Annotated in this window: 53 protein-coding genes, 1 tRNA gene and 1 pseudogene (1 of these 55 running past the window's edge); 12 read left to right on the top strand and 43 right to left on the bottom strand. The window is 53.6% G+C overall.

Annotated elements, in window-relative coordinates:
* From recO to KJ869_09560, 12 genes are all read right to left on the bottom strand, one after another.
* Positions 1–109: the 5' portion of a DNA repair protein RecO gene (gene recO, locus KJ869_09615; GenBank protein MBU1577448.1), read on the bottom strand. It extends 620 nt beyond the left edge of the window; 109 of the gene's 729 nt are visible here — the first part of the coding sequence; it begins with the start codon at positions 107–109; its stop codon lies beyond the left edge, outside the window.
* Entirely contained in the window at positions 106–585 is a 480-nt protein-coding gene (locus KJ869_09610; protein MBU1577447.1) for an NUDIX hydrolase, read from the bottom strand. The genes recO and KJ869_09610 overlap by 4 nt, the downstream gene beginning before the upstream one ends.
* Positions 586–930: 345 nt before the next feature.
* Positions 931–1,296 (bottom strand): VOC family protein, encoded by a 366-nt coding sequence (locus tag KJ869_09605; GenBank protein MBU1577446.1) that lies wholly within the window; start codon positions 1,294–1,296, stop codon positions 931–933.
* A 169-nt stretch (positions 1,297–1,465) separates the two neighbouring features.
* Positions 1,466–2,281 (bottom strand): hypothetical protein, encoded by an 816-nt coding sequence (locus KJ869_09600; protein MBU1577445.1) that lies wholly within the window; start codon positions 2,279–2,281, stop codon positions 1,466–1,468.
* Positions 2,281–2,901 carry a hypothetical protein gene (locus KJ869_09595; GenBank protein ID MBU1577444.1) on the bottom strand — a complete coding sequence of 207 codons (621 nt, stop codon included), beginning with the start codon at positions 2,899–2,901 and terminating at the stop codon, positions 2,281–2,283. Before KJ869_09595 ends, KJ869_09600 begins: the two co-directional genes overlap by 1 nt.
* A gap of 202 nt (positions 2,902–3,103) precedes the next feature.
* Positions 3,104–3,679 carry a hypothetical protein gene (locus tag KJ869_09590; GenBank protein MBU1577443.1) on the bottom strand — a complete coding sequence of 192 codons (576 nt, stop codon included), beginning with the start codon at positions 3,677–3,679 and terminating at the stop codon, positions 3,104–3,106.
* Between the two features lie 220 nt (positions 3,680–3,899).
* Positions 3,900–5,357: a glycoside hydrolase family 130 protein gene (locus KJ869_09585; protein ID MBU1577442.1), complete on the bottom strand. Its 1,458-nt coding sequence runs from the start codon at positions 5,355–5,357 to the stop codon at positions 3,900–3,902.
* Positions 5,358–5,407: 50 nt separating this feature from the next.
* Entirely contained in the window at positions 5,408–7,690 is a 2,283-nt protein-coding gene (locus tag KJ869_09580; protein ID MBU1577441.1) for a glycosyltransferase family 4 protein, read from the bottom strand.
* Between the two features lie 310 nt (positions 7,691–8,000).
* Entirely contained in the window at positions 8,001–9,347 is a 1,347-nt protein-coding gene (locus KJ869_09575) for a hemolysin family protein (protein MBU1577440.1), read from the bottom strand.
* Between the two features lie 222 nt (positions 9,348–9,569).
* The gene (gene ybeY, locus KJ869_09570) at positions 9,570–9,998 is read right to left on the bottom strand and encodes an rRNA maturation RNase YbeY (GenBank protein MBU1577439.1); all 429 of its coding nucleotides are present in this window, start codon (positions 9,996–9,998) and stop codon (positions 9,570–9,572) included.
* A 27-nt stretch (positions 9,999–10,025) separates the two neighbouring features.
* Positions 10,026–12,269 (bottom strand): HDIG domain-containing protein, encoded by a 2,244-nt coding sequence (locus KJ869_09565; protein ID MBU1577438.1) that lies wholly within the window; start codon positions 12,267–12,269, stop codon positions 10,026–10,028.
* Positions 12,270–12,275: 6 nt separating this feature from the next.
* Positions 12,276–13,277, bottom strand: a complete 1,002-nt coding sequence (locus KJ869_09560; GenBank protein MBU1577437.1) for a PhoH family protein — start codon at positions 13,275–13,277, stop codon at positions 12,276–12,278.
* Between the two features lie 432 nt (positions 13,278–13,709).
* Between KJ869_09560 and rfaE1 the strand changes: the two genes are divergently transcribed.
* The 7 genes from rfaE1 (at position 13,710) to KJ869_09525 (ending at position 20,502) form a co-directional block, all read left to right on the top strand.
* Positions 13,710–14,702 (top strand): D-glycero-beta-D-manno-heptose-7-phosphate kinase, encoded by a 993-nt coding sequence (gene rfaE1 / locus KJ869_09555; GenBank protein ID MBU1577436.1) that lies wholly within the window; start codon positions 13,710–13,712, stop codon positions 14,700–14,702.
* Positions 14,702–15,961 carry a 3-deoxy-D-manno-octulosonic acid transferase gene (locus tag KJ869_09550; protein MBU1577435.1) on the top strand — a complete coding sequence of 420 codons (1,260 nt, stop codon included), beginning with the start codon at positions 14,702–14,704 and terminating at the stop codon, positions 15,959–15,961. The genes rfaE1 and KJ869_09550 overlap by 1 nt, the downstream gene beginning before the upstream one ends.
* Positions 15,958–17,028: a tetraacyldisaccharide 4'-kinase gene (gene lpxK / locus KJ869_09545; protein ID MBU1577434.1), complete on the top strand. Its 1,071-nt coding sequence runs from the start codon at positions 15,958–15,960 to the stop codon at positions 17,026–17,028. The genes KJ869_09550 and lpxK overlap by 4 nt, the downstream gene beginning before the upstream one ends.
* Positions 17,025–17,972, top strand: coding sequence for a quinolinate synthase NadA (gene nadA / locus KJ869_09540; GenBank protein ID MBU1577433.1), 948 nt, complete (start codon positions 17,025–17,027; stop codon positions 17,970–17,972). Before lpxK ends, nadA begins: the two co-directional genes overlap by 4 nt.
* Entirely contained in the window at positions 17,969–18,445 is a 477-nt protein-coding gene (locus KJ869_09535; GenBank protein ID MBU1577432.1) for a hypothetical protein, read from the top strand. The genes nadA and KJ869_09535 overlap by 4 nt, the downstream gene beginning before the upstream one ends.
* A gap of 81 nt (positions 18,446–18,526) precedes the next feature.
* Positions 18,527–20,029 (top strand): tetratricopeptide repeat protein, encoded by a 1,503-nt coding sequence (locus KJ869_09530; protein ID MBU1577431.1) that lies wholly within the window; start codon positions 18,527–18,529, stop codon positions 20,027–20,029.
* 5 nt (positions 20,030–20,034) lie between these two features.
* Positions 20,035–20,502, top strand: coding sequence for a hypothetical protein (locus tag KJ869_09525; GenBank protein MBU1577430.1), 468 nt, complete (start codon positions 20,035–20,037; stop codon positions 20,500–20,502).
* Between the two features lie 643 nt (positions 20,503–21,145).
* On the opposite strand, the gene KJ869_09520 is transcribed toward KJ869_09525, so the two are convergent.
* The 10 genes from KJ869_09520 to KJ869_09475 form a co-directional block, all read right to left on the bottom strand.
* The gene (locus KJ869_09520; GenBank protein ID MBU1577429.1) at positions 21,146–22,504 is read right to left on the bottom strand and encodes an insulinase family protein; all 1,359 of its coding nucleotides are present in this window, start codon (positions 22,502–22,504) and stop codon (positions 21,146–21,148) included.
* Entirely contained in the window at positions 22,501–23,835 is a 1,335-nt protein-coding gene (locus tag KJ869_09515; GenBank protein MBU1577428.1) for an insulinase family protein, read from the bottom strand. The genes KJ869_09520 and KJ869_09515 overlap by 4 nt, the downstream gene beginning before the upstream one ends.
* Positions 23,836–23,848: 13 nt before the next feature.
* Positions 23,849–24,250 (bottom strand): PspC domain-containing protein, encoded by a 402-nt coding sequence (locus tag KJ869_09510; protein ID MBU1577427.1) that lies wholly within the window; start codon positions 24,248–24,250, stop codon positions 23,849–23,851.
* An 11-nt stretch (positions 24,251–24,261) separates the two neighbouring features.
* Positions 24,262–24,453, bottom strand: coding sequence for a PspC domain-containing protein (locus KJ869_09505; protein ID MBU1577426.1), 192 nt, complete (start codon positions 24,451–24,453; stop codon positions 24,262–24,264).
* Positions 24,454–24,595: 142 nt separating this feature from the next.
* On the bottom strand, positions 24,596–25,849 hold the full coding sequence (locus KJ869_09500; protein MBU1577425.1) for a polymer-forming cytoskeletal protein: 1,254 nt from the start codon (positions 25,847–25,849) through the stop codon (positions 24,596–24,598).
* Between the two features lie 21 nt (positions 25,850–25,870).
* Entirely contained in the window at positions 25,871–26,443 is a 573-nt protein-coding gene (locus tag KJ869_09495) for a zf-HC2 domain-containing protein (GenBank protein ID MBU1577424.1), read from the bottom strand.
* An 81-nt stretch (positions 26,444–26,524) separates the two neighbouring features.
* Complete coding sequence (locus tag KJ869_09490; GenBank protein ID MBU1577423.1) at positions 26,525–27,085, bottom strand: sigma-70 family RNA polymerase sigma factor; 561 nt, start codon at positions 27,083–27,085, stop codon at positions 26,525–26,527.
* Between the two features lie 638 nt (positions 27,086–27,723).
* Complete coding sequence (locus KJ869_09485; protein MBU1577422.1) at positions 27,724–29,169, bottom strand: T9SS type A sorting domain-containing protein; 1,446 nt, start codon at positions 29,167–29,169, stop codon at positions 27,724–27,726.
* Positions 29,170–29,173: 4 nt separating this feature from the next.
* A complete protein-coding gene (locus KJ869_09480; GenBank protein MBU1577421.1) occupies positions 29,174–29,548 on the bottom strand; it encodes a metallopeptidase family protein in 375 nt (124 codons plus the stop codon).
* On the bottom strand, positions 29,541–30,332 hold the full coding sequence (locus KJ869_09475; protein ID MBU1577420.1) for a TSUP family transporter: 792 nt from the start codon (positions 30,330–30,332) through the stop codon (positions 29,541–29,543). Before KJ869_09475 ends, KJ869_09480 begins: the two co-directional genes overlap by 8 nt.
* Positions 30,333–30,717: 385 nt before the next feature.
* On the opposite strand from KJ869_09475, the gene KJ869_09470 reads away from it, so the two are divergent.
* Both KJ869_09470 and KJ869_09465 read left to right on the top strand, forming a co-directional pair.
* Positions 30,718–31,494, top strand: a complete 777-nt coding sequence (locus tag KJ869_09470) for an inositol monophosphatase (GenBank protein ID MBU1577419.1) — start codon at positions 30,718–30,720, stop codon at positions 31,492–31,494.
* Between the two features lie 20 nt (positions 31,495–31,514).
* Positions 31,515–32,045: a hypothetical protein gene (locus KJ869_09465; protein ID MBU1577418.1), complete on the top strand. Its 531-nt coding sequence runs from the start codon at positions 31,515–31,517 to the stop codon at positions 32,043–32,045.
* A 63-nt stretch (positions 32,046–32,108) separates the two neighbouring features.
* On the opposite strand, the gene KJ869_09460 is transcribed toward KJ869_09465, so the two are convergent.
* Positions 32,109–33,755: a formate--tetrahydrofolate ligase gene (locus tag KJ869_09460; protein ID MBU1577417.1), complete on the bottom strand. Its 1,647-nt coding sequence runs from the start codon at positions 33,753–33,755 to the stop codon at positions 32,109–32,111.
* Positions 33,745–37,206, bottom strand: a complete 3,462-nt coding sequence (locus KJ869_09455; protein MBU1577416.1) for an alpha-amylase — start codon at positions 37,204–37,206, stop codon at positions 33,745–33,747. Before KJ869_09455 ends, KJ869_09460 begins: the two co-directional genes overlap by 11 nt.
* A gap of 172 nt (positions 37,207–37,378) precedes the next feature.
* Between KJ869_09455 and KJ869_09450 the strand changes: the two genes are divergently transcribed.
* Positions 37,379–38,098, top strand: a complete 720-nt coding sequence (locus tag KJ869_09450) for a DUF2807 domain-containing protein (GenBank protein MBU1577415.1) — start codon at positions 37,379–37,381, stop codon at positions 38,096–38,098.
* Positions 38,099–38,216: 118 nt separating this feature from the next.
* On the opposite strand, the gene KJ869_09445 is transcribed toward KJ869_09450, so the two are convergent.
* The 4 genes and pseudogenes from KJ869_09445 to KJ869_09430 all read right to left on the bottom strand — a co-directional run bounded on the left by KJ869_09445 (position 38,217) and on the right by KJ869_09430 (position 42,325).
* Positions 38,217–38,717 carry a lipocalin family protein gene (locus tag KJ869_09445; GenBank protein MBU1577414.1) on the bottom strand — a complete coding sequence of 167 codons (501 nt, stop codon included), beginning with the start codon at positions 38,715–38,717 and terminating at the stop codon, positions 38,217–38,219.
* Between the two features lie 60 nt (positions 38,718–38,777).
* Positions 38,778–39,197 (bottom strand): secondary thiamine-phosphate synthase enzyme YjbQ, encoded by a 420-nt coding sequence (locus tag KJ869_09440; protein ID MBU1577413.1) that lies wholly within the window; start codon positions 39,195–39,197, stop codon positions 38,778–38,780.
* Positions 39,198–39,245: 48 nt separating this feature from the next.
* Entirely contained in the window at positions 39,246–40,148 is a 903-nt protein-coding gene (locus KJ869_09435) for a hypothetical protein (GenBank protein MBU1577412.1), read from the bottom strand.
* Between the two features lie 24 nt (positions 40,149–40,172).
* Positions 40,173–42,325, bottom strand: a pseudogene (locus KJ869_09430) (RNA-binding transcriptional accessory protein).
* Between the two features lie 177 nt (positions 42,326–42,502).
* Here KJ869_09430 and KJ869_09425 point away from each other — a divergent pair.
* Positions 42,503–43,204, top strand: a complete 702-nt coding sequence (locus tag KJ869_09425; GenBank protein ID MBU1577411.1) for a tetratricopeptide repeat protein — start codon at positions 42,503–42,505, stop codon at positions 43,202–43,204.
* 30 nt (positions 43,205–43,234) lie between these two features.
* Here the strand turns inward: KJ869_09425 and KJ869_09420 are convergent, their stop codons facing one another.
* From KJ869_09420 to KJ869_09405, 4 genes are all read right to left on the bottom strand, one after another.
* Positions 43,235–44,422 carry an SPASM domain-containing protein gene (locus tag KJ869_09420; protein MBU1577410.1) on the bottom strand — a complete coding sequence of 396 codons (1,188 nt, stop codon included), beginning with the start codon at positions 44,420–44,422 and terminating at the stop codon, positions 43,235–43,237.
* A gap of 69 nt (positions 44,423–44,491) precedes the next feature.
* Complete coding sequence (locus tag KJ869_09415; protein MBU1577409.1) at positions 44,492–45,577, bottom strand: type IV pilus twitching motility protein PilT; 1,086 nt, start codon at positions 45,575–45,577, stop codon at positions 44,492–44,494.
* A 1-nt stretch (position 45,578) separates the two neighbouring features.
* On the bottom strand, positions 45,579–46,628 hold the full coding sequence (locus KJ869_09410) for a type IV pilus twitching motility protein PilT (protein ID MBU1577408.1): 1,050 nt from the start codon (positions 46,626–46,628) through the stop codon (positions 45,579–45,581).
* 444 nt (positions 46,629–47,072) lie between these two features.
* Positions 47,073–47,159, bottom strand: a tRNA-Leu gene (locus tag KJ869_09405).
* Between the two features lie 156 nt (positions 47,160–47,315).
* Between KJ869_09405 and hemW the strand changes: the two genes are divergently transcribed.
* Positions 47,316–48,446, top strand: coding sequence for a radical SAM family heme chaperone HemW (hemW, locus tag KJ869_09400; GenBank protein MBU1577407.1), 1,131 nt, complete (start codon positions 47,316–47,318; stop codon positions 48,444–48,446).
* A 367-nt stretch (positions 48,447–48,813) separates the two neighbouring features.
* Here the strand turns inward: hemW and KJ869_09395 are convergent, their stop codons facing one another.
* From KJ869_09395 to KJ869_09345, 11 genes are all read right to left on the bottom strand, one after another.
* Positions 48,814–49,302, bottom strand: a complete 489-nt coding sequence (locus KJ869_09395) for a hypothetical protein (GenBank protein MBU1577406.1) — start codon at positions 49,300–49,302, stop codon at positions 48,814–48,816.
* 324 nt (positions 49,303–49,626) lie between these two features.
* The gene (locus tag KJ869_09390; protein ID MBU1577405.1) at positions 49,627–51,384 is read right to left on the bottom strand and encodes a DEAD/DEAH box helicase; all 1,758 of its coding nucleotides are present in this window, start codon (positions 51,382–51,384) and stop codon (positions 49,627–49,629) included.
* Between the two features lie 115 nt (positions 51,385–51,499).
* Positions 51,500–52,363 carry a 4Fe-4S binding protein gene (locus tag KJ869_09385; GenBank protein ID MBU1577404.1) on the bottom strand — a complete coding sequence of 288 codons (864 nt, stop codon included), beginning with the start codon at positions 52,361–52,363 and terminating at the stop codon, positions 51,500–51,502.
* A gap of 168 nt (positions 52,364–52,531) precedes the next feature.
* A complete protein-coding gene (locus KJ869_09380; GenBank protein ID MBU1577403.1) occupies positions 52,532–53,104 on the bottom strand; it encodes a nitroreductase family protein in 573 nt (190 codons plus the stop codon).
* Between the two features lie 111 nt (positions 53,105–53,215).
* Positions 53,216–53,725 (bottom strand): hypothetical protein, encoded by a 510-nt coding sequence (locus KJ869_09375; GenBank protein ID MBU1577402.1) that lies wholly within the window; start codon positions 53,723–53,725, stop codon positions 53,216–53,218.
* Complete coding sequence (locus KJ869_09370; protein ID MBU1577401.1) at positions 53,712–55,316, bottom strand: hypothetical protein; 1,605 nt, start codon at positions 55,314–55,316, stop codon at positions 53,712–53,714. The genes KJ869_09375 and KJ869_09370 overlap by 14 nt, the downstream gene beginning before the upstream one ends.
* Positions 55,317–55,437: 121 nt before the next feature.
* A complete protein-coding gene (locus KJ869_09365) occupies positions 55,438–55,887 on the bottom strand; it encodes a redoxin domain-containing protein (protein ID MBU1577400.1) in 450 nt (149 codons plus the stop codon).
* 215 nt (positions 55,888–56,102) lie between these two features.
* Positions 56,103–56,624 (bottom strand): DUF255 domain-containing protein, encoded by a 522-nt coding sequence (locus tag KJ869_09360; GenBank protein ID MBU1577399.1) that lies wholly within the window; start codon positions 56,622–56,624, stop codon positions 56,103–56,105.
* A gap of 29 nt (positions 56,625–56,653) precedes the next feature.
* On the bottom strand, positions 56,654–56,830 hold the full coding sequence (locus tag KJ869_09355) for a YtxH domain-containing protein (protein MBU1577398.1): 177 nt from the start codon (positions 56,828–56,830) through the stop codon (positions 56,654–56,656).
* Positions 56,830–57,234 (bottom strand): OsmC family protein, encoded by a 405-nt coding sequence (locus KJ869_09350; GenBank protein MBU1577397.1) that lies wholly within the window; start codon positions 57,232–57,234, stop codon positions 56,830–56,832. The genes KJ869_09355 and KJ869_09350 overlap by 1 nt, the downstream gene beginning before the upstream one ends.
* 31 nt (positions 57,235–57,265) lie before the next feature.
* Positions 57,266–57,671: rubrerythrin family protein (locus KJ869_09345; protein MBU1577396.1), on the bottom strand; the 406-nt coding region annotated here is incomplete at its 5' end.

Below are 57,671 nucleotides of genomic sequence, written 5' to 3'. Positions count from 1 at the left end.
TGGCCATGAATTTCATCCGGCCGAACTGCCGGGTGAAGGCGCTGACAATGCGGCTGGTCTCCGACCAGTTTTGGGATTTTAGGATTATGGCTTCGGTGCGTTCGATCATGGGTTAGAACCGTGTTCCTTCAAATATTCGAGGGCGTAAAATAACGCCGAGACATGCAAGGTCTGTCGTATTTGATTATTTTTCAACAAAGCTTTCACTTCTGATAACGGTATTTTCAGTATTTCTATTTGTTCCGAATGGTCCAAATTTGTTTTGGCATTCAAAGTAACGTTTCGAGCCAAAAAACAATGAGTTGTATTGATATGATTTGCCGGGTTTGGAGATAATTTGCAAAGCTCGATGAAATCATCCGATGAATAACCGGTCTCTTCCAACAATTCTCTTTTTGCCGCATCCGTCGGTGTTTTATCAGAAGGTTCAATTATCCCGCAGGGTATTTCCAATATAGTTTGTTTTATGCCGTGGCGGTATTGTTTGGTCAGAATAATTTCATTATCGATTGTTATCGGGACAACATTGATCCAATCCGGGTATTCCAAAATATAATAGGGCTCGATGATGTTTCCATTAGGCATGATGCATGAATCAGCCCGTAGGGATATCCATTTATCCTGTAAGATGTATCGTGTGGATCTGGTTTTCCAATGCATATTCACAATATATACCTAAAGAATTATTTTAAAATCGCAATGCGTATATTTAATTAGCCCAGGCCTTCAGGCCTGGGATTGATAATAAACGAAAATAGTCCCCTCGTAAGGCCGTTAATGGCCTTTTACATTTTGCTTTATCCGCTTTCCCAGCCGTAAACGACTGGGCTAATTATAATCATCGTTTCGTTGTTGTTGTTTTTTATAAATGGATGCTAATTATAGATTTGGTAAAATATACTGACGCTGTGGCTGGTCTCCGCCCGGTTCTTATTTTATGTTTTCCACCAACTGGATCTTTACTCCATCCGGGTCGAGGATGTACAGGAATTTGATGTGGGGGTTGGGCTGGAAGGGCCCGGAATGGATGGGAATGTTCTTGGCCTTTAACACCTCGCTGAATTTGTCCAAGGAATCCACCTCGAAGCCCAGGGAGATGTCTTTGCCGGCGACAATATCGCCGGCCTTTTTATTGCAGATAAGCTCCACCTGCGTTTCCCCGGAGCCTAGAAAGATGATCTCCATGTCGGGGTTGGGGTTCATTTTGCGTTTTATCTCCAGGCCCAGAAGGTCCCGGTAAAATGACAGGGACCGTTCCATGTCCTTTACGTTTATGGTCACCCAGCAGAATTTCATTCTACCACCTTAAATAGTAGTGCTAACGTTTGCGGCTTTGCGAAGTTGGCAACCAACGGGAGCCAATTTGGGCGAAGGCCGAATGGCCGTAGCCGGGTAACCGCTGTTATATGGCATAACCAGCCCATCCCCGTATAAATTAGCCGAAGCCAGGGCAGCGTAGGCGTTTTTACAATAAAGAACTATCATAATTCTTAATAACATTCTTTGTCCATTCAACTATACTCTCATTATTTTCAATAACAAATTCTTGTCCTTTCTTGGCAGAATCAAAATAATCTTGTTTAAAAGAATTTATTGAATGATATGATATCTTTACGCCTTTAAAATAATCCGGCAAATCCCAGTGGCTTTTATTCTCACCTTCTTTTGTTAATACTAATGTCTTGTTATATTTCAGACAACCACAACCTGAAATTCTGTTGTTAAAGCTCAAAGATTCTTTAGCTTCATATATACAATTGTTTTTATCAATTGAAAATTTATTAGCATGAGAATGATATTTTGCCAAATTGGGTAAATCATCATATGATTTATAAATTTGACCGATTTGGAAATAGCCAAAAATTACATGTAAATCAGGAGCATTTTTTATGTATTGGATCCCAGCGTGTGTATATTCTGTTTCTTTAAACCATCCAAAGAATATAAATATATCATCAAGTCCAACATTTTCATTGTTTAAATGCCCTTGAGCACTGCCCATTTGTCCAAACAACCCTTTCCATGAAGGGCCTCTTTTTACCACATCCCTTCTTATATCTGGATCAAGATGGCATGTATAATCTTTTTTTATTTTACTGTTCGGTTTAAGCTTCTTTATAATTTCATAATATGATTTATCTTGATAACGTAAATCAGAAAACTTAAAAACATCATTTCTCGCTGGTATTGGAAGAGACAGTAAGGTTCCATCCGGTAAAATTGGACTTGGCTGACCCCCATAACTTGAATCAAACCCTTTACGACTTAATATAACTTTCATTATTTATTAAACCATGAATGAGGTTGACCCTGCCTTCCTTTTTGATATTTTGACCCCATGTATGATAAAAAATCATTAATTACTTTCGTGTCGTAAGTTCTCGAACCATGACTTGACTGACCTTTCGGGACTTTGGGTCTGATATCATTTGGTATAATTATAGGTTTTGAGCCAAAGTAATAAAAAACATTTGAAACTAAAACATATTTTCCACTTAAATCTTTTCCTTTGTTTTTTTCAGTATGATTATGGTTAGGAATCTGCCTAAAATCCGAAAAAGTTCTTGGTGTTTCAACAAGGGGCATATATATATTATCCCCTCTCTTTTCAATAACTACCTGAGAATCTATATTTGGCTTTCTCTTTTCATGTTTTGGATCGTTCCAATAGTCTTTGAATGATATCTTGTCGGTAACTTTCATCAGATATATTAACTTTTCATCTCCAACTTTTTCACCATTTAATTGGCCTGATGTAAAACCGGCAATCCAGTCACCCACTTTTTTACATTCCCGTATTTTAGGCTTGCATGTTGCTAAGGTTAGAAATCCACCGAAAGGATTTGGAGCAAATCCAGTATCGTGTGTCATTTTATAAGAGAATAATCGTGTTTCTTTCATTGTTTACCTGATACAAAAAATAATTCCTTGCCCACCATGGACGGCGGGCACCCTGTTAAGTTGGGCTGGTTATGTCATATAACATTTGCGGGTTTGCGCCTGTCTGCTTCTGGCGAGAACGTGGCCGTGAAACGGCATTGCGCGTGCTATTCTTACGAGCTGCAAAACCCGTTTGTTAGCTGCCGCCCACCACGTGAATTTGCTACTTCAGCTTGTTGAGTAATTCACCGATCTTAGTATCGAGAATATGGGCAGTCAAATCAGGTCTATCGGGGAAGCCGCGTTTGCCGATAATTTTATTGGGATCGTTAAAACTGATGCCGAAGAACCGATCCGGCTTGTTTTCCTTCTTTGTCTTTACTTGATCCAGCAACTTCTTCATCTCAGAGTCAGTGAGCGCAAGGATAATACTCTTCCAGAACTTTTTCTTTGACTTGATGTTGCTTTTGTTGTTGTAGATGGGGTATAAGCCGAATAGCAAGTATACATCGGCGGTATTCGGTTCGTACCTGTTGAGAAAATTGTTGAACCAAAAATTGTAAATATGGTGCTCGTCTTTCGACTTATTCGGTGGGCTTGGATGAACATATGAACGTGAACTCTTGACTTGGACCCGTAGCACCTTTGAGTTGAGAGTGTTAAGAATAATGAAGTCAATTCCTTTTTGTTGCCGACTTGTAGGTACGAGAACAGCAAATCCATCGTTCTTTTTGAAGAATTTCTGGGTCTGCAAGATTGCTTCATACTCCGAGTAGGGTAGAGCAAATATTCCTTCCATTGTCAATCTCCTATTGGTGGGTGGCGGCTAACTACTGGATCGGCGAAGCGCGTGTATATTTTATTTTAATCGTCAGGTAAAGGTGTATATATCCACAACCCGGGGATAGAATTACGCACCTTGTATGTTGTCACACATTCAGCTTGCCGGGCAATCAAGGCCTCTCAGTGTGACAAGGATAATCCCTAAAATCTATAATCTAAACACTCTTATCTATCGTTCATTCCATCGCCGCCAGCAGGGCGTCCAGCGGCACGGTGGCAAAGTTGCTGGCATAGTCGCTCATGGCGTAAGGAATCACCAGCTCCCGGCCGTGCAGCAGAGCGCCGCAGGTGTAAACCACATTGGGCACGTAGCCTTCGCGCTCGTCCTCATTTGGCGACAACAGCGGCTGGCGCAGGCGGCCGATCACCCGCGAGGGGTCTTTAAGGTCCAGCAAAAAGGCGCCCAGGCAGTACTTCCGCATGGGGCCGACCCCGTGGCTCAGCACTAACCAGCCGGCCTCGGTCTCTATGGGTGAGCCGCAGGTGCCGATCTTGACCATCTCCCAGGGCTGGGCCGGCTGCAGCAGCATTTTGGGCGTCTGCCAGAAGTGGATATTGTCGGAGTACATCAATAAAATATTCTGGTCGTCCTGGCGCGACAGCATGGCGTAACGCCCGTCGATCTTGCGGGGGAACAGGGCCATGCCCTTGTTCTGGACGGCCGGGCCGTTGAGGGTCAGGAACTTGAATTGGATAAAATCTTTGGTCTCCAACAGCTGGGGCAGGGTGATCCTGCCGTCGTAGGCGGTGTAGGTGGCGTAGTAGGTGATGCTGCCGTCCTCGTCCCGGAACATGACAAACCGGGCGTCCTCGATGCCGTTGCTCTGGCTGGGCACCGAGGGAAAGAGGATCCGCTGGGCCAGGTGGCTGGCGGGATCGAACCGCACCTGGTAGTTGGATTCGGCCAGCAGCAGGACGCCTTGGGCGGCCCGGTCGGCCAGGGCGTCGACCGGGGTCATTTTCCGGCGCTCGGCTTTCAGCATCCGGCGCAGGTCGTCCAAAACGAATTCCCCGGGAAGCTGAGCCACCACCCGCCGGCAGAAGTTACTGTGCAGGCCCGCCTCCTGAAGTTTGCGGGCGAAGAGCTCTTTCTGATAGGTGGCGTTGGACAGGGGCTCCGGCTCGGTAACAAAGGGTACCAGCGGCGTCAGTTTGATGCGGTGCTGGGCGCTGACGGTGCCGGTGCGGAAGGTGATGGAGGAGATGTGCCCCTCCCCGGTGGCCCGCAGACTTAAGACAAAACGGAGCGAGCCATCGGGAAGCCCGGCCTGGTTGGGGTGCGGCACAATGGACGGATTGAACAGGGCCGCCGACTCCGGCGAATATTCGTGCGAAAAATAGGATCCGATCAATAACTGTTTCTCCGGCGGGGTTTCCTGCCGGTCCTTAAGATACGCCTGCACCTGCTTGAAGCGGTTGAGGAAGGTCTGCTCGACGTTTTCATGCCGGTCTTTGAACTCGCTAAGCACCGATGCCAGCAATTGGGCTGCCGCTTCAGCGGTAAGGGCCATCACCCGGGCCACGATCCTCCGGGCAATGCTTTTCCGGGCGGGATAGAAGGGCCGCAATAACACCCGGGAACGGTCCGGTGAGATCACCGGACCGATGCGTTTTGCCTGTACCGCCGGAGGCATTATGGCAGGGGCAATATTATCTTTGTGGGAGACGATTATTTTGTTCATCGCTATTCGCCCGACGGTTCTTTGAAACTGCTGAGGGTGCTTTGGAGGGTCTGCATCTCCGCCAGCGCCAGCAGGAAGGCCAGGGTTGACTCGGCCCCCTGGTTTTGGCTGACCCGGTCGACATGCAGGCCGTCGCGGCAGCCCCCGGTGGTGGAATCGTACAAGGCCAGGCCCAGATCGTTCCGTCCCAAAAACCATTCGAAGGCCCGGCGGGCCTCGGCCGCCCAGTACATGTCGCCGGTGGCGGAGTAGGCCTCGATGCAGGCCGATACCGTGGCCTGGGCCTCGATCGGCTGCTGGTCGAACAGGGCCCGGGCCTGATCCTTGGGGAAGAACCCGTTGGAGCCGACCGGCCGGAAGGAACCGGTATCTGAGGTTTGCACCTTGACCAGCCAGCGTAGCGTTTTGAGGCCGATCTCCAGCATCTCGGCATTGTTCATGCTGCGGCCGCTGATGATCAGGGAGTGCGGCAGCTTGGCATTGGTGTAGGAGACCACGTCCTCGAACCATTGCCAGTCTTCGGTGGCGGCATCGGCGTAGCGCTGCATCAGCTTGGCGGTCAGCGATTCCCGGATCTGGCTGGCCCGCCGGTCGCCGCTTAAGCGCCGCAGGTATTCATCTATGCCGATCAGGGCGAAGGCCCAGGCCCGGGGCGAGGTCAGTCCGGGGGCAACCGGCAGGGCCTGTTCGAAGAGCTCCGCCGCCAGCATATGGAAACTGCCGTGGCCGGCATGCCCCATGCAAAGTCCCAGCGCCCACAGGGCATGGCCATGGCAATCCTCCGAGCCGACATCCTCCAGCCAGCGCCGGTCGAAGCTCATGAAATTGCGGAAGCGGCGGGTCTTGCGGACGAAGGCGTGGTTCAAAAAGGCGGAATAGGTGGCGGCCAGCTCGTTGGTGCGCGGCGTGCTGTGCCCCGCCTGCTGAAGCATCAGCGTCAGCAGCAGGGCCCGGGCGTTATCATCAGTGCAGTAGCCCTCGGCAAAATTGGGGACCGTGAAGCTGGCGTGCTGGAATATCCCGGTCGAGTCGCTCAGGCGGTACAGGTGGTCCAGCTTCAGAGCCGGCAGCTGATCGGGCTGTTCGTCAAGGGTCTTGATGGGCGAGGATTTTCGCCCCACGAAGCTGTGCTCCTGGCCGGCCCGGCGGAAGGATTCCACGTAAAGATGTGCCACCCGGTTCCACACCATGCCCCGCCCCAATTGATAGGCGTTCTTACGCATCGAATGGCGCAGCGGTCCGTCGTGCAGCAGGCCGATGACGGCCCCGGAAATGGACTCCGGGTCGCGGAACGGCACTAATTTGCCGCGTTCCTCGGTCAGCAATTCTTTGGCGTGCCAGTAGGGGGTGGACACCACCGCGTTGCCGGCCCCAAAGGCGTAGGCCAGGGTGCCCGAGGTTATCTGCGATTCGGTCAGGTAGGGGGTAAGGTAGATGTCCGTAGCGCCGATGAACCGGGTCAGCTCCTCCAGCTCGACGAAGCGGTTGAAGAACACCACGTGCTTCTGGACCCCCAGCTCCTTGGCCATCCGCTCCAGGCTCAATCGGTAGGACTCGCCCTCCTCGCGCAGGAGGTTGGGGTGGGTCTGCCCCACCACGATGTAGACCGTGTTGGGAAACTCGGCGATGATGGCCGGCAGGGCCCGCAGGGCATACTCGATGCCCTTGTTCGGCGAAAGAAGCCCGAAGGTGAGCAGTACCTGCTTGCCGGCCACCCCGAACTCGTCCTTGAAATAATTGGGATCGGCGAAGGGCATCTCGGGGATGCCGTGGGGAATGAGGTCTACCTTGTCGGCTGGCGCCTGATAGACGTCCAGCAGAAACTCCCGGCCCTTTTCGGACATCACCACCAGCCGGGTGGACAGCCGGATCAATTCGCGCATCACCCGCCGCTGTTCGAGATTGGGCTCGCGCAGGATGGTGTGGAGCGTGGTGACGATGGGCATCCGCAGCTTGTGCAGCAGGGCCAGCAGGTGGCTGCCGGCCGCCCCGCCGTAGATGCCGAACTCGTGCTGCACGCAGAGGACGTCCACATTGGTGATGTTGAGAAAATCGGCCGCCCGCAAATAGGACGGCAGGTCCTGCTCCGCGATCTCGAACCGCACCTCCGGCGGGTAATCGTAGCCGCCCTCGACGTCATTGACCGGAACCACCAGGCACTGGGTGGCGGGGAACTCCGCCGCCACCGAGGTGCGCAGGTCCGTGGTGAAGGTTGCGATGCCGCACTTTCGCGGGAGGTAATCGCCCAGGAAGGCGATCTTGCGAATACCGAGAGGTTTTTTCATTGAATCTATCTTTCCGGGTGGGCCAGTTTCACCCCCGTAGCCTTGTGATGATCGTCCGGGCAGTCGGGTTTGTTATCTCATAGAACGATGATGCCTGGGATTTCGGGATTTTATACACATTACTGAAGAAGATACCCCAGATAATCCTTTTGGCTCTTAAATGTGGTCCCGCCATGGATGAACACTATTTGGTTTTTCTTTTTCATAATCTCAGATTCTTTATACTACCGTCACCCGTTCGGCTTGCCGGGCTCTGATGACATTTTCCCCCTCCTTGCGGGAGGGGGATTAAGGGGGCGGTCGGGGTCCGTTATTCCTTAGATGCTACTGCCTTGGCCGACACCTTTCCCAGCCGTTTGGTCCGCACCGAGATTATCCTTCTCCGGCTGACGTTCTCCACTAGGAACTCCCAAGTCGGGTCGGCCAGCGGCCAGCGCAGTTTATCGCCCACCGTGGGCACCTTCCCGGCGATGTCGTAGATGAACCCCCCGAAGGTCTCGTAGCCCTCGGTGGGGAAGCTGGTGCCCAGGGCCTCGTTCAATTCCTCGATGTCCATCCGGGCGTCTATCCGGCAGGTGCGGTCGTCTATTCTCTTGTAGTGCGGCACCTCGGTGTCGAACTCGTCCCGGATATCGCCCACGATCTCTTCCAGCACATCGTCCAGGGTCACCATCCCGGCGGTGCCTCCGTACTCGTCCACCACGATGGCGCCGTGGGTCTTCCAGGCCTTGAAATCCTCCAGCAGGCTGTCTAATTTTTTGGAGTCGGGCACGAAATGAGCCGGCCGGATGATGTCGGTGATGGGGGCGGAGCGCTCCTTGTTCTTCAGCGCCCGGTTGACGTCCTCGTCGTGGACGAAGCCCACTATATTGTCCACCGTGTCGTGGAACACCGGGATCCGGGAGTGTCCGGACTGGTCCATCAGGCGCAAAGCCTTTCCCAGGGTCAGGTTGTCCTCGGCGCTGACCATGTCTATCCGGGGCACCATGATCTCCCTGGCGGTGGTCTCGCCCAGCTCGAAGATGCCGTGGATCATCTCGGTCTCGGAGCGGTCCAGCAGGCCCTGCTCGTGCCCGGCCCGCAGCAGGGACCGGATCTCGTCCTCGGTCACCAGCTGGTTGTTCTGAACCTTCTTGATACCGAAGACCGACAGCACCAGGTCGCTGGATTTGGCCAGCAGCCAGATCAGGGGCTTGGCGGCCTTGGCCATAAAATTCAGCGGGTCGGCCACAAAAAGGGCGATGGGCTCGGCATGTTTGAGGGCGATGTTCTTGGGGGCCAGCTCTCCGAAGATCAAAGTCACCAGGGAGATGATCACCGTCACCAGGGCCACGGCGATGGGCTGGCTGTTGGAACTGATGAACCAGATGGGGAGGCGGGATATCCATTCGGCCAGTATTTTGTAGGTGCTGACCGCGGCGATGGCGGCGGCCAGAAAGCCCACGAAGGTGACGCCGATCTGGATGGTGGCGAACAGGCGGGAGGGATCCTCCAGAATGTTCAGGATGATGCCGGCCTTGCGGCTGCCGTTCTGGGCCAGCTCCTTGAGGCGGGACTTGCGGACGGAGATCAGGGCGATCTCGGCGGCGGCGAAAAAGCCGTTGAGCATAATAAGCAGGGCGATGAAAAGGACCTCAAACCATAGATTGCTATCCAAAAAAGGACTCCTTGTGTTAAGTTGAATTTTTTGTCGCGAGGATAATGAGGCGTTTTGATTTTTTGATTTGGTCTGAATGTCATTGCGAAAATACATCTCTGCTTGGCAAATGAAGCAATCCACAATAATAATTGTCATTCCCGAGAAATAGGGAATCCAGGCTGCTTTTAAGTCACTAAGACACCAAGCTTCTTTAGTTTTTTGAGATCAAATAACCAGCACCTAATAACCAATATAGATCGCTTCTTTCTTGCGCATCCTTACCGCCTGGCCGGGCTTGATGTGATCATAACCCAAAAGGTGCAGCAGACCGTGGATCATCAGTCTTTTAAGCTCCTCCTCGAAGCTGACCCGGTATTCCCGGGCCTGTCTCCTGGTGCGGGGCAGGGAGATGTAGATGTCCCCCAAGTTGGCGTCGGCCACCGGCGGGGCGTTCCCCTCCAGCATGGCGAAGGAGATGACGTCGGTGACCTTGTCAATATTGCGGTATTTTTTATTGAGCCGCCGCAGACAGGCGCTGTCGGCCAGGATCAATGTCAGGTCGTAATCGGCATAGCCCTCGGCCTCCAGGATCCGGCAGATGCAGCGTTTCAATCCGGCTTCCTTGATAGGGGATGAGTTGTCCAGGCATTCGATGAAAACGGTCATCATGGCAACCGGCAAGTTAAATTTATCTAGTTAACCCTGGGGGTGATTATTCTTGGATTCTCCGCCGTTCTTGGCCTCGGGGTATTCTATCCGGGGATGGAACAGGGCCAGCAGCACCGGCAGGAAAGCCTCGCCGGCCATGTGCAGGTCGTGGAGGGTCAGGTTGGACTCGTCCAGCTCCAGCTCGTTGGCCTTGTCGGCAATGGTGGCCTTGACCATCCGGCGGACCCGCTTGGGATCACGGTCCTTCAAAGACCTGACCGAGGCCTCCACCACGTCGGCCAGCATCACCAGGCCGATCTCCTTAGACTGGGGCTTGGGCCCGGGATAGCGGAAATCCCCTTCCAGCAATTTGCCCTCGGAGGAAAGATTAGCCTTGTGATAGAAATATTTGGACAGAGTAGTGCCGTGGTGCTGGGCGATGGCATCCTTGATGATCTGGGGCAGACGGTGCTTCTTGGCCAGTTCCAGCCCCTCCTTGACATGGGCGGCCACCACCAGAAAGCTCATCTTGGGGGCCAGGCTGTCGTGGCGGTTGACGACTCCGGCCTGGTTCTCTATGAAATAGTCCGGCTTGGCCAGTTTTCCGATATCGTGATAATAGCCCATGATCCGGGCCTGAAGGCTGTTGGCCCCGATGGCCTTGGCCCCCACCTCGGCCAGGTTGCCCACCAGCAGGCTGTGCTGGAAGGTGCCGGTGGCCTCGATGGACAGACGCTTTAAAAGGGGCTGGTCGGGATCGGCCATCTCCAACAGGCTGTAATCGGTGGTGGTGTTGAAGACCGCCTCCAGCACCGGCAGCAGCAGCAGGGTCAACACTATCGACAGGAAGGCGCTGGCCGGGGCCATCAGCAGGGAGTGCTGGATCTGCTGAAAGGTGGACAGCTTCAGGTATTCCATGGCGGCGATGGCCAGGCCGCTGGCCAGGGTGATGGCGAAGAAGCTGGTGATGATGAACTGGAATCGGCTGCGCAGGCCCTTGACCAGGAAGGAGGCCACCGAGCCCGAGGCCAGGGCCACCACCGTGATGGGCAGGCTCAGTTCGGTGACCACCCCGAACAGCAGGCTGGCGGTAACGGCCATCACCGCCCCCAGCGGGATATCGAACATCAGGCTGGTCAGTATCGGGCCCAGGGCCGCCGGGAGCAGGTAGGGGGGGAAATCGGGGCGGGACAGCACCAGCCAGCCGGACAGCACGCTGAGCAGGATGATGGTGGCCAGGATCAGCAGCGAGTGAAAGTTGCGGAAAACCTCCGGGCGGAACCGGATCAGATAAAAGGTCAGGATGCCCAGAAAGAAGCCCAGGGCCAGCAGCCGGGAAAGCAGGGTCAGCACATAATTCCAGCCGCTGCGCCGGGTGACGATAGTGATCTCTTCCAGCTTGAGCTGCAGCGAATTGAGCTTCTGGGCCGTTGGCTGGTCCACCTTCTGGTAGGCGGAAACGATCTTCTCGCCTTTGGCCACCTGGCCGGTGTATTTGGAGACCGACTCCCGGGCCCGGGCCCGGGCCGATCCCACCTCGCTGGTGTCCACCGCCAGGTTGGGCTCCAGTAATTTTGAAGCCACCTCAGCCAGGGCCTTGGCCATTGGCTCGGAATTGGGGAAGGCCGCCTGGCTTTTGACCTTTATCATCAATGGCAGGGATTCCATGGTAAACAACTGGGAGGAGGGAATACGTTTTAGATCCTGCCCCTGCCGCAGCACCACTTCGGATCCCAGCATTTTGGCCTGGCTGTCGCTTAAGGGAAGCACCCCTGGCTCCAGCAGGGAGTGGACTATGTCCTTTAGTCCCTGCTGAAAGGAGTACAGGCCGGGCACGGTCAGCAGCAGATCGGTGGTACTGCGGCTCAGGTTCAGTTTCCAGGACTGAATGACTTTTACCTGGTTGGCGAGATACTCATCCTCCTGGCGGAGGTTGAAAAGCTTGATCAGGAAAAGCTCCACATCGCTGTACAGCTTCCTGTCGAACTCCGGGTTGCGGTAGACGATGGCCAGCACTTGGGAAGCAGCGCTGTCCTGCTGGGCCTTCAGCAGGGCCGGGTCCTTGACCAGCGGGAAATCGAACGGGGCGTGGATGTCCCGCGGGGAGGCCGAGCCGATCTTGAGTTTTATATCGTCGTTGCGGGCCGGGGAGAAAAGATTGGCTATTATCAGCAGAAGGACGCCCGCCAGGGCCACCCTCTTTATCCAGTAGATCTGGAACTTCCTGGATTGGGGGTGCAGCGGCCACAAGTTCCTGGCCAGAGATAATATATTTTTCAGAGATATTTTCATAATCGGTCAGTCGGCCGGGCCTCCTTCGGCTCCGGTGTCCGTTTGCCCGTTGCCGGAATGGTTCTGGTAGGCCTGGATGATGCGCTGCACCAGGTGGTGCCGCACCACATCCCGCTCCCCCAAGGCCACGAAACAGATGCCCTCCACCTCCTGCAGGATGTTGCGGGCTTCGATCAGCCCGGAGCTGTCGTCGCGGGCCAGGTCTATCTGGGTGATGTCCCCGGTTATGACGGCCCGGGAATTGAAGCCCAGCCGGGTCAGAAACATCTTCATCTGGGTCTTGGTGGCGTTCTGGGCCTCGTCCAGGATCACGAAGGAATTATTGAGGGTCCGTCCCCGCATGTAGGCCAGGGGGACGATCTCGATGACATCGTTGGCCAGAAAGCGGTTAACCTTCTCCGGAGACATCATGTCGTACAGGGCATCGTAAAGCGGCCGCATGTAGGGGTCGATCTTCTCCTTGAGGTCGCCCGGCAGGAAGCCCAGCGATTCCCCGGCCTCCACCGCCGGCCGGCACAGGACCACCCGCTCCACCTGCCGTTCATTTAAAGCCGCCACCGCGGCGGCCACCGCCAGGTAGGTCTTGCCGGTTCCGGCCGGGCCGATGGCGATCACCAGATCGCTGCTTTGCATGGCCTCCAGGTAGCTTTCCTGGCCGGGCGATTTGGCTTTGATCAGTTTCTTGAGGGCCGAGAGCCCGGCTGGCCTCTCCCGGGAGGAACCGGCGGCCGGCTGCTGCCGGAGGTCGTCTATGGCGTAGCCGATGTCCCGTTCAGTCAGCGCCGCGCCTGATTCCACCTTCTCCCGCAAACGGAGGATCAGGCTGGTGAGCATCTCCAGCTCCCGGGGCTGGCCCCTGATGATGACCTCGTCGCCCCGGGCGGTAAGCCTGGATCTGAAGGAGTGCTGGATCAGCTTCAGGTTGGCGTCTCCGGCCCCCAATAGGTTGGCAGCGTCTATTCCCGCCAGGGAGATACGCTCGGTTATTTCGGATGTTTCTCTGGTCATGCTTCTATTATTGGCTTCCATTTAAGTTTGCGTTTTGAGATGCAGGTCTGCGTGCCCGGCAACGATTGAGATGCCGGTTTTTTGGGTTAGATAATGTTTGAGGTGCCACCAGTGGATAAAGAACGGCGATGTTTGAAAAGACATCTTTTGGGCCCAGCAATGAGCAAACATTGTTCTGGCAATTTCTGCCAGCAACTCCAACGGTATAACATTGCGTTGTTTTCAACCGGGCATCTCGAACAGTGGTAGACTTAACAGTCACATTGCTCAAAACAGGGCTATCCCGCCTGCTTTGTTGACCAATTAATATAACATACCGCAACCATTTGCGCAAGTGAAAAGCAAGGGCAAAATTATCATTGACATTATCCGCCAAGTGTTTTAAGATATAACTCCTGCCAGTTAAAAATCAGCCACCAATAACACCTTATTATGCAGTATAAAATAGACAAAAAACGATCCGATATCCTGATCAACAGTTTCCGCCAAAAGACCATCCTGGTGCTGGGCGACCTGATGCTGGACGAGTACCTGTTCGGCCAGGTCAGCCGGATTTCTCCGGAGGCCCCGGTGCCGGTGGTGGAGGTCAGTGAGGAGAAATATTTGCTGGGCGGCGCAGCCAACGTGGCCTGGAACATCGCCAGCCTGGGGGCCAAGGTGGTTCCGGTGGGGGTGGTTGGCCGGGACCGTCCCCGCCAGACCATCTTAAAAGAATTCCAGAAACGGAAAATATCCAAGAACGGGCTGGTGGAGGATCCCCAGCGCCACACCACCATCAAGACCAGGATCGTGGCCCATCACCAGCAGGTGGTGAGAGTGGACCGGGAGCACCGGCAGGACCTCTCGCCGGCCTCGGAGGCCAAGGTCATCGCCCGGCTGAAAAAGCTGATTCCTGCTGCCGATGCGGTGCTGATAGAGGATTACAACAAGGGGCTGATAACCGACAGAGTGCTCAAAGCCGCCCTGGATCTGTGCCGCAAGCATAAGAAGATTGTTACGGTGGACCCCAAGTTCAACCATTTCCTGGATTTCCATGGCGTGACCCTGTTCAAGCCAAATGTGCTGGAGACCGAGCGGGCACTGGGGATGAAGATCGCCGGGCCACAGGACATGCTGAAGGCCGGTAAAATGCTGATGGCTAAGCTTAAGACCAAGGCGGTGCTGATCACCGCCGGCGACCGGGGCATGTATCTGATAACCAGCGAAAATAAAAGCGAACACATCCCCACCATGGCCCGAGAGGTCTACGACGTCTCCGGGGCCGGGGACACGGTAATCGCTGTGCTGACCCTGGCCCTGGCGGCCGGGGCCAGTTTCCTGGAGGCGGCTGTTCTGGCCAACCATGCGGCCGGGGTGGAGGTTTCCAAATTCGGGGTGGCCGCGGTCTCGGTGAACGAACTGAAGGAGGCGTTGGAAAGCTGGTAATGGATCTTTTGATAGGGCTTATTTTATATAATATCGTTTTAACGATGGCCTTCCTTCTGGGTTGGCCATATTTGTTGTTGGCCTGCATATTTTCCGGCAATAAAAAGTGGCGCCAGAGGTGCGGGCTGGTTCCCAAAATGCGGGGGAACCCCCTCTGGCTTCATGCCGCCTCCATGGGCGAGGCGGCCCTGATCCCGCCCCTGATCGAAGCCTTGCAAAAAGAGGCTTCGGGATATAAAACGGCCATCTCCACCATGACCCAGACCGGGCAGGACCGGGCGGCCAGGATCAACCGGGGATCGGTCACGTTCTTCCTGCCGTTGGATTTTCTGTTTTCGATCGCCCTGTCGCTGGGCAGGATAAAACCCTCGGCCCTGGTGCTGATGGAGACCGAACTGTGGCCCAACCTGATGTGGCTTTGTTATGCCCGAAGTATACCGGTATTCATCGTCAATGCCCGGCTGTCGGACCGGTCTCTGCCCTGGTACCGTTTCTTCGGATTCCTGTTCCGACCCCTGCTGAACCGGGTGGAATGTATTGCCTGCCAGAGCCCGGAGGATGCGGAAAGATATAAGTCATTGGGGGTCGACCTTAGGAAAATAATCAATGCCGGGAACATCAAGTACGATACCATCAGGCGGCCGGTCAGCCGGGAACAAAAAATGAAACTCAGGGCAGATCTCGGATTTTCACCGGAGGACTTGATATTAGTGGCGGGAAGCACCCGGGAGGGCGAGGAGGAGATCATCCTGAACGCCTGGGCCGGGCTGTCCGACAGGATGAAACTGATAATAGCCCCCCGGCATCCGGAAAGATTTTCAACGGTGGAGCTGATCCTGTCCAATAAAAATATTCCGTTTTCCCAACGTAGCAAACGTGGCAGGTCGGAAGGGGCAAAGGCTGTCCTGCTGTTGGACAGCATGGGCGAATTGATAGATGCCTATGCGGCCGGCGATATCGCCCTGGTGGGCGGCAGCCTGGTGCCGGTGGGCGGACACAATCCGCTGGAACCGGCGGCCCTGGGCCTGCCGGTCATCTTCGGACCCCATATGTCCAACGCCCGGGAGAGCGCCCAAAGCTTGCTGGCTTCCCAAGGGGCCCTGCAGGTCTCCGATGCCGGGGAGTTGAGAGGGACCCTTGAAAAATTATCATCCGACAGGGAATCGATCAGCCATATTGGGGGCCAAGCCATGAAGATGGTGGAGGAGAAGCGGGGGGCATCGGAAAAAGCGGCCAAGATAATCGGGCGGATTATATGAAGAAGTTGCTTTCCGATATATTATCAATAATATTTCTCTGGCCGTTCTCCCTCCTGTACTTTCTTGTCTATCAATTGCGAAGGGCGGGCTATAGGACGGGGCTTTTCAAAACCCACAAAAGCCGGCTTCCGGTGATCTGCGTGGGCAACCTGACCGCCGGCGGCACCGGCAAGACCCCGTTCTGCATCATGCTGGCCGGGGAACTACAAGCGCTGGGTTTTAAACCGGCCATTCTCTCCCGGGGCTACAAAAGAGTGGGGGACAAAGGTTCGGAAATAATCGCCATCAGCGACTGGCAGAAGCTCCTGGCCGGCCCCGACGAATCTGGTGACGAGCCTTTTTTGATGGCCAAAAAACTGCTTAGCAAGGCCATAGTTATTGTTGGAAAGAATCGGAACAGGGCCTCGGAACTGGCGGCAGCGGCGGGTGCCGATGTGATCATTATGGATGACGGTTTCCAGCATTGGAAATTATCCAGGGATCTGGATATCGTGCTGCTGGACGGCAGACGGCCGCTGGGCAACGGCTGGCTGCTTCCGGCCGGGCGCCTGCGGGAGCCGGCCCCGGCCCTGAAAAGGGCCGGCGTCATCATAGCCAGCAGATGCGGGAATAAAGAGGATTGCGAAGGCATAAAAAGGCTGAAGAAAAAACATCATTTAAACCAGCCGGTATTTTACTGCGTGCACAGGGCTGTCAAATTAAGACCTCTGGATCATCAAACGGAAAAAAATGCTGTCAAGCTAACGGCAGGCAGTAGGATGCTTTTGTTCTCCGGCATCGCCCGCCCGGATTCATTCCAGAACAGCGTCAAAGCACTAGGATACGAAATCTCGGATCACATCATATTCGGAGACCATCATTCATATAATCGGCCCGACCTGGAAAGAATCTCCCAGGCGGCCGGCAACTGCGAGGCCGTGGTTACCACCGAGAAGGACGCGGTAAAACTGCCGGCGGGATGGAGCCCGGGGAAACCGCTCTTGGCGCTGGAGATAGATATCTCTTTTAGGCCGGAGGCAGGGAAAGGAAAATTACTTGAAATCATAAAAGGGGCGTTAAAGCGATGACCCTGGAAGAATATCAGAGACTGTCCGACGACGAGCTGTATAAAAAAATATCCCGGCTCAAAGAAGAGCGGGACGCGGTCTTTCTGGTGCACAACTACCAGGTGCTGCCGGTACAAAGGCTGGCCGACTTCATCGGCGACTCCCTGGCCCTGGCCCAGGCAGCGGTCAAGGTCAAGGCCGGGACCATCGTCTTCTGCGGAGTGCACTTCATGGCCGAGAGCGCCAAGCTGCTCAATCCCGAAAAAACGGTACTACTGCCGGACCGGGGCGCCGGCTGCCCCATGGCTGATATGGTCACTCCCGAGGCCCTGCGCCAGGCCAGAAAAAAATACAATGATCCCATCGTTGTGACCTACGTCAACAGCTCGGCGGCGGTCAAGGCCGAGAGCGATATCTGCTGCACTTCGTCCAATGCAGTGGATATAATCAATTCACTGCCGGCGGACAGGGAGATACTTTTCGTGCCGGACAGGAACCTGGGATCTTACGCCGCTAAAAAGACCGGACGAAAACTGATCCTGTGGCCGGGTTATTGTTATGTCCACAACCGCTTCACGGTACAGGATATCATAAACGCCAGAGAGGAACACCCCGGGGCCACCGTCATCGTCCACCCGGAATGCCCGCCGGAGGTGATCGAGCAGGCCGACATGGCGGCCTCCACCTCGGGCATGGTGCAGGAGGTGAAGGAGCATCCCGAGATAGATCAATGGGTGATTGGAACCGAAGACGGGCTGGTGGAGCAGCTGTCCGCCGCCAATCCCCAAAAGGGAATATATCCCCTGGCGGCGAATGCAGTGTGCCGGAATATGAAGATGATCACTCTGGCCAAGGCGGCCTGGGCTTTGGAGAATCAGAAATATGAGATAACGGTCCCTGCCGAAGTGGCTGAAAGAGCCAGGCTGGCGCTGGAGCGGATGCTGGAGGTGTCGGGGAGAAAATGATGAAGAGAACGATTTTTATCGTGGTTGTATTCTTTGCTGCAACTCTTTATGCACAGGGTGTTGATAAAAATATTAATGACAATCCAAGGGTTAAAAGGCCTTATGGTTTAAGTTTTAATCTGGGCGGTCCGACATATGTTGCATCGGTTTCAATGGATTGCTTTATTTTGCCGGTATTGAATGTAGAAGCTGGGGGGGGTATTTGGGGATATTATGCGGGTCCCAAGTACCATTTTAATGGTCAAAAGAAATACAAAGAAGGAACATTATATACTGGATTCGTTTTAACAGCATACCCTCCTTTTATTGATGAAAAGCGTGAAACAGGTTACGGTTACTATATTCCACTCGGAATCAACAGTATTGCTGATAATGGTTATACATTTTCATTAGAGGTTGCATATAATAATCGTTTAGATAAAGGAGAAAATTTTCCGCTATGGTTTTCTCTTAAGTTTGGTTATCATTTCTAATGTGGGTATATTAATAAAATCCTGCTTGACGAAACCATTGGTTTGTGATATCTTTTACTGATTGAATATTAGGAGTTTACAATGAATAAGTGTCCCTTTCTGTCGGTCCACACAACCATCAGGGAAATAAAATACGATTCCGAGGGAAAGATAACCGAGGAGAAGGAAACTCCCCAGGTGGATCTCAGGGATTGCCTGGAGGCACAGTGCGAGATCTTCGACAGCGCGGCCGGAAAATGCTCCCTGCCCACTATCGACAGCAAGATCCAGCCGGCGGGCAGCGGCTCCCCAGCCAGCGAGGAGCAGCTGGCGGTACTTAAGTCCATCCTGGCCGAGACCAAGGAAGCCCGGGAGAATACCGCCGCCTCCCAGCTGCATGTGCTAAAAAAAGCCGAGGCCACCAATGAACTGCTTCACAGCCTGAAAGAAAAAATGTCCTCGGTCGGCGGGGTGGACCTGGGTCCGGTGCAGGACAGCTTGACCGAATTGAAATCATCGCTGGATCAGAACCAAACCAAGTTCACCGACATCCTGGAGTTGATCCTGGAGGACCAGCAGAACCGGGCCGCCCAGGGAGGATTGAAGGATAACCTGGCTCCGATGCTGCAGAGCACTTCAGATATCAAGGAGGCCCTGGTGCTGAACCAGAACAAATTCGGCGATATATTGGAGCTGATCCTGGAGGACCAGCAAAACCGGGCCGCCCAGGGAGGATTGAAGGATAACCTGGCTCCGATGCTGCAGAGCACCTCAGATATCAAGGAGGCCCTGGTGCTGAACCAGAACAAGTTCGGCGATATATTGGAGTTGATCCTGGAGGACCAGCAGAACCGGGCCGCTCAGGGCAGCCGGGAAACAGAACTGCTGGCCGAGATATCCCAGAAGCAGGAGAGAATGGTGGAGGCCCTGGGCCAGGGGTTGAATGCCGACAGCCTGAATGAGGGCCTGGCCAAGATGATGGACAAGTCCGGCGAATACTTGAAATCCCTGAGCGAGGCCGATGCCGTCAGACAGTCCCGCCTGGAGGAGATGGAAAAGCAATTGATCAAGCTGCAGCAGACCATGCAGGAACTTTTGGAGGGCCAGCGCAACGAACAGCGGGACATCAGCAACGAGCGGAGACGTCAGAAGGCCAACGAGCACAACGACCGGGGGGTGATGCTTTTCCACCGCCGGGAGCTGGCGGCGGCCGAGGCGGAGTTCCGCAAGGCCCTGGACATCCGGCCGGATTTTGCCGAGGCCTACAACAATCTGGGGCTGACTATGAGCGATCTGGGCAAAAAAGAGGAAGCGGTGGAGGCCTTCAAAAAAGCCATAGACCTGTCCCCTGAGGCCCCGGAGGCCTATAACAACCTGGGCTGCCTGTACCGCATCAGGAAGGACTATCAGCAGGCGGTGGAGCTGTTCAACCAGGCCATCGCCAAGCGGGAGGATTATTCCCTGGCCTATTTCAATCTGGGTGTGGCCTACGAAGAGCTGGAGAAATTCGAACTGGCCATCAAGGCCTGGGAGAAGGTGCTCAATTTGCAGCCCACCCATGAGGAGGCCCGGAGAAAGCTGGCCTCCTACCGGGCCCGGAGGTAATTTTTATGGACGAAGCCCTGCACAAAATAGAAAAGATCCTGGCCGAACAGAGGCAGCCCTCCCGGATAGATCCCATTCTTCCCCGGAAGACCGCCGTTGCCAAAACGGATGCGGCCATCGACATCGCCCATTATGGAAAAGTTTCGGCCGGAGAGCAGGCACCGGTTCCGGTCAAGGAAGAGATAGTTGTCGAAAGCCCGGCCCCCAAGCCTAAACCAGAATATGTCGACCCGGCGGCCAAGATAGGGGTGGGCGCCCGGGAGTTCAACCTGGATGAGCTGTCATCCGAGGCCATGGGCGGCGAGGTCAGCCCCGACGTGGCCTCCAAGATCGGCACCGGAGGACGGGTTTTTAAACTTGATGACCTGAGCGGCGAGCAGGGATCCGATCCCCTGATGGGGAATGTCTTCAAGCCGTCCAACAGCCGGGAGCTGAGCTTAGACGAACTTTCTTCGGAGCCAGAAGAAAAATAATATGGTAAACCAAAAGCCCCTCCGTTTCGGAGGGGCTTTTGATTTACTAGTAAAATCGTTACTAAGTTTTATATAAAACAGGTTTTAACTGTTACTTTCTTATGACTAAGAAAGTAACCAAAGAAGTCTTCACCGCCCAGTTCCGCGGATAGCATGGCCTACGCCCCGGCACTCATTGAACCAGAACAAGCAGGGTGCACATAACACAATGACTGCTTTATCGGGGCTGAAGTGTAAACCGCTCCACTTAAAGGCGGGGTCCCGGTACCAAACCCCGGGTCGCATCAACGCTGCTGCCTGGCAAAAGCTGCCGTGAAAAATGTTTTGTTTGCGTAAGCCCTGTTTCGTGGTCAAGACATTTAGGCAGCTGGCTATAAAAACTTCCAGGCAGCGGTGCAGCGACAGTTCTCTTTGGAGCTTTCTCTTCAAAGAGAAAGCGGTAAAAGGGTCAATAACTTGGAACGGCCGCGATGATATGGGGCGCAAAGTATCAAAAGGTATTTATTTTTACCGGTTGAAGGCCAACTGGTTTAGCAGTACTAAGAAGATGGTTATACTCGAATAAGTGCCCCTTTGAACGATAGGCTGAAAGCTATTGCTAAAAGCCCCTCCGTTTCGGAGGGGCTTTTTATTATCGGAAAATTTATTGCTTTTCTATCTTCAAGCCGGGGATATTCAATTTTGTCTGGCTGGTGTCGGTGACCATTGCCAGCAGGAAATTATCCGGCTTTAAATATTTTTTGGCGGCGGCCATTACGTCATCCTTGGTCACGGCTAGGGTCTTTTCCATGTCCTGCCGAAAGTAACCCGCCCCCAGGTTGTAGAGTTCGACATACAAAAACTGCCTGGCGGTCTGGCCGCTGGTCTCGAAGCGGAAAGGATAGCTGCCCCTGATATAATCCTTGGCTTCTTTCAGCTCCTCGTCGCTTACCGGCTGGTTCTGGATCAGCCGCATCTCAGTTATCAAACTCTTGACGGCGGTGTCGGCCGAGGCGCATTTGGTCTGGACGGATAGGATATAGGGCCCGAAATCGCTGCGGGGATCGTAGTAGGAATCCACATCATAGGCCAGGCCCTGGGCCATCCTTATATTCTTGACCAGCCGGGATACGAAACCGCCTCCGCCCAGTATGTAATTCATCACCCGGATGGCCTGATAATCGGGATCATCCCGCTTGGGTCCCAAAAAACCCAGGTTGATATAGGCCTGATTGATCTGGCGGTTTATCAGCAAAGCTCGGGACTGTCCGATGGCTGGGATTTCCGGCAGCCGCAACCCGGGGATCTCTCTTTTGGGCCACTTGCCCAGATTCTGTTCGATCAACTTTTTGATCCGGGAGCTTTTAAAATCCCCCACCACCGAGATTATGCAATTATTGGGAGCATAGTATTTTTTATGATGGCCGGACAGGTCATGGCGAAATATGCGGGAGACGCTCTCGGCGCTGCCCATCACTGGGTGGGCATAGGGATGGCCTCCAAAGAGCAGTTGGGTAAAGGCCTCGGCCGACTGGGTGTTGGGCCGGTCTCCCTTGGCTTCGATGGCCGAAAGCAATTCTCCCTGCAGCCGCCCGGTCTCTATGGAGTCGAAGGCCGGTTGGGATAAAAGGTCGAACAATACCGGCGCCGTTTTATCAAAATCCCTGGCCAGGGTGGTCAACGAGAAGAATATCGCATCGTAGTCGCATTTGACAGAGAACTGGGCCCCCACATAATCGAAACTTTCGGCGATATCCAGCGCGCTGCGGGAGGAGGTTCCCTTGGGCAGCATCTCGGCGGCAAAGTTGGCCAGCCCGGCGTATCCGGCCGGGTCGGTGATGCTGCCTGCCTTGACCATCACCTCCATCGAGATCACTGGCAACTGGCGGTTTTCCAAAAGTAAGACGGTCAGGCCATTCTTGAGAGTGATCTTTTTGGGCTGGGGAGGGGTCCAGATTCCCTGGGCCGAAACTATTCCGGCTACGGCCAAAAGCAATGCGATGGCAAAAACTGTCTTTCTCATTGGGCCTCTCCTTTGCTTTTGGGGCTGCCGATCGGGACCAGGGTGGCCACGGTCTTGTTCTGGTCGATGAAATATTTATTGGCCACGGAGATGATGTCCTGATTGCTTACCGAGCGGATGTTTTTAAGATAGCTGTTCAAATAGCACCAGGACAGCCTGGTCTGGGCCGAGCCAATCTGTACGGCCAGCCCTCTGTTCCGTTCCTGCTGGAAAACAAATTCCGCCTCTAGCTGGTTCTTGCTTTTCTGGAGCTCCCTTTGGGTGACGCCCGCCTGTTTTATTTTTTCCAGCTCCTCGGCTATGACCCGCTCAAGTTCATCCGTATTGTGGCCCTTCTGGGGCGCCGAATAGAAGATGAATTGGGTGGGATCGGTCTGGGTGTCGTTATATCCGCCAGCGAACAAAGCCAGCTGCTTGTCGTAGACCAGGCTGCGGTAGAGCCGGGAGCTTTCGCCATTGCTGAGTATATTGGAAAGCAGTTCCAGGGCGTAGGTATCCTTATGGCCGATTTGAGGGGTATGATATCCCAGAGCCACCAATGGCATCCTGGTATCCTTTAATACCTTGACCCGGCGCTCGCCCATCTGGGGAGGCTCCACGGTGGTGACCTTGGGCGGCTCTTTTGTTCCGGCCGGTATGTTCCCGAAGTATTTGGCCACCATGGCCACCGCCTTCTTCCGGTCTATGTCGCCCACTATCACACAGGTGGCATTGTTGGGGATATAATAGGTCCGGTAATATTCGCGCAGATCCTGGATCGTCATAGCTTCTATGTCGGACATCCAGCCCAGCACCGGCCAGCCGTAGGGGTGGGCGATATAGGCGGCAGCACTGAGCTGTTCGAACAGATGGCCGTAGGGCGAGTTCTCTCTTAAACGGCGCTCCTCCTTGACCACGTTGCGTTCCGGGTCGAATTCCAGGGGATCTAATTTCAGGTTGGCCATCCGGTCCGACTCCATCTCCATGGCCACCGAAAGGAATTCGGTCGAGATGTTCTCGTAATAGGCGGTGTAGTCCTCGCTGGTGAAGGCGTTGCAATGCCCGCCGTATTTCTGGACGATCCTGGAGAATTCCTCCGGCCCGATCTTGTCGGTCCCCTTGAACATCATGTGTTCCAACAGGTGGGAGATCCCGGTGATGCCCGGCCGCTCGTTGCGGGAACCCACCCGGTACCACACCTGAAAGCTCACCAGGGGCAGACCGGGCTTCTCCACTGTCAGAATTTTCAGGCCGTTGGCCAGGCTGTCCTGATAAACTGCCAGGGTGTCAATGGCCCCGGCCCCGGAAACGACCAATGCCAGGCAGGATGCCGCCAGAATTAATTTTCTCATGAATTGCCTTCCGTTATTTTTTGTCCCTGATCAGCAGCCTGACCCCGATGGCGATCAGGATAAGCGGCCAGATCAGGTTGAATTTAAAATAAAACAGTCCGTAGTTATGCAGCAGCAACCCGATGCCCAGGACGATGATCAGTATTCCGAACACCACCCCGGATGGATTTCGCTTCATATTCGGTTTCCTTTCCTCGGGAGTTGGCGGAGTTTCGTGTTGGCCGGCGGAAAGGCTCTGACCGGGGATGATTAGCCAGGCCGCCAGATAAATAAGGACCCCCAGCCCGCCGGACAGGGCCAGGATTATAAAGATGATGCGAATCAGCAGGGGGTCGATGTCAAAATAATCGGCCAGGCCTCCGCAGACGCCACCCACCACCCGGTCCTTTCCGGAACGGTATAATCGTTTGGGCATCTAAAGGCCTCCTACATTACAACCGGCTGGTCGGGGATGATGATCCAGGCGATGATGTAGGCCAGTATCCCGGCGCCGGACAGGGCAACAACCACCGCTATCAGCCGGATGATGGTGGGATCAACGTCGAAATATTCTCCTATGCCGCCGCAGACGCCGCCCAGCATCCGGTCCTTGGTAGAGCGGTAAATTCTTTTGGCCATGATCCTTCTCCTAACTATTGATTATACAATTATAAACCCCAAAGGGCGAAACTTCAAGGGCACGTAGGATTTTATCGGGAATTTATAAAACGGCCTTGAGGATCGTTGACCCCAAGGCCGTTTTGTGTTCAATGTTTTGTTTTTATTCGGCAGCTGCTATCTTCGGTGCTTTGGGCAGTCTGGGCGGAGCCTGGTCCCTGGTTCCCAGCCGGGTGGTCCACACCGCGCCCAGGCCCACGGTGACCCCGCACCACAGGACGATGAAGTTGATGATGATGAATATCACGCCCAGGGCGGTCAGAGGACTGCCGGCGATGTTTATCAAAGAGCCCAGCAGGAACAGGGAGTGGAGCAGCACAAAGCCCAGCACCACCGCCGGAAGAGTGTTCATGGGCGGCTTATTGACGGCATGCAGGAATTTCTGGTTGATGATCACCCCGAAGCTGGCGATGCTCATCAGGATCCCGGCCACCACCAGCAGCACCGCCAGCGGTATCAGGGGAATGCCCAGGATGGAGACAGCCATGAACACTAAGGCCGGGGCCAGGGAGATCTGCACCAGGAATCCGATGCCGGCCGACTTCCAGAAATCGGTTTCGATTATATGGGTAATGCGTTCGATGGGTTTGGCAAAGAACACGCCCAGCAGCGTCACCAAAATGCCCAGCCCGGCCAGCATGAAGAAGGTGATGAAGAATTTTATGGCCCGTCCGGTGGCCGGTTTTTTATGGGCAATGTGAGCCGAGCCGATCAAGCTGGGAATGAACTGGTTGAGCATACCCAGGTCCACGTTTTTGATCTCACCGATGACCCGGGCCCCTTCGGTCTTGTCAACCGTGCCGCCCACGGTCGAGATATCCCCACCTACCGAGGACTTGGGCCCCAGCTTCACCATTCCGCCGAAGGCAGCCACATCGCCGCCCACCGTGCCGTCGATGGAGACCGGGCCTCCAAAGGTGGCCACGTCGCCCTTGACGGTTCCGTTGACCAGGGTCGGGCCTCCGAAGGTGGCCACGTCGTGCATCACCGTGCCGTTGACCGTTACGCCGCCGCCGAAGGTCACACAGTCGCCGTTGACCATGCCGTCCACCGTTATGGAGCCTCCCTTGGTGACCACATCGTCATTAATGGTGTCGGCTGGGCCGACATAGATATTCCCCACCTTGGCATTCTTGGAGTCTATTTCGACCTCTTTCTCTCCGATCTTGAACTTGTAGGTAGTGTCGGAATCACCATCGCCGATCCCCTGGATCTTAATGACGGTCTTCTTGTCCAGCAGCTTGGTGCCCACCACTTTTTCCTCGGCCAGTCCGGCGGTTGCCGCCAGCAGCAGGGCGATCATCGGCAGCAGGATGAGCCAGCCGGATTTGGCAGAATGGTTGTTAAATTTGTACATGATCGTGCTCCTTTTTATGTGCTATATTTTTGAATTTATATAAATTCTTTTGGAGGCGACGGCGATGATGGCGAAGGCCGCGATGCTGGCGATGGCCAGCTGGACCGGCAGGTTGGATCCCTTAAGCAGGGTGGCGGCCACCTGGCCCAGCAGGTCGATCATATCGGCCAGCCGTAGCCCGGCTTTGACCACGATCACCTGCAGGTTGGGCAGGGCTTTCATAAAGCCCTTGGCCAGGGAGAATATTTTGAAAGGATCCAGCTTGTTCAGGCCGAAGGTCAATCCCAGACCGAATATCACCAGCCACAGGGAGCTTAGCGATACAACGGCGCCGGTGGTCCATTTTATCACAGGGCTGAGGCGAGAGACCGTATATTCCAACCCCAAAGCATTAAAGATGTTAGCGTTGAACTCGGTGCTGATCTGTGGCAGGGGCAGGGCTTTGACCGACTCGGCCACCAGATTGAGCAGGCGGTAGTCGGCAGTGCAGGAACGGCAGGACCTCAGGTGGGTCTTTATTGCGGTAACCTCCTGATTTTCAAGGGAGTTGTCTGTCAACTCCTGCAACTTATTTTTTATCTCTTTGCATTCCATGGTTTTTTCTCCGTTCTGGTAGTAATACGACGGGGGGCGTTCAAAGGTTTCATTATGTCCAAGTTCTTTGATGATATTGGGTTAGCCGTAGCCCAACTTGACCAGTTTCTGCTTCATGATGTCTCTGGCCCTAAAGAGTCGTATCTTGACAGTGCCCACCGGGATGTCCAGGGTCTCTGCGATCTCCTCATACGAAAGTTCCTGCTGATGTCTAAGTATTAGGATCTCGCGGTAGAGGGGAGGCAGGGTGCCCAGCACCTTGTCTATCAGCTCCTGCTGGGAGGCGGCCTCGATCCTTTCCTCCAGCGAGGTGTCAGTGGCCTCGATATCTAAGGGATTTTCTTCGTCGTGGATGGAGAGCGATTCCGGTTTTTTTGCCCGCAAGAAATCGATGGCCGAGTTATGGGCGATCTTGAACAGCCAGGTAAGGAAAGGGTAGGATGGATCGTAGCTTCCCAAGTTCTTGTAAGCTTTTATGAAGGTGTTCTGGGCAATATCCTCGGCATCGCTCTGGTTGTGGACCAGGCGAAAGATAAGGGCGAATATCTGCCTTTTATAGCGGTTGATCAGATCGTTGAAGGCCCGGCTGTCGCCGGCCAGACACCGGTCTATCAATAGTTGGTCTTTGTTTTCGGAAGCCATGAAGTTAGTATAGCATTTAGATTTGACCGGTGTCAAACCCAAAATATGTCCGGGAAGTGTGGCGATTTTTGAAAGCATGGTTGTAAATATCAATTGTAATTGATCATAAAGTGCTTATTGTCATTCCCATGAAAATGGGAATCCAGGCCGTAAATTCTGTCACCCTGAGAACGACCCCATGTGTGTCAAGCCGAATGGGTGCAGTATAATATTTATTTTCGGCACACTTCGACTTGGTGGGTGAAAAGCCATTCTCAGTATGACAATTTCGCTGTTACCCTGAGGATTCTTTCATAAAGCAGGCTGAAGGGGGACCCCATAACTAAAAAGCCGGAAATTTTCCGGCTTCTTTTCTGGAGGTAGTTTTTGGGGTATATGAGGTTGGGTATCTTTTACAGCATGGATATCAGCAACAGGGCAACTATGGTACCGATGGGGATCAACCCTCCCCAATCTACGCTCTTTAAATCAACTATCCCTTTCATGGCCTTCTCCTTTTATTTGGAAATTTAATTTAATTCGTGTTTCATAGGAGACTACGCAGGGCCGGGGGGATATGTTTCATAAAAATTAAAATATTTTAAGAGCAACTAAAAACCGCACTGCGAGTGCAGTGCGGCGGCAACAAACAACATAAATTATTTTAGCAGTATCATCTTCTTTGTCCGTCGAGTTCCTCCGGCTTCTAGGCAGTAGAAATAAAGCCCGTTTATAACCGGTTTGCCCTGGGAGTCCCGGCCGTCCCAGGTTACGGAGCCCATCTTTGGTACGGACCCCACCCTCCCCTCCCCTAAAGCATTAGGAGAGGGATTATTTATCAATATTTTCACCAACTGCCCGGCGATATTATAAACCGTAAGTTTTACCGGCCCGGCCCCTGTTAACTGGTAACTGATAACTGTAGACTGATTAAAGGGATTCGGATAATTTTGGTTTAACTGTAAACTGAAAACCCTATCACTTGTAACTGGTTCCGCCACTACTCCGTTTAATGAATCGTCCCATTCCCACTCATATATAACGCCAAGCTCGCTTAAAGCATATACTCGGTTTTTGCCGTCATTCCGGGCATCGCCCACCACCCCGGCGGCCATATCGAAATTATAACCATAATTTAATGCAATGGTATCCAATACTTTTTTATCCCACATTGAGTCTTCGCTTTGCCCAACGTTATAACTCCACTCATAGATTCGAATATCACTGAAAATCGAGTCGTCTATTACCATGCTACTACCCAAAGTGTACATCCGTTGTTTCCCGTCATTCCGTCCGTTCCCTGAAAACGGGTAAGTCCCATAAGCTATAGCAGAATCGCTTCTCAGCCATTGCGTGCCGTCCCATTCTATCTCATGGATTCCAGACTCTTTTATATATAACCGTTGCAAACCATCATCTTTTAATGCTCCTAGCAACTTGCCCCCTGTGTTTACTGTAAACTGATGATGGGTTGTGTCCCATTTATCTCTGTAGATATACTCTATCCAATAGATGTCACCGCTAGAATAAACTCTGTTTGTATCATCATTTCGTCCTTTTCCAATAACAATATCCTGAACTATGCTCCTCTTAATACCCAGTGTATCCCTTTTCCACGCCCCACTCCCTTTCTCATAGGTATAAGCTATGGTCGTACTGTCATCACAGCCGGCGACAACCCTCATAGTATCGTCATTCTTTATATTCCCTATCTCGACAGTTCGAATTCCTTCCCAATTGCCAGCCTTTATAACCATACTGTCCCAAGTTGAACCATCAAAGCTATACTCTTTTATAGCCCCACGCGAATCGTCACCGGTAAAAATTCGGCAGATATTGTCATTTCTACCGAAACCTGCGGTAATCGTACGCGGATAACAGGGATATGCTGACATTGTATCTTTGGTCCAACCAGCCCCGTTCCAGCTAAATTCATAAGGATATTTACCTGAACTATACAATCGATTTATTCCATCATTTCTGCCCTGTGCAATAACAAGCCCATTGCCACCAGCATTACCAACGATGGAGCATTTATAATCGCCGGCATGGGCTATGCTGAAAAAGGCGACCAATATAAATATTATAGGTAATATCTTTTTCATTCAATCACACTCCCTCTAATCTTTCCAGGTCCTCCTCGCTCAGGCCGAAATAATGCCCCACCTCGTGGATGATGGTCTCCTTGATCTGCTCCACTATCTCCTGCGGCGTGCGGCAGATGGACTCGATATTCTTCTGGTACAGCTCTATCCGGTCCGGCAGTTTTCCCGAGATGTGGTAGGCCGGGCGCTTGTTGTAGGGAATGCCGATATACACCCCCAGCAGGGAATGTTTCCCGGCCCGGTCCCCCAGCGATCTCAACACCGCCGGGGAGGGATAGTCCTCCACCGTGATGGCGATATTCTCCAGCTTGTCCCTGAAGTCCTGCGGCAGGTCGTCCACCGCCTGCTCCACCAATTTATTGAATTCTGCGCTATCCATGGTATTGCCCCGCGATCATGTCGTAACCTATCTTGGCCAGCAACAGCAGCAGAACGAAAATGAATATCGGCCGGATGATCCTGGCGCCCTTGGTCATCACCATTTTGGCTCCCAGCAGATTCCCGGCTATGCCGCAGGCCGCGGCCGGTATGCCCAGGGCATAGAGCACCTTGCCGTGGGCCATAAAGGTTATCACCGCCGCCACATTGGATGCCAGGTTGACCACCTTGGTGTTGGCGTTGGCGGTGACGAAATCGTATTTGAGCATCAGGGTATAAAAGAGTATCAAAAAAGCTCCGGTGCCCGGCCCGAAGAAGCCGTCGTAAAATCCTATCACCCCGGAGGCCAGAGCCGCCAGAATGAACTTGGTCTTTACCTCGGTCTGATGCGAATTATTATGGACGCCCAGGTTTTTATTCAGCAAAGTAAAGATGGTGACCACCGGGACCAGCACGATCAGCACATACCGCAGGAAGCCGGGATCCATCAGCAGGACCGCCCGGGTGCCCAAAAAGGAGCCGGCTAGGGCAAAGCAGGCACTAACCAGGGCCACCTTCAGATCGATCAGTCCTCCGTGGTAATAGCGCAGGGTGGCCACCAGGGTGCCGAAGGAGGAGGAGAACTTGTTGTTGCCCAGCGCGAAGTGCGGTGGCAGGCCGGCGGCCAGGTAGGCCGGAAGCGAGATCAGGCCGCCGCCTCCGGCGATGGAGTCCACCAGCCCGGCGAAGAACACCAACGGCAGGACAATCAGATAGGTATGCCAGGAGAGCATAGGATCAAGCATTTGTTTTAAAAATCAATTTCCATAAGAATAAGCGATGGGGTTTTTAAAGTCAATCAATATTTTTCCGTCCAGTTTTAACTTTGTCACCCTGAGCCAAGCAACTTGCCTGCCAGGTTGAATGGGTGGCGATTATTATCCTTAGAATAACTCATCTATTATTAACTCGATAATGGAATAGATCAATAATACCGATTGTCATGCCATTGAAGAATGGCATCCAGGCCTGGATGCCCTCTTCCGAGAGAATGACAAATATCGGTAATTCGTTGCCGGAGAAATATCATGCCAAGGGTTCAGATTCTTCGGATTGCCTGACATGGTTGCCGTACTCAGAATGACGTGAATTTTATTTGAAATCCGCCAGGCTTTGGATTATACTTGTCTCATGCATGAAAAAGAATTAAAGACCGCCGTTATGGCGGCCAAAAAAGCCGGGGCCTTGCTGATGAAGATGGCCCAGGGGAAGCTATCGGTAAAATTCAAAAGCCCCATCGACCTGGTTACCGGGGCCGACCAGGCTTCCGAGGCTCTGATAATCTCCATTATTAGAAAAACTTTCCCCGGTGATGACATCATGACCGAGGAAAGCCAGGATCAGCGCACCGCATCAAAGCGCCGCTGGATAATAGATCCGCTGGACGGAACCACCAACTATGCCCACGGCTTTCCGGTGTGGTGCGTGTCCATCGCTTTCGAAGAGAATGGCGTGGTGAAGGCGGGGGCGGTATACAATCCCAACCTAAACGAGTTGTTCACCGCGGCCAAGGGGCGGGGGGCTTTTTTGAACGGAAAGCGAATAAAGGTCTCGGCGGAAAAGGAGCTGGTCAAAAGTCTTTTAGCCACCGGGTTTCCCTACGATGTCCACACCAGCCCGGAAAATAATCTGCAAAATTTCCAAAGGTTCATCAAACGGGCCCAGGCGGTCCGGCGACCGGGCTCGGCGGCCATCGACCTGGCCTACCTGGCCTGTGGGCGGTTCGACGGGTTCTGGGAGATAAAGCTCAAACCCTGGGATGCGGCGGCGGCATCATTGATGATCACCGAGGCCGGCGGGAGGATAACTAATTTTAGCGGGGGCCGCTACAGCATCTATTATCCGGAATGCCTAGCCTCCAACGGGAAGATACATAAGCAGATGCTGGATATTCTGAAAAACAAGTAACGATTGCGAAAGGCTTTTTAATGGATTGGTACATTCAATGGGTAAGCAACAACCGGTTGCTTTCGGCGGCGGTGCAATTCGGCATTCTGGGCACGCTGGGCGAAATCTTGTCCCTGGTAATAAGAAAGAGAAAAATATCTTCTTTGGGCAATTTATGGCAAGTCTTGGGTAAAATACTAGCCTGGGCCCTGCTGGGGGTGATCATAAAATACGGTTTTGTGGGCATGAAGGCTTTTGTCGACGGGTTGATATCCCAAAATCTCCTGCCCGATTGGCCTCACGGCTCCATCGGCTGGGCTCTGATGGTCTCGGTTTTTACCAACATCCTGTTCGGCCCCCAGATGATGTTCTTCCACCGGCTGGAGGAGAACCTGATAATGTGGCGCTGGGATACCAGCGGGCTCAAGAATGCCTGGATGACCCTGCTGTGGTTCTGGATCCCGGCCCACACCGTCACCTTCTCCCTTCCCACCGATTATCAGATCGGTCTGGCCGCCCTGTGGTCGGTGGCATTGGGGGTGATTCTGGGATTATCGGCCCCGCGGAAATAAGCCATAAAGATAAAAGCAGAGGGCTGCCTTAAAGGGCAGCCCTCTTTTGTTCAACCGCATATATCAGAACAATCCGGTTATGTTCCCCTCTTGGTCTATATCGATATTCTGGGCGGCCGGTTCGGTTGGCAGGCCGGGCATCAGCATGATCTCCCCGCAGACCGCCACCACGAAACCGGCGCCGGCCGACAGGAAGACCCGATCCACATCCACGTCGAAATTCACCGGCCGGCCGATGGCCCTGGGATCGTCGGACAGGGAGGAGGGAGTCTTGGCGATTATCACGTGCAGGCCGCCGTATCCCAGTTTGTTCAAAAGATCGATATCCTTGCGGGCCTGTCGGGTGTAATTGATCCGGGCGGCGCCGTACATCCTGGTGGCGATGGTCTCTATCTTGCGGCCGATGGTCCATTCCGGTTGGTAGATCGGTTTCACCACGGCTCCGGTCCGGGAAGCGGCATCCACCTCGCGGGCCAGCTCCAGGCACCCCTGGCTTCCTTTGTTGTAGGGGTCGCTGATGACCGCCTTGGCGTTTTTAGCCCGGACGTGCTTCAGGGTAAGCTCCAGCTCCTCGGGATCGTTGTCCGGGAAGTAATTCAGGGCCACTATCAGCGGAACCCCGAAGGACTGCATGTTCTGGATATGCTTGTCCAGATTGTCAAAGCCCTTGATCAGGGCTTCCAGGTTCTTCTCGGCCAGGCTCTCCCTGCCCGCGCCGCCGTGATACTTCAGGGCCCTCAGGGTGGTCACCAGCACCACCGCATCCACATTGAATTTTCCCACCTGGCAGACGAAATCCATGAATTTTTCACCGCCCAGTTCCGAGGCGAAGCCGGCCTCGGTGACGGTTATTTCCGACAGGGCCTGGGCCAGCCGGATGGCCTGGAGGGAATTGGTGCCGTGGGCGATATTGGCAAATGGTCCGCCATGGATGATGGCCGGGGTGCCCTCCGAGGTCTGCACCAGATTTGGCTTGATGGCGTCCTTCAGCAGCAGGGCCATGGATCCCACCGCCCGCAGGTCGGCTGCGGTGACGGGTTTGCTGCGGGAGGTGTAGCCCACCACCATCCGGGCCAACCGGGCCTTCAGGTCGGCAAAATCCTCGGCCAGGCACAGCACCGCCATCACCTCCGAGGCCACCGAGATGTTGAAGGCATCCTCCCGGGCAAAGCCGTTCTGGCGGCCTCCCAGGCCGATGACGATCTCCCGCAAAGCCCGATCATTCATATCTATCACCCGGCGCCAGGCGATGCGGCGGGTATCAATGCCCAGCTGATTGCCGTGCTGGATGTGGTTGTCGATCATGGCCGCCAGCAGGTTGTTGGCGGTGGTGACGGCGTGGATGTCGCCGGTGAAATGGAGGTCTATCTCATCGCTGGGCAGCACCCGGGAGGCCCCGCCGCCGGTGGCCCCGCCCTTCATGCCGAACACCGGACCCAACGAAGGCTCTCGCAGGGTAACGATGGATTTGAGGCCGATCTTGTTCAGCGCCATGGACAGTCCGATGGCGGTGGTGGTCTTGCCCTCGCCGGCCGGGGTGGGGGTGGTGGCGGTCACCAGCACCAGCCGGCCGCAGGTCGAGCATTGCGGCAGGCGCCGGGCCAGCGCAGGCTCCAGCTTGGCCTTGTGGGGCCCGTAAAGGTAGAGCTCCGACTCGGCGATGCCGAACCCGGCAGCCACCTGTTTGATGGGCAGAAGATCAGGGGGCATTTTTGATTTCTCCTTCCAATAGTTCTATCAGGCGGTGATAATCGTATCCCGATGATTCGGCCAGGTTGACCATTTTTAATGCAGTGCGGTATATCAAAACCAAAATTCGCCGGTAGCCGAGGGCCTTGGTGCCATCAGGCGCGAACGTCAGGCCGGCCATAGCCAGGCAGAATACCAGGTAAAGAAAATTCTCCTTGTTGAACCAAAGGACATTCTGGTGCCAGTTGCATTCCAGGTATTGAAGCACCTTCGGCCTTTCTAAAAATCTCCTCAGCGCAGGCTTTTCTCTCATGACTATCGGCCAATCCCAGTCCCCCTCCGACAGTGCCTCTACAAGCAGGCGCGTACTGTAGGTCTTGCCGCCAGGCAGTCGGCCATTTTCAAGAACATTCTCCAGGCGGTTCCATAGCAGTTCACGGGCTTGGGGCTGCGGAATCAGCCGATTGACATGCCGGAAGACTAGGAAGGCATAAAAGACAGATAGATCCATCTCATCAAATCCGCCCTTATCGGTGGCGGAGAGCAGGGCGGACAGGCGCTTATCAAGCGTTACCGGAGCCAGGGTTGAACAGCGGAAGCGTTCGATGATTTCTGCGGCCAGCTCTTCTGGGGCAGGCAGCGATGCCGCCGGCAAACCGAATATCTTCGAAGCTTCCGGCACCAATCTTTGTAATGACTCCCTGGTCCGCCGGACCAGGTCCAGCTTTGCCAGACCATCATCCGTGGCCTTGGCCAGCCCGGCCGGATTGTGCAGGGGGATCAGTAGTTCTTCAAATGATCCCAGAAGCCCTTCCATCCGCTGTTCCCACAGGACCCGTTCGATGCTGGGCGTTCCCTGGCCTTTCAGACTTGCAGCCAGCATTGCGTACTCGCCAGTTGGATCGGCCTGGTGATAAAAGTTTGTGAAGACATGGCACTCAAAGCCGTTCAGCTGAACATAAAGCCCGCTATCCCAGATCTGCCTGGCCGGACGGAGATATTCCAGCCCTGAGAGCATATCGCGAAAGACCATCCAGCCGTCTCCGGCCAGACCCAGTTTTTCGGCCAGCTTGGTCCTAGCCAATTCGGACTGATCAGATCTTTTATAGAGCACCGACCAGTTTACCCAGCCCTCCGATCTTTGATAGCGATTGTTATAAATTACCAGGGCCTGTTCCCCGCCGGCCGAGTTGGAATAGGCGAAAATATCGTGCAGGTTATGTCCGCCGGATGAGGCCACATCGTAAAGCACGAAGTTATCCACCTGGCTGAACAGGTAGCGTTTTTTCAGCAGGGGGAATATCTGGCGCCGGTGACGGTCCATCAGATCCTGATCCGGATTCTCGTCCCAGTAGGCCCGGCGGTATTCCATGCCGTACTTCTCAGCATAGCCCTCGATCTGCCCGTGTCCGAACATGGGCAGGCCCGGCAGGGTGGACATCATGGCGCAGACCCCGAAATATTTGTCGCCCTTGCCGAACTGGGCCGCGGCCGGCTCCTCGTCGGGATTGTTCATGAAATTGACGAAACGCTTCAGGATCTGGGGGTCGAACTCCAGCAGGTTCCGGATGATCGTTCGGTAGTTGGCGTTCTCCTCGCGCTTGAGCATGTTCATGAAGGCGCTGTTGTACACCCGGTGCATCCCCAGGGTGCGCACGAAGTAGCCCTCCATCAGCCAGAAGGCCTCGGCCAGCAGCAGGGTGTCGGGAACCTCTTTGGCCACCCGCTCCACCACTTCCCGCCAGAACTCCACGGGAAAGACATTATCGAATTCCTCCTTGCTCATCCCCTGCCAGGAGCGGGAGGGGATATCGCCACCGCTGCCGGGCTGGGGGAACCACAAACGTTGGTAATGCTTCTTGGCCAGGGTCATGGCGGCGTCGAAACGGATCACCGAGGAATAGCGGGCCACCCTCAATATCTCGCCGATCACCGCCTCCCGGAGATCGGGTAGCAGAAAATTCAGCTGGGCGGTGTCGTTCCAGGGCATATGGGTGCCGTCATTGCCGTGGTAGATATAACACACCTGGCCGCTTCGCTTATCCAGCCGCTTGAACACCACCGCGGCATCCCGCTTGCTGTAATAACCGTCCTCGATATAGATACCGATATCTGGATCGCCGGAGAGGTCCGGCCCGTTGAAGGAATAGGCGGGATAGGGCGGATCATTCAGCTGGACGAACCATTCGGGGTGCTCCACTATCCATTTGGAGAATATCCCGGTGTGATTGGGCACCATGTCAACGGCGATCCGGATGCCGTGGCCCATGGCCCGGTCCTTTAAATTATAATAGGCGCCGTCGCCGCCCAGGTCGTCCGATATCCGGTAATCATATAAGGAATAGGCCGAGGAGACCGCCTCGGGGTTGCCGCAGATCTGCTTTATTTTCTGCGAGGCCAGACTGCGTTCCCAGACCCCTATCAGCCATAGCCCGGTGAATCCGCTTTCGGCCAGCAGCTGCAGTTCCTGATCGGGCACCTGGTCCAGGCGCCCGATATCGGCCTGGTATTTTTTAGACAACTGGTCCAGCCAGACGTAGGTGTTTTTGGCCATCATCACCAGGTTGGGCATCCAGTCCAGATCCGGCGAATATTTTTCAGGCTCGTGATCGGGCGAGCCGTCCGGCCCGGCGAATATCTTTTTATAATCCGGCAACGGCTCCAGCCCGGGGGCGAACCCCCGGAACCGCTCGGCCTCCTTCAATACATCCAGGGCCCGGAGGATCCTATCGGTAAGTTTTTCGAATATTTCGTCCGGGAGGATATCCTTCCAATTCTCTTTGATGTATTCCAACTGTCCGGCCAGCGAGTAAGGGCTGGCCAGGGCCGGAGATTTCAATAGTTCGAAAAGGTCCAGATTTTGCGGCCCGAATTTGGGCTGGGTCTTTAAAAATTCTTTCAGGGCGGATATGCCATCAAGATATTTTGTGCTTTTACGCAGGGATGCATCGTCGAACAGTTCGGAGTAATGGCGGTAGGCGGGGTTGTCATTAGCCAGGAACAGGAACAGCAGCTCCTCCAAAGCAACCGCCTGGTGGGAGTAGCCGTCACTACTGTCGGCAAGATATTCTGAAGAGGTCTGCTCGCTTGTAAGGACCTTCAGCGGGGGGAATGACCCGATAAAATTATTAAGGCACTTATCCGTTTCGGCTGGTTTTATGGCGGCAGAAAGGTTTTCTAAGGCCGATTCGAATATTTTGGGGTTGACCTGCCGCCGGTAGCCGGCAGCCACAAGGTGGAGGATCTCCTCGATCAGGGCGATGATATTTATCTCGGCGGCCTTGACCGCCAGATGGGGATTATTGCCGGCATCCCGCACCAGGTTCATCCGGTCGGCCAGGCGTTGTATTGCCGGGAAGTCGGTAAGTATCACATTGCCGTGCAGACCGTAGATGACCTCCTCGAAGCCGTACTTTTTTCGGCAGCGGCGGGAGATGTGAAATTCAAATATGGGGGCGTCCTTTAAAAACATACGATTATAATAACACTTTGTCCGGTTTATTTCAATTTTATTATTTGATTTTGTTAAAAACAGATATTCTGGAAAACTTTCAATTCTCAAGGTAACAAAGTGAAACCTTATACTGATCGGGCTCGTAATATTTAACGGATATCAACCACAAATATTTATAGGGAGCGGTAAAATGAAGGGATTAAATTTCAAACCGGTCGTCGGGTTGCTTGTTGTCAGCCTGACATTGATCTCGGCCCTGGCCTATGCCGGCGAGCCCATCAGCCAGAACAGGGATGTCTCCGGATTCGACAAGATACAGGTCAACGGAGCCTATGACCTGTACATAACCCAGGGAAAAGAGTACAGCCTGCGGATAGAGGCCGAGCCGGAAGTGCTGGAGAAGATCGATACCGAGATCAAGGCCGGCCGGCTTAAGGTAAGCGACAAGAAGCATAAGATACGGATCGGAGTATTCAAAAGCAAGACCCGCAAGATCTATGTCACCCTGCCGGAGCTGAAGGAGCTGTGCATCAACGGATCCTCCGATGTCAAAGGCCAGAACAAGTTTAAGGTCGGTGATCTCAGCCTGGTGGTCAATGGTTCAGGGGATATCGAACTGGAGCTGGAAGCCCGGGATATTGATGCCAGCATCCGGGGGGCGGGGGACATCAAACTCAAAGGCAGCGCCGATAATTTCAATATTTCCATAGCCGGTTCGGGCGATGTTTCGACCTATGAACTGACCAGCCAGAAGACCTTCGTAACTATCAGCGGGGCCGGCGACTGCAAGGTGAACTCCAGTCAGGAACTGACGGTCAACATTGCCGGCAGTGGTGATGTCAGCTATCAGGGAAGCCCCAAGGTGGTGACAAAGAATGTGAGCGGGGTGGGCCGGGTGCATAAGGAATAAGAAAATTTGTCACCAGTTCAATTTGATAAGCAGGTAGCAATTCTCAGGGTGACAGGATGTTCCTTGTAAAAATAAAAAAAGAGCAGGCGATTATGCCTGCTCTTTTTTTAATGTTCCCTCACTCCGGTTGGGATGTCTTGATGATCCCGGACAGATTATAGCCGTGGTTCTGTATCCTCTTCATCAGATCGTTGTAGAGAGAATCATCCATTTTACGGCTGCGGGACAATATCCATAAATATTTACGGTCGGGGTGGCCCACCACCGCATACTGGTAACTGCTGTCCAGCTCGATTATCCAATAGGCCCCGGAGAAGGGCCAGAAGAACTGGACCTTGAGCTTGGCGTTGGATACCGTGTCCACTACCCAGGCCTTGCCTTTGGCTGCCTTGTATTTCCCGTTGAGGGAATCCTTGCGGCATTCGTTGAGCACTTTTATCTTGCCGTCCGGCCGGAGAGTGTAGGTGGCGGAGACGGCGGTGCAGCCCTTTTGGAAACGCTGGGGGATGGTGGCGATCTCGTACCAGGTGCCCAGGTAGCGGTTCAGGTCCACCTTGGGGACCGTCTGCAACGGCGGCAGTTCCTGCTTCTGGGCCAGCAATGGGGAAGTGATCAGCATAATGCAGCAGGCAAATGGGATCAAAATATTATTCATAGTTGCCTCCGATATTTTTTATAATTAGTTTCCAATTATCTTTACCAATACTCTTTTCTTTCTTCTTCCGTCAAACTCGCCGTAGAATATCTGTTCCCAGGGACCAAAATCCAGCTTTCCCTTGGTGATCGCCACCACCACCTCCCGTCCCATGACCTGCCTTTTTAGGTGGGCGTCGCCGTTGTCCTCGCCGGTCCGGTTATGCAGATATTGTGATACCGGCTCATGCGGGGCCAAAGATTCCAGCCATTTTTCGTAATCCTGGTGCAGGCCGCCCTCGTCGTCATTTATAAAGACGCTGGCGGTGATGTGCATGGCGTTGACCAGGCACAAGCCCTCCCTGATCCCGCTTTCTTTAAGACATTCGTTTACCTGTCCGGTGATATTCACGAACCCCCGGCGGGAGGGGACGTTGAACCAAAGTTCTTTCCGGTATGATTGCATAAATAAACTCCTTATGAAACAGTCCAGAATAAAAACTTATTATATGGGTTATCTTTCGTATTCTAAAAATAAAATACTTTTATTACCCGTTACTTTAATTATTATTTTATTGTTATGTAAAATATAATCTATGCCGGGATCTTGAAAATTACCAGAAATTATAAAATGTCTTTCATTTAAAAACACCGCTATATCCTCAATTTTATCTAGGATGCCGTTCGGATTAAATATAAATAACTTTTGGCTATCGTAAAGTGAAGCAAAAATATAATTACCTGTTCCCGTTCTTCCCAAGTAGTATTCGATTTCGTCGGTAGGGTTATTGAGGGTAATTTGAGTTACCACCTTATGTTGATATCCTCCAGTTGTATCCTCTTTAGTGATTTTTATTGGTAACCTTGGAGATAGTTCTTTAGTTGTAACTTCGGTGCCTTTTAAATCAAATGTAATGAGTTTATGGCCATCTTCTAATACGTTTAATAAATTATTTTTAGTGTCAATATTCCAATAAGAAGGGCTATACGGTGTATTGTTTATTTCTTTTATTGTGTCATACCTCATTGCTATTTCAATTAATTTTTCGTATTTCTTTGTGCTCTTAAAATAGTTAACGAGATTTTCAAAACATGATACTTGTATTGATTTATCGGGCTTTAACCAAATGCTGGTATTCTTTTGTTTTTTAATAAAAGCCAAGAAATTTCCCTGCCAGTCTATTTTGCAGATACGATCATTTCCATAATCAAATATATATAAAGCGCTGGTGTCCACCGCAAAACCTTCAGGGTAAACAAATTCATCCGCTACTATGTTGCCCAAATTGTATGGCTCTTTTTGTAGGGGTATTTCACAAAGTACGTTTACTTTGTTGTCATAAACCCTGTATTTTAAATTTTTATTGCATCCAATTAATAGAAAGCAGGCCAGAGTAAATATTATTTTCTTATTCATATTGCTCCTTTTTGTTAAAGATTCTCAAGCTTCTTTCATGGACAGGGCGATGCGCTTGCGCTCTAAATCCACCTCCAGCACTTTGACCTTGACCTTTTGGCCCACCTTGACCACCTCCTTGGGGTCACGCACATATTTGTTGGCCAGCTGTGAGATATGCACCAATCCGTCCTGATGGACGCCGATGTCCACAAAGGCCCCGAAATTGGCCACATTGGTGACCACGCCCTCCATCACCATTCCGGGTTTCAGGTGGCTGATCGCGGTAACGCCCTCCATAAAATTGGCCAGTTCGAATTTATCCCGGGGATCGCGCCCCGGTTTCTTGAGTTCCGACAGGATATCGTTCAGGGTGGGAAGGCCCACCAGATCGGTGACGTATTTTCTGGGGTCGATCTGGTCGGCCAGCAAGGCGTTGCCCACCAGCAGATCCGTTTTGGTCTTCAGGTCCCTGGCCATCTGCTTGACCAGGGCGTAGCTTTCGGGATGAACTGCCGAGTTGTCCAGCGGATCGGCGCCGTCTCTGATGCGCAGAAAACCGGCCGCTTGCTCGAAGGCCTTGGGCCCCAGCCGGGCCACCTTCAGCAGCGCTTTGCGGTTCTTAAAGGCGCCGTTCTCATCGCGATATTTGACGACGTTCTTGGCCATGCTCTCGCTCAGGCCGGAGACGTATGCCAGCAGGGAATAGGAGGCCGTATTTAGGTCCACCCCAACGAAGTTGACGCAGGACTCCACCGTCTCCTGCAGGGCCTGCCGGAGTTTGGGCTGGTTGACGTCGTGCTGGTACTGCCCCACCCCGATGGACTTGGGATCTATTTTTACCAGCTCGGCCAGCGGGTCCTGTAATCTTCTGGCGATGGAGATGGCCCCCCGCACCGAGACATCCAGGTCGGGAAATTCCTCGCGGGCCAGATCCGAGGCCGAATACACCGAGGCCCCGGACTCGCTGACCACCACCGGCTGAAGTTTTAAACCCTGATTATCCTTGATCACCTCCCGGACAAAGGCATCGGTTTCGCGCGAGGCGGTGCCGTTGCCGATGGAGGCTAGTTCCATTCTATGCTTTTTTGCCAGGGCGGCCAGGGTCTTGGCCGCCTCCTGTTTTTGGGCGGCCGAGCTGTGGGGAAAGACGGTGGCGTATTCCAAAATTTTCCGGTCTCGTCCACCACCGCGATCTTGCAGCCGGTGCGCAGCCCGGGATCTATTCCCATTATCGCCTTGGATCCGGCCGGCGGGGCCAGCAAAAGATTCCGCAGATTCTCGGCGAACACCCTTATGGCCTCGATGTCCGATTTCTCCTTGATCTCGGAACGCAGCTCCACCTCAATTGAACTGTTCAGATAAACCCGGTAGGCGAAGCCGATGACCTCGGTCAGATAACCTGCCTGAGCATAGGAGCTGTCGTTGATGAATCTTTTTAGCAGATATTCATTTATCTCACCGGCCGGGGCTTCCAGGCCGGCCGTCAGCACCTCCTCGGTCTCACCGCGCATGATGGCCAGGAAACGGTGGGAGGGGATGCTTTTAAGCGGCTCCTTGAAATCATAGTATTGGTTGAATTTGGTCTTCTGCTCCTGGAATTCCTCTTTTACCCGCGAGGTCAGGATGCCCTTGGCCAGGGTGACCTCCCGGATGAACTTGCGGACCTCGGCATCGTCGGATATCAGCTCGGCGATGATATATTTGGCTCCGTCCAGCGCCTCCTTTGTGTTATTCACACCCAGAGCGGGATCGACGAATTTCTCGGCCAGTTTTTCCGGGACGATGCTTTGTCCCTGCAGCCACAGCTCCATAGCCAGCGGCTCCAATCCTTTTTCCTTAGCCGCCATGCCCTTGGTCTTCCGTTTGGGCTTGTAGGGCAGGTAAAGATCCTCCAACTCCTGTTTGACTAAGCAGGCTTCTATTTTTTCTTTTAGTTCTTCGCTGAGCTTGCCCTGTTCCTCGATGCTTTTAAGGATGGCGGCCCGGCGCCCCTCCAGTTCCTTGATGTAATCGAAGCGATCGCGGATATTCCTGATCTGGACCTCGTCCAGCAGCCCGGTCTTTTCCTTGCGGTAACGGGCGATGAAGGGGACAGTGGCCCCCTCATTAAATAGTTCCAGGGTGTTGCTGACCTGGAAAGCCTGAAGCCCCAGTTCGCGGGTGATAGCCTGGGTTATTTGAAGCTCGTTAAGCATAGCGCCTTTCGTGTTATGTTAGCCGTCTCACAATTATAATCCATTTTGGCGGTGATTTCATCAAAGAAAACATCTGCGGTTGAAAATTCTTCTTGATAATTTTGTGTTTTTGGGTTACATTTATAACATTATCTGCGTCCGGAGCCTTTGACAATAAACCATCCCGAAGAGGTAAAAATGGAATTCGAAACCGAACAACACTACAAGGCGGGCCTGGAACTGTTTTCCAAGGGCCGCTACGGCGAGGCCATTCAGGAGCTAAAGCGGGCGATCAAGCTGTCGCCCAAGTTTCCGGACCTCCAAAACCAGCTGGGAATGTCCTACCATTTCAACGGGCAGTTCGAGGAGGCGGTAAAAGGCTTCCATGCCGCCATTGAGCTCAATCCCCGCTATGTGGAGGCCTACCTGAACCTGGCCATCAGCCTGAATGAGCTGGGGCGCTACGAGGATGCGGTGAAGTACTTCAACAAAGCCTCGGAGGCCGAGGATATCAAGGACGGGCTGACCCTCAGCATCCGCAACCGGCTGGCCGAGACTCATACCAAGCTGGGGATCACCTACAGCGACATCGGCTATCATTACGAAGCGGTGGAGGAATTCGGCAAGGCCCTGAGCATCAACCCCCATTACCCCGACATCCGGCTCCGGCTGGCCAAGAGCTACTTAAGCCTGAACAATTTTCACAAGACCATCGGCGAGATAGAGATCATTTTGTCCTCCAACCCCAATTACATCGAGGCCATGATCCTGCTGGGGGTGGCTTATATGAAGGACGACCAGAAGGAGCTGGCCCGGGAGCAGTGGAATAAATGCTTGGAGATCGACCCCAACAATATCCGGGTAAAAACCTACCTGGCATTGATGGACAAGGAGAAATGACCGAAGGACGAAAGAAGGGGGCCTGAAATTTCAGGCCCCCTTCTTTTTTGCCGCCGCGGCCAGCGACAGCATCTCTCTGAGAGCATAGTGCCACTGGCTGCAGTCGGCATCGGGCGGCCTGGCCCGGCAGCCGCCCAGGCACCAGGGCAGGATGTTGCACATCCGGCAATGGGCCTCATGGTAAGGGTCCCAGTCCAGCCAGCGGAAATTCTGGGGGGCCATCGGATCATCTGTATCCTCCGGCAGCATTTTCTTCGGGCCCCCCAGATCATCCCAGCATCTATAGCTGTTCCCGGCGGCGTCGATTATGAAGCTCTGGGGGTCGGTCGCCTGGCAGGACACCAGTTTGGGGCGGGGCAGATTCTCAACCGTGAAGCCTGCTTCCAGCAGGCGGTTGATGTCCCCCACCTCCTCGTCCTCCAGATTTGGCGCGCTGTGGCACAAATGGTTGACATTCCGGCAGAGTTTCCCCCCGGGGATATTTTTTATGAATCTGATCCGTGATCTCGGAGGAAGTTTATCAATTTTTTTTAAGATCCCGGCGATGTCTCCCAGCAGAACGACCGGGGCCGCAGGCAGATTATTAAGGTCGACAGATTCGATGTTCAGATACAATTCGTTCTCCCGGGACAGGGCGGTCAATCGATTGGCCGGGCCGCCGCCGCTGCTGATGGTGCGGTAGGAATATTCGAAACCAAATTGCCGCGCCAGCTCGGCCAGCTTTTTATCGAAATCCAGCACCATCTTCCAGGCCAGGGCCGGCTGGCCGCCCCACCAGTTGATGCGCAATTGCTTCAGGCCCGGCGTTCGCCCGGATATCAGCCGGAATATCTTCTCCAGGGCCGGAGCCGTCAGATCGGAGCGGCTGTCCTGATAGGGACAGCCGGGGCAGTTCTGGTCGCAGCGGGTGGTGGGGTTGATCCACAGCTCTAGGCGGCTGCGGTCGAAGCGGTGCAGGTGGCTAAGCACCTCGATCTGCTTCAGTTCGTCACGGTTGTCATCGATCAGGAATTCCATTTTGTCCAGATCGGCCACCAGCTTGGCTACCGATGGATCCTTCTGGTTGATCAGATTATAGGTCAGGGGCAGGGACAGTCCGCCGTAGACCGCAGACTGGGCATTGTCCAATTCCAAAAACCGATGGTGCCAGGAATTGTACAGCAGCTGCGGCAGATTGCGGCGCCAGATGATATGATTGTAGCGGGAAGCTTTCATCATTTACCTTTAAAGCTAAAACGCAAGGCTGGTGATATCACCAACCTTGCGAAAAGAAGTGATCCTGGTATATTATTTGACCGGTCCTGGCGCCGGCTGAACCGGGCGGGCTAGGAGTGCTTTCAGGTCCTCCTGGTTGTCGGTGTGGCCGAGGGCCTCCTCGGGGGTGACCACCTTGCGCCGCACTAGGTCGGCCAGCGAATAATTGAGGGTGGTCATTCCCTGTTTCATGCCCATCTGAATGGCCGAGGGTATCTGGGAGGTCTTGGCCTCCCGGATCAGATTCCGGATGGCGCTGTTGACCAGCATGATCTCGTAGGCCATCACCCGCCCGTTGCCGTCGGCCCTCTTCAGCAGCACCTGGGAGATGACGCCCAGCAGGTTTCCCGACAGCTGCATCCGGACCTGGGTCTGCTGGTGGGGCGGAAAGACGTCCACTATCCGGTCGATGGTCTGCATGGCGTCGGTGGTGTGCAAAGTGGAGAGCACCAAATGCCCGGTCTCGGCCGCGGTAATGGCCAGGGAGATGGTCTCCAGATCCCGCATCTCGCCCACCACGATCACGTCGGGATCCTGGCGCAGTACGCTCTTAAGGGCGTTGGTGAAGGACAGGGTGTCCTTGCCCACCTCGCGCTGGTTGATCTCGGCCTTGAGGTCCTGATAGACGAACTCGATGGGGTCCTCGACGGTGATGATATGGCATTCCTGGTTGGCGTTGCGGGTGTTGATCATCGAGGCGATGGTGGTGGATTTTCCGCAGCCGGCCGGCCCGGTAACCAGCACCAGTCCCCGGGGGCGCATGGCCAGGTTCTTGGAGATGATGGGCAGGCCCAGCTCATCCATGTTGGGGATCTTGTTGGGGATCAGCCGGAATACCAGGCCGAACTCCCCGCGCTGAATGAAGGCCGAGGCCCGGAAGCGGCAGAGGTTGGCGATGGAACAGGAGATATCCAGCTCCTTGTCACGGCGGAAGCGCTCCAGCTGCTCCTTGGTCATGATCTCCACCGCGAAGCGCTTGGTGTCCTCGGAATTGAGCGGGGGAAGCTCCAACGCCACCAGGCTTCCCTGCAGGCGCATCATGGGGTTGTTCCCCACCTTCAAAATCAGGTCGGAAGCGCCCTTCTGGTATATCATGTATAAAAGTTCGGGAAGCTGCATATCATCTACCTATCGACTGTTCCAGTTCCTGGGGATTGGACGACTTGGCCAGGGCGTCGTCCAGGGTGACGGTGCCACTGCGCACCAGGTCCTTGAGGGCCTGATCCAGGCTCTGCATGCCGAACTTGGCGCCGGTCTGGATCAGCGAATATATCTGGGGGGTCTTGCCGTCGCGGATGACGCTGCGAACCGCCGGGGTGCACACCATGATCTCGAAGGCCCCGGCCAGTTTGTTCTTGCCCACCGCCGGAAGCAGGGCCTGCGATATCACCGCCTGAAGCACGGTGGCCAGCTGGACCCGGGCCTGGGCCTGGGACTCCGGTGGATAGGTATTGATGATGCGGTCCACCGTCTGGGCGGCGTCGGTGGTGTGCAGGGTGGCCAGCACCAGGTGGCCGGTCTCGGCTGCTGCGATGGACAGCGACATGGTCTCGTAGTTGCGCATCTCTCCCACCAATATCACGTCGGGGTTCTGGCGCATGACATGGCTCAGGCCGGAGGCGAAGCTGGGGGTGTCGGACCCCACCTCGCGCTGTTCGATCACCGATTGGTTGTCCTTGTAAAGGAACTCGATGGGATCCTCCAGGGTGATGATATGGGCTTTGCGCTGCTGATTGATGTGCTCCACCATGGCCGCCAGACTGGTGGATTTCCCGGAGCCGGTGGGTCCGGTGACCAGCACCAGGCCACGGGGCATCAGGGCCAGATCCTTCAAGATGGGCGGCAGACCCCACTCCTCGATGGTCTTTATTTTTAGCGGTATCACCCGCATCACCGCGCCGGCGTAGCCCCGCTGGCGGAAGGAGTTCACCCGGAAGCGGGCCACCCCCGGCAGGCCGAAGGCGAAATCCAGCTCCAGATCCTGGTCGAATCTTTTCTGCTGTTCGACATTCATGATGCTGAACAGCAGGGCCCGGGTGTCGTTCTCGCCCAGCACCGGGAATTCGCTGCGCACCAACCTTCCGCCGATGCGATAAATAGGCGGCTCCCCGACCCGGATATGCAGGTCGGAGGCCTCCCGCAACACCAGCTCCTCCATGAGCTGATCCATCTGCGGTAATTGGGGATTGCTGTTGGTCATTAAAAAATCAGGAATAGTTTATGATTTAATCCCTATTAAAACTGCCCACCCACAGTTGTATATAAAGACAATATACAGCAAATTTTGTACCAGCCGGCAATTTGCTGTTGAGAATTCTTATCAAGCAGACTGTTATTGCAGTTTAACCCCTTTTTAACAGGATAATGACTTGGCCTGATAAATGTATTGCGATGTTTCTTTAGGCGAGGTTATGCAAACTACAACAGAATCTGACATTATGCAATATTGTTCGCTTTCGTATTGCAATGCCTGGTTGCCGTTTTTATCAGGGGCAACTTGGTGCCGGTGGAGGGAATCTCCGCCAGCAGCCCGACCATTGAATCATTCGGCGGCGGATGCGCCGTCGCAGGGCTGTCACTAAGACTGCCGGCACAGAACCCCCATAAGCATACTTGGTGCCGGTGGAGGGAATCGAACCCCCATGGTATTGCTACCGGTGGATTTTGAGTCCACTGCGTCTACCAGTTTCACCACACCGGCCCAAAAGATGCCTAAGGATAGCAAAAGAAGCCGGTTTTGTCAATCAGTAATTGCGGTAAACACCGGGCAACATATCGGCAAAAATATCCTTATATATTTACCGATTATTAAAATGAAAGTTGCCTTTGATATTTCGGTGTGCTATCATATTCAAATATGAATAACGTTTATATTCACATTCCGTTCTGCCTGGCCAAATGCGGGTACTGCGGTTTCAATTCCCGCCCGCTTGTTTCCGAATCGGAGGCCGGGGATTATTGCCAGGCTCTGATGAAAGAGATTGCAAATTGTAAAATGAAAAATGACAATTTGGAAACAGTCTGCTTTGGAGGAGGAACGCCCAGCCTGCTTTCGGCGACTCAACTATCAGAGATATTGGGAGCGGTCCAAGAAAAGTTCGGGCCGGTCAGCGATGGTTGCGAGACGACCATCGAGGCCAACCCCGGGACGGTGGATATCTACAAACTGTCCGATCTGCACGAGGCCGGCTTCAACCGGCTAAGCCTGGGGGTGCAATCATTCGATCCCGATCTTTTAAAATTGATGGGCCGCCTCCACAATCCGGAGCAGGCCGTAAAAGCTTTTTATGATGCCCGGCAAGCTGGTTTCAGAAATATCAGCTTGGACCTGATCTTTGCCCTGCCGGGGCAGGGATTGTCCGGCTGGGAAGACGATCTTAAAAAAGCCCTGGAACTGGGGCCGGAACATATCTCGCTTTACTCCTTGACCTATGAGCCGGAGACCGAGTTCACCAGGCAAAAGGGCCAGGGCCGGCTCACTCCGGCGCCCGAAGAGCTGGAGGAGGAGATGTATCTGGCGGCCATCGAGACCATGGGCTCCGCCGGGTATGCCCATTACGAGGTATCCAACTTCGCCAGAAAGAATTATCGCTCCCGGCATAATCTCAACTACTGGGTCGGTGGGGATTATCTGGGCTCCGGGGCCGGGGCTCATTCCCATATTGACGGGAAACGCTGGTCCAACTTCAAGGAGGCCGATAAATATATCTCTGCGCTAACAAAAGGGAACAGCCCGGCCGAGATGGAAGAGAATCTTACCCGGGAGCAGAGGATATTCGAAGCCATATTTCTGGGTTTAAGGATGGTTGAGGGGATAGCTGTCAGGGAATTTGAAAAAAAGTGGGGGATAAAGCCCAGGGAATATATGCCCCAGGTGTGGCGCAAGCTGGAGGAGAATTATTACCTGGAGAAGGAGGGCGGCCGGGTTAGGCTGAACATCGAAGGGCTGCTGCTGTCGGATACGATTCTGGCGGACTTCGCCCCGTAGGGGATATTGCCCATGAAACACACGAAAATTTCTAAAATATTTTAGTGAGGTTTGGTGTATTTATTGGGGAATCCAGGCTTTTTTCACACAGAGACACTGGGGCACAGAGTTTCTTTTCCTGGGTTGAATAGTCATTGCGAGGAGGCTATTCTGTTTGCAAACGAAGCAATCCAGGGACCCGTTAACCACCAAGGCACCCCCGCCCCTCTCCTGATAAATCAGGCGAGGGGATAGTCATTGCGAGAAGACACTTGCTTTCGTGTCATTCCTGTGAAGACAGGAATCCATCTAAAATAATAAAGCCCCGCCGATTGGTGGGGCTTTATGTTTATTTAAGAAAATTTAAAAGAAAGAAGGGAGCGCGAAATCAACTAGTTCTTTTATTATGGAGGACATAAACATGTTTTTTAGCGTTCCAAATATATAAATAATATGGGACATACGCAGGGTGATTAGTAATAAATTCTATTAAAGGATATGTTTCACCTTCACACCAATAAAAGTTTACACTAGCTTCTGTAATATCTGTATATTTTATTGAAATTGAATCTATAGATAATTCGTATGAAAGGGTAGTATCAAGAGGCGACCATATATTTTGTGGCATTTGAACAAGCCATGTATTCTTTTTATTTTCTTGTGACAAAATAAGGTACCAATTATATTTATCCCATGTAAGCACATGATAGATATTCTCATTTCCTTTCAGTAAATCACTTTCAATGCCAAGTTCTTTGGGATTGTTTATTATCTCCCAGCCTTTGTAATCTGTGAAGGCTGCTGTTTCATAATGAGGGGTTAACCACCATTCAAGAAATGCCTGTTGACTTTTATGGTGTTTAAGTTTTGGTTTCATTGTAGAACATGAAACGCTCAAAGTAAATATAATAAAAGAAATCGTACACGTAACAATAACTCGTTTCATAAATCCTCTATTTAAATTTAATGTTGAACTTTAGCATGTAAACAACAGCATTTTATTCCAAAGTCACAATCCTGTCAAGGACATTTTTAATATATTTCCTATAATGAAATAAAAGAAGCCCCGCTGGTTGGCGGGGCTTCCTAATAAACGCAGCGATGCTATGAATAACATCGCTGGTGCATTCAACAAGGCCGAGATATCGGCCTTTGATGATAACCAGCGATAGCCTTTAGGCTATCGCTGTAGATTAAATATCTACCCTCTCCGTCCCGGACGGCCGCTGCCCGGTTTGTGGCTGGCGTGGGTGGTCTTGGGGGCGGCCGCTGGGGCCTGCTTGGGCCGCTGGCCGGCTTGCGATACCCGTTGTGGCCGTTGCCCGGAGCGCCCCTGCTGGGGCTTCCGTCCGGTCCGGCGACGGTGTTCGCTGACCGCTTCGTGTACCGACATCTCCGACTTATAAGGATGCTCGCTTACCACCGGAATGGACTTATCCAAAAGTTTCTCTATCTCCCGCAAATCCCCCCGCTCCTCGGCATCGCAGAAGGTGATAGCGCTGCCTATGGCCCCGGCCCGGCCGGTCCGCCCGATGCGGTGGATGTAGGCCTCGGCCTGCTGGGGTACGTCAAAATTCACCACGTGGGAGATGGCGTCGATATCGATCCCCCGGGAGACGATATCCGAGGCCACCAGCACCCGGATGGAGCCGTCCTTGAACCCGGCCAGCACCCGTTCCCGGGCTCCCTGGGATTTGTCCCCGTGGATGGCCGAGGCCGGAATGCCGTCGGATGTCAGCTTTCGGGCCACCCGGTCGGCCCTGACCTTGGTGCGGGTGAACACCAACGCCCGGGTAAAAATCTCATCCGATAACAGATGCTTGAGCAGATCGGGCTTGTCGTTCCGCTCCACAAAATATACCGATTGCTCCACCGTCTCGGCGGCAGAGGTGTCGGGCGTCACCGAGATGGACACCGGATTGTCCAGAATGCTTCCGGCCAGATGGCGAATCTCCGAGGGCATGGTGGCCGAGAAGAACAGGGTCTGCCGGCGGATGGGTACCTTGGCCACGATCTTGCGGATGTCGTTGATGAAACCCATGTCCAGCATCCGGTCGGCCTCGTCCAGCACCAGGATCTCCACCTTGTGCAGCAGGATCAGCCGCTGGTTCATCATGTCCAATAACCGTCCGGGGGTGGCCACCAATATATCCACCCCGCCTTTCATGGCCTTCTGCTGATGCCCCTGAAAGACCCCGCCGTAGATCACGGCATAGCGCAGACCGCTGTGGCGGCCGTAGGCGGCGAAGCTCTGGCCGATCTGGGCCGCCAGTTCCCGGGTGGGGGTCACTATCAAAGCCTTGATGTCGCGGAACTGCTGTCCCACCACTTCCGGGCGGGTCAGCTTCTGCAATATGGGTAGGGCGAAAGCAGCGGTCTTGCCGGTGCCGGTCTGGGCGCAACCCAGAAGATCCTTGCCGGACAGGGCCAGCGGGATGGTCTGCTGCTGGATGGGAGTGGGATCGGCGTAGCCCTCCTCATTGATGGCCTTCAGCAGGAACGGGGCTAGGCCCAACTGGTCGAACTTAAGCTGGGGCCCGGTAGGCGCCGCCGGCTTTTTATGCTGCTGGGGCGGATGGTGAACCACTGCCGCCGGACGGTGAGTATCCGTTCTTGGCTGGGTATGCGGCCTGGGATGTTCCGGTTTGCGATAGGTGGCCGTCCGGGGAGTTTCCGTCCTGGGCTGGGGATGCGGCTTGGGGTGTTCCGGCTTGCGATAGGTCGCCGGCCGGGGAGTTTCGGCCCTGGGCTGATGATGCGGTTTGGGATGGTCCGGTCTTCGGGCCGCTGCCGGCCGGGGAGGCTGTTGGTGGGGCCGCCGGTTTTGCCCGCCGGAATGGCGAACGGTGGTCCGCTCCGGGGCATGGTGCCGGGCGGCCGGTTTATGATCGGTCTTCTCGGGCTCGGCCGTTTCTTTTTTCTTTCCCTTGAACAGGGACAATAATTTTCTTAAGGGCATAGATTCTTTCTTTAATTTGATGGATTGAGAACTCAGAGCAACTAACCACTGAAACTTGAAAATTCTGAAAAACACGGAATGAGGTATGATAAATCTGGTGCTTTTATTAGGTAATTTAATGTTTCCGTGGGGAAGGTGTTTTTACGGAGGTCTTTGTTCGGTTAATGATTTTGATGGGTTTTTCCAGTTTTACTCCGGGGCATTTGGTGCATTGCAGGCAACGGATGCAGTCGGCCGAGGCCGGATCCCGGGTGATGTCCATGTCCACCGGGCACAGCTTTTTGCAGTCGACATTTTCCGAGGTTTCGTACTGATCCACTTTTATCTGCAGCAGGGAGATCCGGCTGAACATTCCGAAGATGCCCCCCAGCGGGCAGATATAGCGGCAGAACGGCCTTTTGATGTAAATAGCGGCGGCGATGGTCAGGGCCAGAAGGAAGATCTTCAGCCAGAAAAAGTTTCCCACCATTCCCAGGGCGTCGAAAGGCTGGCCTGGCAGTTTTATCTTCAGCAGGGCGGCGGCTACATAGGGTATCCCGGCCTCGATGGTCCCCACCGGGCAGAGCTTGGAGAACCAGGGCTCATGGGTCAAGGCCGGGATGATGACGGCCACCCCGAACAGCGACACATAGCGTCCCCAGCCCAGCCAGGAAGGCGGATCGAATTTCTTCTTTCGGATCCTGGCCAGAATATCCTGGAACAACCCGAAGGGGCACAGATATCCGCAAGCCCAGCGTCCCACTAATGCCCCGATCAGGAAAAGGATGCCCAGCAGGAAGAAGGGGAACACTCCGATGATCACGAAGTGCTGCAGGGTTCCGATGGGGCAGGCGAACACCGACAACGGGCAGGCATAGCAAGTCAGCGTCGGGCAGGGGATATACTTCAGAACCGGCGCCAGGAAATACGAAAAGGTGAGGACGGTGGCCGCTATCTGAACATAGAGCCGTTTGGTTCTGGTGGTAAGCTTGGAGAACATGGTGTAATGATAAGGGATAGCGGCTGTTTTGTCAATCAACAAATGGGTCCATAAGCGAGTGGCCAGATCGACCCCCTGACCTCACGCTTCCCTCTCCTAATGCTTTAGGAGAGGGGTAGGGGAGAGGTTTTAAAAAAGAAAATAGTAAACGAACGTAGCAATTTCCGGCTACTTCCCCTCACCCTTACCATACCTATTATGAAAGGCGAATTCCTCCGGGGGCTTCCGGGGCGGCCGCTCCTTCTCTCCCTTGGCCTGATCGGGGCTCAGCCTGGGCCCAATCTTCTCCGCGTGCTTTCCCACATTGACCAGGGTGATCACAGTCATTTCCTCGGGTATTGCCAATATTTCTTTGACCTTTTCCGGATCGAACCCGGCGATGGGATGGGCCACCAGCCCCAGCTCGGTGGCCCGCAGGATCAGATGGGCGGCGGCCATGCCGGTGTCGAACAGATAATATTCCCGCCCGTCCTTGATGACGCAGTCATCGTCCTTTTTAGCGACCACGGCGATGATCATCGAGGCGTCGTAGGCCCACTCGTTGCCCTTGGACAAGGCGCCGTGCATTTTTTCCAGCGTTTCCTTCTCATAAACGAACACGAAACGCCAGGGCTGTTTGTTGAAACAGGAAGCGGCCAGGCCGGCGGCCTTGGTCAGTTCATTTATCAGTTCAGCGGTGATGGCCACCGGGTCCAGCGACCGGTAGGCCCGGCGGGTTTGAATGGCGGTTACGACGTCCATGATATCCTCCATTTATTTGTATACTAGCATTATACACCCGATTAAAGAAAAAACAAGAGCCTGAATGACACCTGAATGACATTAGAAAACGCCGGCATTTTTTGGTTTGCATCATTTGATCATTTCCAGGGTTATCCCTTCCGGCAGGCCCTGCGGGAAGCGGGCGAACAGTTTAAGTTCTGCGAATGTCATTACCTGGCTGTTCATTTCATAGGCCTGGGAGGCCTCAACTGCGATCACGGTTGTGGCTATTAAGTTTATAGGAGCGGTAAAAATAAAAAACATGCCATGAGAAAGTGATCCCAGTGTGTACAGGGGCACCGCCCAGCCATAATTCTTGCCGTTGGCGTATCTTATGGAAAACGACTTTATATCTGCCAAAGGGGATAAAAAACAATGGGAAAGATTTTCTATTTCCTCACGGACCACCAGCCCGGAATCGCCCACCGCTATCAGCTCCCCGGCATATATCTTTCCACTATAAGTGCTGATCTCAATATAAGAGCCATAACTCTCCTCGCCGATCATCTCGTGTTCCGGCAGATAACTGATCGGACCGGCGCAGGAGGCGGCCAGGGCGGCCAAAATAAGGGCCGCCCAGAGTATGTTATTTTTTATCATAATAACTGAACATCCTATGATCTATTTTTGTATTCCAGAATTCCCTTTCCATCACCGTTTCATAGCGCTTGTAATCGGCGGCCTCCTCCTTAAGATACATCTTGGGCACCATCAGCATTCGGGCCAACTTGCCCAGGTCCTTCTCCTTGATCCAGCTGCTGCGCATCCATTCCAGATAGTATCCCTTGGAATACAGAAACAGTTCATAATCAGCCGAATCATCGGGCAGCATAAAGTCAAACCGCCGGATGTCGCCCGGCATGGATATTATGGGCCGGCTGAAATTGTCTGCCGACGAAAGAGCCGGTTCCTGTCCCGTCTTGAAATATTCGATCTTTTCCGGGGGAAGAATGACCGCTTCGGCCGGTCCGATGATCTCAGCCAGGGCCAGGTAATCTATTCGCCACAGACCCCGGTTCAAGACCAGCTTGACCTTTAAATTACCCTTGAAGTCAGAAAGGCCTTTGTTGAAAGGCAGTAATTGATGATTGAAGGCGATGGGCCCGGTTTCGTAGAAGCCGCCCTGCTTTACCCATTTATCGGTTCTTTGATCCCACAGGTAAACCTCAATATCGCCCAGCTCCCGGCGGATCCCGCCCAGATCCTTTTTTTGACCGGCTCTTTTTTCCATCTCGGCAAAGACGCTGCCCATCTCATCGCCCATATACCCAAAGGCACTGTAGATCAAATAGGTGGTCATCATGGTCTGCCTAAAACTTATCACCAGGCCGGCCTGGTTTAGATCAGCCGGATCGAACGACAGTATTATTTCCTCCTTGCTGCTCATGTTCTTGGGGTCGGCCAGGCTGAAGCGTTCCACCTTGTCGGCATTCTCCAGAAGGGTGGCGCAGTCACCCTCGCCGGCCAGGGCGCTTTTAGGCGGCAGGGGCTGGCGGCAACGAAAGAAATCGTTCTGCGGTGTGTGGAAGATCCTTTCTCCCTCCTTGCGGGGAACAGCATAAATCCTGACATCTTTGACCACGTGGGTTTCCATGGCCTCGTTCTTCATCTTAAGGGATATTTTCCGGTTGACGATCCGGCCGTTATTCAGTGCGTCAATATCCGAGCTCTCCAGCGAGGGGGCGATGGAGTTGGAAAAACCCTCGGCATCGGAGTAGAAAACATTTTCATCACTGCCCAGATAGAAGGTGGGGCAGGAACCGAAACAGGCCTTGGGGTTGGTCAGGCAATAAATGGCCAGGATGATATCCAGTCCGGCCAGAATGGAAAGAGCCGCTACCCGCTCGTTCTCCGGACCCACCAATTTCTGGTTGGTCTCAAATACCGCCACGCTGTCGATGTCTATGGTAAGCCGTCCCTGCTGTTTACTGTTTCGGTTGAAATCATAGCGGTCCCCCTCGCCCACTAAAAACTGGTAAACGGTATCGACCCGCCAGGTATTTCTTAAAATACAGATATCCCCGTTTTTAAGATGAGCTTTCAAAAAAGGTTTGGCGGCCAGATTTTCCGTATCATGCAGCAGGGCATTGGCCCGGGAGTAATCCTTCCTGAAGCCATAGTGCCGGGCACAGGTGATTACGATCAGGGCCAGGCAAAGCAATGAAATTCCCATGATGATTGTTTTTTTCATCTTGTATGGTTCAATTAATAGTTTATTATATTGAGCGTATTCTACATTCATCCGGTGGCCATGTCAAGAAAAATAATAGAAAAAGCCGCCAGTTCAGGCGGCCTTATTTGCTATCAGGAATTTATTTTGAGAGCACTTTGATTATCTCTTTGATATCCGGTAGTTCTTTTATCGGGTAAACTTTTATCCAGATCACCTGTCCGAACTCGTCAATGATGATATTGGCCCGTTCGGAGAAGCCCTCCTTCTCCCGGAACAGGCCGTAGGCCTTGGCCACCTTGCCGTGCGGCCAGAAATCAGCCAGCATCCGCAGGTTTCTTGCCTTCAGCGTTTTGGCCCAGGCGTGTTTGGAGGGAACGGTATCCACGCTGAGTCCCACCGGCATGGTGTTGAGCAGGTCGAAGGTCTTGAGATTCTTCTCCAGCGATTGCATCTGCCTGGCGCAGACCTTGGTCCAGGCCAGCGGATGGAAGGACAGCAACACCTTGCGCCCCTTGAAAGCACTCAGTTTGAATTCGGCATTGTGCTGATCCCGTAAAATAAAATCAGGGGCCTTCTGGCCGATCTTGATCACATTCTCTCCTTTTGCTTTTCCTGTTAAGATTGATCCCTTAAGTGAATCCTGTAAATCCTGTCAAAAAAAGGCATCCTATTCCAGCCCGATACAGGAATAGCAGATGGCCCTGGCGTTGATGTAAAGGGGCCTCAGCTCTTTCCGAAAAACGCCTGCGGCAATAGCTGCAATAGAAATGATCAAGATAATTATTCCGACGGTTCTTTTCATGGCTATTTCCCGGAAAGATAATCGTCCAGCTTCTTGGTCTTATAGGCTTCGGTGGATACATAGGCCAGGATCTTTAAAAATACCGGGGCCTCGATATAACCCGGCAGAATGCCGATCACCTTCCCGTCGCTGTCCATGAACAGGGTGGAGGGAAATCCGCTGACCTTCATGTTTATGGTGAAATCCGACTGGGCCATGGTCTTTCCTAGGTAGGTGATCTTTTCCGAGCTCTCGCCGTTTATTTTGGCAATGACGAAATTCTCCTTCAGGGCCGCTGCCACCGAAGAATCGGCGTAGGTTTTATCGTCCATCACCTTGCACCATTTGCACCAGTCGGTATAGAAGTCAACCACCACATACTTCTTGTCGGCGGCGGCCTTTTCCATGGCCTGGTCGAAGGCCAGCCACTCGGCTTTGGCCTGAACGGATTTGACATCATCCTTTTCGGCTTTCTTGTTGCCGGCGCAGGAAATTCCGGTGGTCAGCGATAAGGCCAGGATCAGCAGGGGGAGGTATCTATTCATTGATTGCTCCTATGGTTTTTTTATTTAGGTTACTTGTTGAGGCCGGACATCAGCAGCCCGCCGATGACTGCCCAGACCAGGGTGCTGATCCAGGGGTTGGCGGCCATGGGGCAGGCCCCGGTGCGGCAGCCGACGAATTTATAATATAAAAAGCCCAAAGCCGCTCCTCCGACAGCCCCCAGAATGATCTTTAATATCGGATGCATCAGCTTACCACCCGGCTTTCTATTTTCATCTTGACCCCGTTCTGGATGGTGGCCGAGACCGAGCAGTATTTTTCCTTGGAAAGCTGGATAGCTTCCCCCAGCGCCTCCGGCGGGACATGGCCCCGGGCCTCAAAGATAAAATTCATTTCGGTGAATCTTTTGGGATGTTCCTCGGCTCTGGTTCCGTCCATCAGCACCCGGAATCCTACCAGTTCCGCCCGTTTCTTTTTCAGAATGGAGACCACATCCATAGCCATGCATCCGGCCTGGGCGATCAGCAGCAACTGCATGGGGGTGAAGCCCGACGGGGTTCCGTCCTTCTTCGATTCGACTACTATGCCGTGGCCAGCATCGTCGCTGGCGGCGAACTGCAGGTCCTTGACCCAATCCAATGTCAATTGCATATATCTCTTTTATCTTATGATGTGTTTGTGATTAATAATTCTCAGCCAGCACTTCGTAATAGCTCTGGGGATGGGCGCAGGCCGGGCAGGCTTGGGGTGCTTCATTGCCTTCGTAGACGTAACCGCAGTTACGGCAACGCCATTTGATGGGCTTATCTTTTTTGAAAACTTGCTTCTTCTCGATGTTGGCCAGCAGCTTCAGATAGCGGGCCTCGTGTTCCCGCTCCACCTCGGCGATGAACAGGAATATTTTAGCGATCTCGGAAAACCCTTCCTCGTCGGCTATGGCGGCGAACTCCGGGTACAGCTTGGTGTGTTCCTCGTTCTCGCCCTCAGCGGAAGCCTTCAGGTTCTCGGCGGTGGTGCCGATCTTTCCGGCCGGATACATGGCAGTGATTTCAACTCCGCCTCCCTCCAGGAACTTGAAGAATTTTTTG

It is taken from the genome of Candidatus Edwardsbacteria bacterium (assembly GCA_018821925.1).
In the GTDB taxonomy this organism is placed as follows: Bacteria; Edwardsbacteria; AC1; order AC1; family EtOH8; genus UBA2226.
This window is presented reverse-complemented; position numbering and strand designations above follow the sequence as displayed.

What these genes read in the sequence shown, in the direction of transcription:
- KJ869_09385 (MBU1577404.1), bottom strand. Translation starts at nt 52,363, where the DNA reads ATGTTCTCCAAGCTTACCACCAGAACCAAACGGCTCTATGTTCAGATA.
- KJ869_09530 (MBU1577431.1), top strand. Translation starts at nt 18,527, where the DNA reads ATGAATAAGTGTCCCTTTCTGTCGGTCCACACAACCATCAGGGAAATA.
- KJ869_09590 (MBU1577443.1), bottom strand. Translation starts at nt 3,679, where the DNA reads ATGGAAGGAATATTTGCTCTACCCTACTCGGAGTATGAAGCAATCTTG.
- KJ869_09450 (MBU1577415.1), top strand. Translation starts at nt 37,379, where the DNA reads ATGAAGGGATTAAATTTCAAACCGGTCGTCGGGTTGCTTGTTGTCAGC.
- rfaE1 (MBU1577436.1), top strand. Translation starts at nt 13,710, where the DNA reads ATGCAGTATAAAATAGACAAAAAACGATCCGATATCCTGATCAACAGT.
- lpxK (MBU1577434.1), top strand. Translation starts at nt 15,958, where the DNA reads ATGAAGAAGTTGCTTTCCGATATATTATCAATAATATTTCTCTGGCCG.
- KJ869_09550 (MBU1577435.1), top strand. Translation starts at nt 14,702, where the DNA reads ATGGATCTTTTGATAGGGCTTATTTTATATAATATCGTTTTAACGATG.
- KJ869_09515 (MBU1577428.1), bottom strand. Translation starts at nt 23,835, where the DNA reads ATGAGAAAATTAATTCTGGCGGCATCCTGCCTGGCATTGGTCGTTTCC.
- KJ869_09525 (MBU1577430.1), top strand. Translation starts at nt 20,035, where the DNA reads ATGGACGAAGCCCTGCACAAAATAGAAAAGATCCTGGCCGAACAGAGG.
- KJ869_09380 (MBU1577403.1), bottom strand. Translation starts at nt 53,104, where the DNA reads ATGGACGTCGTAACCGCCATTCAAACCCGCCGGGCCTACCGGTCGCTG.
- KJ869_09370 (MBU1577401.1), bottom strand. Translation starts at nt 55,316, where the DNA reads ATGAAAAAAACAATCATCATGGGAATTTCATTGCTTTGCCTGGCCCTG.
- KJ869_09470 (MBU1577419.1), top strand. Translation starts at nt 30,718, where the DNA reads ATGCATGAAAAAGAATTAAAGACCGCCGTTATGGCGGCCAAAAAAGCC.
- KJ869_09410 (MBU1577408.1), bottom strand. Translation starts at nt 46,628, where the DNA reads ATGGATCAGCTCATGGAGGAGCTGGTGTTGCGGGAGGCCTCCGACCTG.
- KJ869_09350 (MBU1577397.1), bottom strand. Translation starts at nt 57,234, where the DNA reads ATGCAATTGACATTGGATTGGGTCAAGGACCTGCAGTTCGCCGCCAGC.
- KJ869_09440 (MBU1577413.1), bottom strand. Translation starts at nt 39,197, where the DNA reads ATGCAATCATACCGGAAAGAACTTTGGTTCAACGTCCCCTCCCGCCGG.
- KJ869_09445 (MBU1577414.1), bottom strand. Translation starts at nt 38,717, where the DNA reads ATGCTGATCACTTCCCCATTGCTGGCCCAGAAGCAGGAACTGCCGCCG.
- KJ869_09605 (MBU1577446.1), bottom strand. Translation starts at nt 1,296, where the DNA reads ATGAAATTCTGCTGGGTGACCATAAACGTAAAGGACATGGAACGGTCC.
- KJ869_09580 (MBU1577441.1), bottom strand. Translation starts at nt 7,690, where the DNA reads ATGAAAAAACCTCTCGGTATTCGCAAGATCGCCTTCCTGGGCGATTAC.
- KJ869_09565 (MBU1577438.1), bottom strand. Translation starts at nt 12,269, where the DNA reads ATGAAAATATCTCTGAAAAATATATTATCTCTGGCCAGGAACTTGTGG.
- KJ869_09420 (MBU1577410.1), bottom strand. Translation starts at nt 44,422, where the DNA reads ATGATGAAAGCTTCCCGCTACAATCATATCATCTGGCGCCGCAATCTG.
- KJ869_09360 (MBU1577399.1), bottom strand. Translation starts at nt 56,624, where the DNA reads ATGAATAGATACCTCCCCCTGCTGATCCTGGCCTTATCGCTGACCACC.
- KJ869_09610 (MBU1577447.1), bottom strand. Translation starts at nt 585, where the DNA reads ATGCCTAATGGAAACATCATCGAGCCCTATTATATTTTGGAATACCCG.
- ybeY (MBU1577439.1), bottom strand. Translation starts at nt 9,998, where the DNA reads ATGATGACCGTTTTCATCGAATGCCTGGACAACTCATCCCCTATCAAG.
- KJ869_09375 (MBU1577402.1), bottom strand. Translation starts at nt 53,725, where the DNA reads ATGATAAAAAATAACATACTCTGGGCGGCCCTTATTTTGGCCGCCCTG.
- KJ869_09465 (MBU1577418.1), top strand. Translation starts at nt 31,515, where the DNA reads ATGGATTGGTACATTCAATGGGTAAGCAACAACCGGTTGCTTTCGGCG.
- KJ869_09510 (MBU1577427.1), bottom strand. Translation starts at nt 24,250, where the DNA reads ATGCCCAAACGATTATACCGTTCCGGAAAGGACCGGGTGGTGGGTGGC.
- KJ869_09500 (MBU1577425.1), bottom strand. Translation starts at nt 25,849, where the DNA reads ATGTACAAATTTAACAACCATTCTGCCAAATCCGGCTGGCTCATCCTG.
- hemW (MBU1577407.1), top strand. Translation starts at nt 47,316, where the DNA reads ATGAATAACGTTTATATTCACATTCCGTTCTGCCTGGCCAAATGCGGG.
- nadA (MBU1577433.1), top strand. Translation starts at nt 17,025, where the DNA reads ATGACCCTGGAAGAATATCAGAGACTGTCCGACGACGAGCTGTATAAA.
- KJ869_09390 (MBU1577405.1), bottom strand. Translation starts at nt 51,384, where the DNA reads ATGCCCTTAAGAAAATTATTGTCCCTGTTCAAGGGAAAGAAAAAAGAA.
- KJ869_09535 (MBU1577432.1), top strand. Translation starts at nt 17,969, where the DNA reads ATGATGAAGAGAACGATTTTTATCGTGGTTGTATTCTTTGCTGCAACT.
- KJ869_09585 (MBU1577442.1), bottom strand. Translation starts at nt 5,357, where the DNA reads ATGCCTCCGGCGGTACAGGCAAAACGCATCGGTCCGGTGATCTCACCG.
- KJ869_09480 (MBU1577421.1), bottom strand. Translation starts at nt 29,548, where the DNA reads ATGGATAGCGCAGAATTCAATAAATTGGTGGAGCAGGCGGTGGACGAC.
- KJ869_09595 (MBU1577444.1), bottom strand. Translation starts at nt 2,901, where the DNA reads ATGAAAGAAACACGATTATTCTCTTATAAAATGACACACGATACTGGA.
- KJ869_09455 (MBU1577416.1), bottom strand. Translation starts at nt 37,206, where the DNA reads ATGTTTTTAAAGGACGCCCCCATATTTGAATTTCACATCTCCCGCCGC.
- KJ869_09415 (MBU1577409.1), bottom strand. Translation starts at nt 45,577, where the DNA reads ATGCAGCTTCCCGAACTTTTATACATGATATACCAGAAGGGCGCTTCC.
- KJ869_09600 (MBU1577445.1), bottom strand. Translation starts at nt 2,281, where the DNA reads ATGAAAGTTATATTAAGTCGTAAAGGGTTTGATTCAAGTTATGGGGGT.
- KJ869_09355 (MBU1577398.1), bottom strand. Translation starts at nt 56,830, where the DNA reads ATGCATCCGATATTAAAGATCATTCTGGGGGCTGTCGGAGGAGCGGCT.
- KJ869_09505 (MBU1577426.1), bottom strand. Translation starts at nt 24,453, where the DNA reads ATGGCCAAAAGAATTTACCGCTCTACCAAGGACCGGATGCTGGGCGGC.
- KJ869_09495 (MBU1577424.1), bottom strand. Translation starts at nt 26,443, where the DNA reads ATGGAATGCAAAGAGATAAAAAATAAGTTGCAGGAGTTGACAGACAAC.
- KJ869_09560 (MBU1577437.1), bottom strand. Translation starts at nt 13,277, where the DNA reads ATGACCAGAGAAACATCCGAAATAACCGAGCGTATCTCCCTGGCGGGA.
- KJ869_09395 (MBU1577406.1), bottom strand. Translation starts at nt 49,302, where the DNA reads ATGAAACCAAAACTTAAACACCATAAAAGTCAACAGGCATTTCTTGAA.
- KJ869_09520 (MBU1577429.1), bottom strand. Translation starts at nt 22,504, where the DNA reads ATGAGAAAGACAGTTTTTGCCATCGCATTGCTTTTGGCCGTAGCCGGA.
- KJ869_09490 (MBU1577423.1), bottom strand. Translation starts at nt 27,085, where the DNA reads ATGGCTTCCGAAAACAAAGACCAACTATTGATAGACCGGTGTCTGGCC.
- KJ869_09460 (MBU1577417.1), bottom strand. Translation starts at nt 33,755, where the DNA reads ATGCCCCCTGATCTTCTGCCCATCAAACAGGTGGCTGCCGGGTTCGGC.
- KJ869_09475 (MBU1577420.1), bottom strand. Translation starts at nt 30,332, where the DNA reads ATGCTTGATCCTATGCTCTCCTGGCATACCTATCTGATTGTCCTGCCG.
- KJ869_09425 (MBU1577411.1), top strand. Translation starts at nt 42,503, where the DNA reads ATGGAATTCGAAACCGAACAACACTACAAGGCGGGCCTGGAACTGTTT.
- KJ869_09435 (MBU1577412.1), bottom strand. Translation starts at nt 40,148, where the DNA reads ATGAATAAGAAAATAATATTTACTCTGGCCTGCTTTCTATTAATTGGA.
- KJ869_09485 (MBU1577422.1), bottom strand. Translation starts at nt 29,169, where the DNA reads ATGAAAAAGATATTACCTATAATATTTATATTGGTCGCCTTTTTCAGC.